This is a genomic window from Helicobacter mesocricetorum (assembly GCF_900198605.1).
Taxonomy (GTDB): Bacteria; Campylobacterota; Campylobacteria; order Campylobacterales; family Helicobacteraceae; genus Helicobacter_D; species Helicobacter_D mesocricetorum.
The window spans coordinates 1-56,261 of record NZ_FZPJ01000038.1 but is presented as its reverse complement, the minus strand read 5'-3'; the positions used below and the strand labels follow the sequence as shown (position 1 = coordinate 56,261).

Annotated in this window: 58 protein-coding genes; 27 read left to right on the top strand and 31 right to left on the bottom strand. The window is 33.9% G+C overall.

Annotation, left to right across the window (positions count from 1 at the left end):
• Positions 1–124 precede the first annotated feature (124 nt).
• The 14 genes from C6H18_RS07935 to leuC all read left to right on the top strand — a co-directional run bounded on the left by C6H18_RS07935 (position 125) and on the right by leuC (position 11,947).
• Complete coding sequence (locus tag C6H18_RS07935) at positions 125–631, top strand: low molecular weight protein-tyrosine-phosphatase (RefSeq protein WP_104722570.1); 507 nt, start codon at positions 125–127, stop codon at positions 629–631.
• A 90-nt stretch (positions 632–721) separates the two neighbouring features.
• Positions 722–2,014 carry an O-acetylhomoserine aminocarboxypropyltransferase/cysteine synthase family protein gene (locus C6H18_RS07930; RefSeq protein ID WP_104722569.1) on the top strand — a complete coding sequence of 431 codons (1,293 nt, stop codon included), beginning with the start codon at positions 722–724 and terminating at the stop codon, positions 2,012–2,014.
• Between the two features lie 288 nt (positions 2,015–2,302).
• Positions 2,303–3,205 (top strand): homoserine O-succinyltransferase, encoded by a 903-nt coding sequence (locus tag C6H18_RS07925; protein WP_104722568.1) that lies wholly within the window; start codon positions 2,303–2,305, stop codon positions 3,203–3,205.
• Positions 3,206–3,319: 114 nt separating this feature from the next.
• Positions 3,320–4,537, top strand: a complete 1,218-nt coding sequence (locus C6H18_RS07920) for a peptidoglycan DD-metalloendopeptidase family protein (RefSeq protein ID WP_104722567.1) — start codon at positions 3,320–3,322, stop codon at positions 4,535–4,537.
• Positions 4,524–5,123 carry an NUDIX hydrolase gene (locus C6H18_RS07915; protein ID WP_104722566.1) on the top strand — a complete coding sequence of 200 codons (600 nt, stop codon included), beginning with the start codon at positions 4,524–4,526 and terminating at the stop codon, positions 5,121–5,123. Before C6H18_RS07920 ends, C6H18_RS07915 begins: the two co-directional genes overlap by 14 nt.
• Positions 5,120–5,710: a hypothetical protein gene (locus C6H18_RS07910; RefSeq protein WP_104722565.1), complete on the top strand. Its 591-nt coding sequence runs from the start codon at positions 5,120–5,122 to the stop codon at positions 5,708–5,710. Before C6H18_RS07915 ends, C6H18_RS07910 begins: the two co-directional genes overlap by 4 nt.
• A complete protein-coding gene (gene lpxB, locus C6H18_RS07905; protein WP_104722564.1) occupies positions 5,700–6,830 on the top strand; it encodes a lipid-A-disaccharide synthase in 1,131 nt (376 codons plus the stop codon). The genes C6H18_RS07910 and lpxB overlap by 11 nt, the downstream gene beginning before the upstream one ends.
• 67 nt (positions 6,831–6,897) lie before the next feature.
• A complete protein-coding gene (gene greA, locus C6H18_RS07900; protein ID WP_104722563.1) occupies positions 6,898–7,368 on the top strand; it encodes a transcription elongation factor GreA in 471 nt (156 codons plus the stop codon).
• Between the two features lie 17 nt (positions 7,369–7,385).
• Positions 7,386–7,817, top strand: a complete 432-nt coding sequence (dut, locus tag C6H18_RS07895) for a dUTP diphosphatase (RefSeq protein ID WP_104722562.1) — start codon at positions 7,386–7,388, stop codon at positions 7,815–7,817.
• A gap of 9 nt (positions 7,818–7,826) precedes the next feature.
• On the top strand, positions 7,827–8,411 hold the full coding sequence (locus C6H18_RS07890) for a hypothetical protein (RefSeq protein ID WP_104722561.1): 585 nt from the start codon (positions 7,827–7,829) through the stop codon (positions 8,409–8,411).
• Positions 8,408–9,412: a PQQ-binding-like beta-propeller repeat protein gene (locus C6H18_RS07885; protein WP_104722560.1), complete on the top strand. Its 1,005-nt coding sequence runs from the start codon at positions 8,408–8,410 to the stop codon at positions 9,410–9,412. Before C6H18_RS07890 ends, C6H18_RS07885 begins: the two co-directional genes overlap by 4 nt.
• Before the next feature lie 7 nt (positions 9,413–9,419).
• Positions 9,420–10,058: a type III pantothenate kinase gene (locus C6H18_RS07880; RefSeq protein ID WP_104722559.1), complete on the top strand. Its 639-nt coding sequence runs from the start codon at positions 9,420–9,422 to the stop codon at positions 10,056–10,058.
• The gene (gene hisG, locus C6H18_RS07875; RefSeq protein ID WP_104722558.1) at positions 10,055–10,675 is read left to right on the top strand and encodes an ATP phosphoribosyltransferase; all 621 of its coding nucleotides are present in this window, start codon (positions 10,055–10,057) and stop codon (positions 10,673–10,675) included. Before C6H18_RS07880 ends, hisG begins: the two co-directional genes overlap by 4 nt.
• Before the next feature lie 3 nt (positions 10,676–10,678).
• A complete protein-coding gene (gene leuC, locus C6H18_RS07870) occupies positions 10,679–11,947 on the top strand; it encodes a 3-isopropylmalate dehydratase large subunit (protein WP_104722557.1) in 1,269 nt (422 codons plus the stop codon).
• Here leuC and C6H18_RS07865 read toward each other — a convergent pair.
• Positions 11,944–12,339 carry a hypothetical protein gene (locus C6H18_RS07865; RefSeq protein ID WP_104722556.1) on the bottom strand — a complete coding sequence of 132 codons (396 nt, stop codon included), beginning with the start codon at positions 12,337–12,339 and terminating at the stop codon, positions 11,944–11,946. The genes leuC and C6H18_RS07865 overlap by 4 nt on opposite strands.
• 115 nt (positions 12,340–12,454) lie before the next feature.
• Here C6H18_RS07865 and C6H18_RS07860 point away from each other — a divergent pair, with 115 nt between their 5' ends.
• Positions 12,455–13,660 carry a 2,3,4,5-tetrahydropyridine-2,6-carboxylate N-succinyltransferase gene (locus C6H18_RS07860; RefSeq protein WP_104722555.1) on the top strand — a complete coding sequence of 402 codons (1,206 nt, stop codon included), beginning with the start codon at positions 12,455–12,457 and terminating at the stop codon, positions 13,658–13,660.
• A gap of 800 nt (positions 13,661–14,460) precedes the next feature.
• On the opposite strand, the gene C6H18_RS09725 is transcribed toward C6H18_RS07860, so the two are convergent.
• The 9 genes from C6H18_RS09725 to C6H18_RS07815 all read right to left on the bottom strand — a co-directional run bounded on the left by C6H18_RS09725 (position 14,461) and on the right by C6H18_RS07815 (position 23,012).
• The gene (locus C6H18_RS09725; RefSeq protein WP_324736269.1) at positions 14,461–15,075 is read right to left on the bottom strand and encodes a P-loop NTPase fold protein; all 615 of its coding nucleotides are present in this window, start codon (positions 15,073–15,075) and stop codon (positions 14,461–14,463) included.
• 32 nt (positions 15,076–15,107) lie between these two features.
• Entirely contained in the window at positions 15,108–15,635 is a 528-nt protein-coding gene (locus C6H18_RS09720; RefSeq protein ID WP_267891873.1) for a P-loop NTPase fold protein, read from the bottom strand.
• A 231-nt stretch (positions 15,636–15,866) separates the two neighbouring features.
• A complete protein-coding gene (locus C6H18_RS09655; RefSeq protein WP_267891872.1) occupies positions 15,867–15,995 on the bottom strand; it encodes a S24/S26 family peptidase in 129 nt (42 codons plus the stop codon).
• A gap of 275 nt (positions 15,996–16,270) precedes the next feature.
• Entirely contained in the window at positions 16,271–16,711 is a 441-nt protein-coding gene (locus C6H18_RS07840; RefSeq protein WP_104722551.1) for a hypothetical protein, read from the bottom strand.
• A gap of 276 nt (positions 16,712–16,987) precedes the next feature.
• A complete protein-coding gene (locus tag C6H18_RS07835) occupies positions 16,988–18,019 on the bottom strand; it encodes an aspartate-semialdehyde dehydrogenase (protein WP_104722550.1) in 1,032 nt (343 codons plus the stop codon).
• Between the two features lie 13 nt (positions 18,020–18,032).
• Positions 18,033–19,331, bottom strand: a complete 1,299-nt coding sequence (locus C6H18_RS07830) for a sigma-54-dependent transcriptional regulator (protein ID WP_104722549.1) — start codon at positions 19,329–19,331, stop codon at positions 18,033–18,035.
• Positions 19,328–19,735 (bottom strand): hypothetical protein, encoded by a 408-nt coding sequence (locus tag C6H18_RS07825; RefSeq protein WP_104722548.1) that lies wholly within the window; start codon positions 19,733–19,735, stop codon positions 19,328–19,330. Before C6H18_RS07825 ends, C6H18_RS07830 begins: the two co-directional genes overlap by 4 nt.
• Positions 19,735–22,227 carry a DNA gyrase subunit A gene (gene gyrA / locus C6H18_RS07820; protein ID WP_104722547.1) on the bottom strand — a complete coding sequence of 831 codons (2,493 nt, stop codon included), beginning with the start codon at positions 22,225–22,227 and terminating at the stop codon, positions 19,735–19,737. Before gyrA ends, C6H18_RS07825 begins: the two co-directional genes overlap by 1 nt.
• Before the next feature lie 59 nt (positions 22,228–22,286).
• Positions 22,287–23,012, bottom strand: a complete 726-nt coding sequence (locus tag C6H18_RS07815) for a hypothetical protein (protein ID WP_104722546.1) — start codon at positions 23,010–23,012, stop codon at positions 22,287–22,289.
• Positions 23,013–23,204: 192 nt separating this feature from the next.
• Between C6H18_RS07815 and C6H18_RS07810 the strand changes: the two genes are divergently transcribed.
• Positions 23,205–23,678: a peptidylprolyl isomerase gene (locus C6H18_RS07810; RefSeq protein WP_104722545.1), complete on the top strand. Its 474-nt coding sequence runs from the start codon at positions 23,205–23,207 to the stop codon at positions 23,676–23,678.
• Between the two features lie 16 nt (positions 23,679–23,694).
• Here C6H18_RS07810 and C6H18_RS07805 read toward each other — a convergent pair whose 3' ends face one another.
• Entirely contained in the window at positions 23,695–24,015 is a 321-nt protein-coding gene (locus C6H18_RS07805) for a DMT family transporter (protein ID WP_104722544.1), read from the bottom strand.
• A complete protein-coding gene (locus tag C6H18_RS07800; protein ID WP_104722543.1) occupies positions 24,008–24,343 on the bottom strand; it encodes a DMT family transporter in 336 nt (111 codons plus the stop codon). Before C6H18_RS07800 ends, C6H18_RS07805 begins: the two co-directional genes overlap by 8 nt.
• Before the next feature lie 148 nt (positions 24,344–24,491).
• Between C6H18_RS07800 and aroB the strand changes: the two genes are divergently transcribed.
• Genes aroB through C6H18_RS07775 form a run of 5 tightly spaced genes read left to right on the top strand, consistent with a single transcriptional unit; the run spans position 24,492 to position 30,449 of the window.
• Positions 24,492–25,514, top strand: a complete 1,023-nt coding sequence (aroB, locus tag C6H18_RS07795; RefSeq protein ID WP_104722542.1) for a 3-dehydroquinate synthase — start codon at positions 24,492–24,494, stop codon at positions 25,512–25,514.
• Positions 25,514–27,193 (top strand): mechanosensitive ion channel domain-containing protein, encoded by a 1,680-nt coding sequence (locus C6H18_RS07790; RefSeq protein WP_104722541.1) that lies wholly within the window; start codon positions 25,514–25,516, stop codon positions 27,191–27,193. Before aroB ends, C6H18_RS07790 begins: the two co-directional genes overlap by 1 nt.
• Positions 27,190–28,476, top strand: coding sequence for a tRNA (N(6)-L-threonylcarbamoyladenosine(37)-C(2))-methylthiotransferase MtaB (mtaB, locus tag C6H18_RS07785; protein WP_104722540.1), 1,287 nt, complete (start codon positions 27,190–27,192; stop codon positions 28,474–28,476). Before C6H18_RS07790 ends, mtaB begins: the two co-directional genes overlap by 4 nt.
• Complete coding sequence (locus C6H18_RS07780; protein ID WP_104722539.1) at positions 28,463–30,139, top strand: ATP-dependent metallopeptidase FtsH/Yme1/Tma family protein; 1,677 nt, start codon at positions 28,463–28,465, stop codon at positions 30,137–30,139. The genes mtaB and C6H18_RS07780 overlap by 14 nt, the downstream gene beginning before the upstream one ends.
• Positions 30,126–30,449, top strand: a complete 324-nt coding sequence (locus C6H18_RS07775; protein WP_104722538.1) for a hypothetical protein — start codon at positions 30,126–30,128, stop codon at positions 30,447–30,449. The genes C6H18_RS07780 and C6H18_RS07775 overlap by 14 nt, the downstream gene beginning before the upstream one ends.
• Positions 30,450–30,464: 15 nt before the next feature.
• On the opposite strand, the gene C6H18_RS07770 is transcribed toward C6H18_RS07775, so the two are convergent.
• From C6H18_RS07770 to C6H18_RS07730, 9 genes are all read right to left on the bottom strand, one after another.
• The gene (locus tag C6H18_RS07770; RefSeq protein ID WP_104722537.1) at positions 30,465–31,688 is read right to left on the bottom strand and encodes a molybdopterin molybdotransferase MoeA; all 1,224 of its coding nucleotides are present in this window, start codon (positions 31,686–31,688) and stop codon (positions 30,465–30,467) included.
• An 8-nt stretch (positions 31,689–31,696) separates the two neighbouring features.
• Entirely contained in the window at positions 31,697–32,287 is a 591-nt protein-coding gene (gene ribA / locus C6H18_RS07765; protein ID WP_104722536.1) for a GTP cyclohydrolase II, read from the bottom strand.
• Positions 32,265–33,032, bottom strand: coding sequence for a 3-deoxy-manno-octulosonate cytidylyltransferase (gene kdsB / locus C6H18_RS07760; protein ID WP_104722535.1), 768 nt, complete (start codon positions 33,030–33,032; stop codon positions 32,265–32,267). Before kdsB ends, ribA begins: the two co-directional genes overlap by 23 nt.
• Before the next feature lie 64 nt (positions 33,033–33,096).
• Positions 33,097–34,158: an NAD-dependent epimerase gene (locus C6H18_RS07755; RefSeq protein ID WP_104722534.1), complete on the bottom strand. Its 1,062-nt coding sequence runs from the start codon at positions 34,156–34,158 to the stop codon at positions 33,097–33,099.
• A gap of 7 nt (positions 34,159–34,165) precedes the next feature.
• Complete coding sequence (locus C6H18_RS07750) at positions 34,166–35,278, bottom strand: pyridoxal-phosphate-dependent aminotransferase family protein (RefSeq protein WP_104722533.1); 1,113 nt, start codon at positions 35,276–35,278, stop codon at positions 34,166–34,168.
• A 62-nt stretch (positions 35,279–35,340) separates the two neighbouring features.
• Positions 35,341–36,132, bottom strand: coding sequence for a polysaccharide deacetylase family protein (locus tag C6H18_RS07745; protein ID WP_104722532.1), 792 nt, complete (start codon positions 36,130–36,132; stop codon positions 35,341–35,343).
• Positions 36,133–36,178: 46 nt separating this feature from the next.
• Positions 36,179–37,291: a TRAP transporter substrate-binding protein gene (locus C6H18_RS07740; protein WP_233704103.1), complete on the bottom strand. Its 1,113-nt coding sequence runs from the start codon at positions 37,289–37,291 to the stop codon at positions 36,179–36,181.
• A gap of 9 nt (positions 37,292–37,300) precedes the next feature.
• Positions 37,301–38,626 (bottom strand): TRAP transporter large permease, encoded by a 1,326-nt coding sequence (locus C6H18_RS07735; RefSeq protein WP_104722531.1) that lies wholly within the window; start codon positions 38,624–38,626, stop codon positions 37,301–37,303.
• Positions 38,627–38,641: 15 nt separating this feature from the next.
• Positions 38,642–39,154 (bottom strand): TRAP transporter small permease subunit, encoded by a 513-nt coding sequence (locus tag C6H18_RS07730; protein ID WP_158654890.1) that lies wholly within the window; start codon positions 39,152–39,154, stop codon positions 38,642–38,644.
• Between the two features lie 153 nt (positions 39,155–39,307).
• Here C6H18_RS07730 and C6H18_RS07725 point away from each other — a divergent pair, with 153 nt between their 5' ends.
• From C6H18_RS07725 to C6H18_RS07710, 4 genes are all read left to right on the top strand, one after another.
• The gene (locus tag C6H18_RS07725) at positions 39,308–41,143 is read left to right on the top strand and encodes a menaquinone biosynthesis decarboxylase (RefSeq protein ID WP_104722529.1); all 1,836 of its coding nucleotides are present in this window, start codon (positions 39,308–39,310) and stop codon (positions 41,141–41,143) included.
• Positions 41,144–41,229: 86 nt separating this feature from the next.
• Entirely contained in the window at positions 41,230–41,784 is a 555-nt protein-coding gene (locus tag C6H18_RS07720; protein ID WP_233704102.1) for a hypothetical protein, read from the top strand.
• On the top strand, positions 41,781–42,629 hold the full coding sequence (locus C6H18_RS07715) for a CvfB family protein (RefSeq protein WP_233704101.1): 849 nt from the start codon (positions 41,781–41,783) through the stop codon (positions 42,627–42,629). The genes C6H18_RS07720 and C6H18_RS07715 overlap by 4 nt, the downstream gene beginning before the upstream one ends.
• Positions 42,630–42,714: 85 nt before the next feature.
• Entirely contained in the window at positions 42,715–43,518 is an 804-nt protein-coding gene (locus tag C6H18_RS07710; protein ID WP_104722528.1) for an FkbM family methyltransferase, read from the top strand.
• Positions 43,519–43,705: 187 nt separating this feature from the next.
• On the opposite strand, the gene ligA is transcribed toward C6H18_RS07710, so the two are convergent.
• From ligA to C6H18_RS07660, 10 genes are all read right to left on the bottom strand, one after another.
• Positions 43,706–45,652, bottom strand: coding sequence for an NAD-dependent DNA ligase LigA (gene ligA / locus C6H18_RS07705; protein WP_104722527.1), 1,947 nt, complete (start codon positions 45,650–45,652; stop codon positions 43,706–43,708).
• Complete coding sequence (gene luxS / locus C6H18_RS07700) at positions 45,652–46,134, bottom strand: S-ribosylhomocysteine lyase (protein WP_104722526.1); 483 nt, start codon at positions 46,132–46,134, stop codon at positions 45,652–45,654. Before luxS ends, ligA begins: the two co-directional genes overlap by 1 nt.
• A 43-nt stretch (positions 46,135–46,177) precedes the next feature.
• Positions 46,178–47,155, bottom strand: a complete 978-nt coding sequence (gene mutY / locus C6H18_RS07695; protein WP_104722525.1) for an A/G-specific adenine glycosylase — start codon at positions 47,153–47,155, stop codon at positions 46,178–46,180.
• A 5-nt stretch (positions 47,156–47,160) separates the two neighbouring features.
• Positions 47,161–48,168: an LLM class flavin-dependent oxidoreductase gene (locus tag C6H18_RS07690; RefSeq protein WP_233704100.1), complete on the bottom strand. Its 1,008-nt coding sequence runs from the start codon at positions 48,166–48,168 to the stop codon at positions 47,161–47,163.
• 9 nt (positions 48,169–48,177) lie between these two features.
• Positions 48,178–48,666 (bottom strand): HIT family protein, encoded by a 489-nt coding sequence (locus tag C6H18_RS07685; protein ID WP_104722523.1) that lies wholly within the window; start codon positions 48,664–48,666, stop codon positions 48,178–48,180.
• Positions 48,667–48,705: 39 nt separating this feature from the next.
• Complete coding sequence (locus C6H18_RS07680; RefSeq protein WP_199770172.1) at positions 48,706–50,166, bottom strand: Mur ligase family protein; 1,461 nt, start codon at positions 50,164–50,166, stop codon at positions 48,706–48,708.
• A gap of 76 nt (positions 50,167–50,242) precedes the next feature.
• Positions 50,243–50,974: an alpha/beta fold hydrolase gene (locus C6H18_RS07675; protein ID WP_104722522.1), complete on the bottom strand. Its 732-nt coding sequence runs from the start codon at positions 50,972–50,974 to the stop codon at positions 50,243–50,245.
• Positions 50,974–52,008: a D-alanine--D-alanine ligase gene (locus tag C6H18_RS07670; protein ID WP_104722521.1), complete on the bottom strand. Its 1,035-nt coding sequence runs from the start codon at positions 52,006–52,008 to the stop codon at positions 50,974–50,976. The genes C6H18_RS07675 and C6H18_RS07670 overlap by 1 nt, the downstream gene beginning before the upstream one ends.
• A 40-nt stretch (positions 52,009–52,048) precedes the next feature.
• On the bottom strand, positions 52,049–53,125 hold the full coding sequence (locus tag C6H18_RS07665; RefSeq protein WP_104722520.1) for an alanine racemase: 1,077 nt from the start codon (positions 53,123–53,125) through the stop codon (positions 52,049–52,051).
• Between the two features lie 24 nt (positions 53,126–53,149).
• Positions 53,150–53,464 carry a c-type cytochrome gene (locus tag C6H18_RS07660; protein ID WP_104722519.1) on the bottom strand — a complete coding sequence of 105 codons (315 nt, stop codon included), beginning with the start codon at positions 53,462–53,464 and terminating at the stop codon, positions 53,150–53,152.
• Positions 53,465–53,603: 139 nt separating this feature from the next.
• Here C6H18_RS07660 and C6H18_RS07655 point away from each other — a divergent pair, with 139 nt between their 5' ends.
• Positions 53,604–55,196: a sensor histidine kinase gene (locus C6H18_RS07655; protein ID WP_104722518.1), complete on the top strand. Its 1,593-nt coding sequence runs from the start codon at positions 53,604–53,606 to the stop codon at positions 55,194–55,196.
• A 16-nt stretch (positions 55,197–55,212) separates the two neighbouring features.
• On the top strand, positions 55,213–55,893 hold the full coding sequence (locus C6H18_RS07650; RefSeq protein WP_104722517.1) for a response regulator: 681 nt from the start codon (positions 55,213–55,215) through the stop codon (positions 55,891–55,893).
• Positions 55,894–56,261 lie beyond the last annotated feature (368 nt).

The window sequence follows — 56,261 nt, the reverse complement described above, 5'->3', positions numbered from 1 at the left end:
CCCTACCCTCTATTCTTTAAGCTTTGATAAGGTTTATAAGCAAATCCAAATATTGTGGATTTGCTCCTTTCTTTAAGCCTTGAGAGAATTTAGTATAATACAAATTTAACTTTAAAGGGCAAAAATGAAGCAAAAAATTCAAGCTATTTTATTTGTTTGTTTAGGAAATATTTGTCGCTCACCTTTAGCAGAGGGGATTGCTAAAGATTTGGCACAAAAGAGAGGAATGGATTTAAAGATTGATTCTGCAGGGACTAGTGGTTGGCATATTGATGAATCTCCAGATTCTCGCTCTATTGAAATTGCAAAGAATAATGGAATTGACATTTCTTACCTAAAAGGTCGTAAAGTTAATGCCTATGAAGATGATAATTTTGATTTAATTGTAGCAATGGATAGACAAAATTATCAAGATTTATTGCGGTTTTTTTCTAAAGACAAAGTAGTTCTTATGGGGGATTATGGATTAGGAGGGAGAGATGTGCCTGATCCTTATCACTATAAAGATTTAGAGGGATTTCAAAAAATCTATGAAATGCTATATTTAGCAATCAATACACTTTATAATGAAATTTTAGAACAAAGTCAGAATTTCAATTCACATAATGTAGAAAAAGGTAACAAATCCTAAAAATATTTTTGATAAATTACAAATACAATATGTATTTTAATTATTTATGCTATTATTTCCTTGAAATTTCATTCAAATAAAGGAGCTACAATGCCAAATTTAACGCATAATAATTTTTCTGAAGATACACTTGCTTTACACGCAGGTTACACTTATGATACGCAAAGGACTTTAAGTGTCCCAATCTATCAAAACACTGCTTATAGTTTTGAAAATTTAAAACAAGCAGCTGCTAGATTTGGTTTGCAAGAATTAGGAAATATTTATTCACGACTAACTAGTCCAACTGTTGATATACTAGGTGCTAGACTTGCTGCTATCGAAGGGGGTGCTTTTGGCGTCCCTACTTCTAGTGGAACATCTGCGGTATTTTATACATTAGTTAATTGTGCGCAAAATGGTAATAACATTGCATATTCTAATAAAATTTATGGAGGAACCCAAACCTTACTTGTCCATACTTTAAAGCGATTTGGAATCGAAGCAAGAGTTTTTGATATTGACAATATTGAAGATTCTTTAGAAAAAATTATTGATAATAAAACATCTGCTATTTTTTTTGAAAGTCTCTCTAACCCACAAACCGCTATTGCCGATGTAGAAAAAATCACAAAAATTGCTAAAAAACACGGAATAATCACGATTTGCGATAATACTGTCGCAACAGCTTTTTTGCACAAGCCTTTTGATTATGGTGTAGATATTAGTGTGTATAGTTTAAGTAAATATGTTAATGGGCAAGGAAGTGCTTTAGGAGGTGCTATTATAGAGCGTCAAGACTTGAATAGCCTCATTAAAGATAATCCTCGCTATCCTGCCTTCAATACTCCTGATGAAAGTTATCACGGGTTGATTTATGCCAATTTACCCTTGCCGATTTTTTGTATCCGAGTTATCACAGAATGGCTTAGAAATATCGGTGCTACACTTTCTGCACAAGCAGCTTGGATTATCTTGCAAGGTTTAGAGACATTAGAGCTTAGAATCAAAAGGCATAGCCAAAATGCTTTAGAGATTGCGAAGTTTTTACAATCTCACCCCAAAGCCCATAACATTTGCTATCCTGCATTAGAAGGAGATCCCTATAATACGCTTTTGAAAAAGTATTTTAAAGACTCTTTAAGTAGTGGGCTTTTAAGTTTTGAGGCAGAAAGTTTTGAGGCAGCACAGAAGATTTGCGATAGTTTAGAACTTTTTGCTATTGTTGCAAATATTGGAGATTCTAAGTCTTTGATTATTCATCCAGCCTCTACAACGCATTCACAGCTTAACCAAGAGGAGTTACAATCAGCTGGAATCACTCCTAGAACAATTCGTTTAAGCATAGGATTGGAAAACCCCTATGATCTTATTAGGGATTTAAAACAAGCTTTAGAAAAATAAAGAATATTCTATACTAAGTGGAATTATTATAGATTCATCACTTGGATTTGTTTTGCAAAGATGGTTATAGTTGGTGCATAGAGAGGTATTTTTAAGTGGAAATTTTAAATATTTATTACATTTTTTATTGTTGCAATGCAAAACAGAGGCTCTTATCTAAACTTTAAAAACAGGGAGGATTTAGAGATGTTCTTTGATTGCACGCAAGTTACAAAAGGTATCAAGTTATTAATTTTGAAACTTTAGACGATATAAAATAGAAGATAAATCTTAATAAAAAGGAAAAAAATGCCAGTTGTTATTCCAGAAGATATTCCAGCTTTTTCACTCTTAAAAGAAAAGGCTTTTATTATGGGGGAGCTTCGTGCAAAAACTCAAGATATTCGTGTTTTAGAGATTCTTATTATTAATTTAATGCCCACCAAAATAGAAACAGAAAATCAGCTTTTATCGCTCCTTGCAAATTCTCCTTTACAGGTAAATATTACGCTTCTTTCCACACAAAGCTATGTGGGTAAAAACACACCTAAAAGCCATTTAGATAGGTTTTATGTGAGTTTTGAAAGCATTAAAGGGAAAAAATTTGATGGGGCTATTGTTACGGGTGCGCCTATTGAACATTTAGCCTTTGAAGAAGTGCAATATTGGCAAGAATTAGTAGTTATTATGGAATATTTAAAACAAAATTGCACAAGCACGATGTATTTATGTTGGGGAGCAATGGCAGGATTATATCACTTTCATAACATACAAAAGATTCCGCTTCAAGAAAAATTATTTGGGGTTTTCGAACATTCTTTAATCAATGAAGATTTATTACTCAATGGATTAGATGATATTATTAAAATCCCTCATTCTCGACATTCTACTATGAATCCTTTGCAAATCAAAGAGAATTCTCATTTAAAAATCTTATTAGAGGGGGAGCTTAGCGGTATAAGCGCAATAAAAGATTCTAAAGATTTTTTTATCTTAGGGCATCCAGAATACAGCAAAGACACTTTAGAGATAGAGTATAAACGGGATTTACAAAAAGGGCTAACCATTAATCCCCCTAAAAACTACTTCAACCCCAAAGGTGAACCGATGTTTTCTTGGCGTTCTTCTGCAAGTGTTTTGTTTTTAAATTGGCTAAACTTTTCTGTTTATCAAGATACACCTTTTGTACTCAATGATAATAAAATGCCTTAAAACCTAAGATTTATCGCTCCTTTAAGCTAAAAATAAGATATTTTTTACTTTTTTTTGCTAGAATATTAAGAATTTTTTAATATTTAGCTTTTCGATTTTCCAAAAAGGTTTTTTATGTTGCAGAGATTTATAAAAAAAACAAGATTGCCTTTTATTTTTTGTTTGCTTCCTTTAGCTATCAATGCCGCCATTATTAAGGAGGATAAATGGGGACAGGGGCAAACACTATTAACTTTTTTTGAAAAAAACTCTATTCCTGCAAAAGTCTATTATGACTTAGCCCCAGAAGATAAAGAATTAGCCGATGAGATTATAAGTGGAAGCACCTTTTATACCCTCTATGAAGATGAAAAGCTTTTGCAAGCGTTAATTTCTATTAATGAAGATTCGCAGTTGCATATTTACCAAAAAAATGGCGTTTATCAAATGCGTGCAATTCCAATCACACATTTTATAGAAAAACGAACCTTAGCACTTTCCGTAGAGAGTTCATTATATAATGATATTGTCAAATATACAGGTGATACTTTGTTAGCTTCTGACTTTATACAAGCCTATAAAAATAGCATTGACTTTAAGAGGCAAATTAAAAAAGATGACAAATTTGCTATTATTTATGAGAGAAAATACAGGCTTGGAAAATACTTTGGTTCTCCTAATATTAAAGCCTCTATGTTGAATGTGAACAATAAAGATCGTTATGTTATTCGCCATCAAGACGGACATTTTTATGATATAAATGGAAACAATCTTAACAAATATCTTTTATTAACGCCGCTTAAATATAAACGTATCTCTTCGCATTTTTCTACTGCTAGAAAACATCCTATCTTAGGGTATAAACGCCCTCATTTAGGGGTAGATTATGCAGCACCTAGACATACACCTATTAAAGCTGCTGGCAAGGGCAAGATTGTTTTTGCGGGAACTAAAGGAGGTTATGGAAAAACAGTGATTATCCAGCACGAAAATGGTTATAGAACCCTCTATGCCCATATGCATAATATCAATAAAGGCATTAAAGCAGGTGTTTTTATAGAGCAAGGAAAACAATTAGGAACGGTTGGAAGCACAGGACTTAGCACAGGTCCTCACCTGCATTTTGGAATCTATAAAAATGGTAATGCGGTTAATCCGCTAAAACATTTACAAATTGCACAAACAAAACTAGAGGGCAAAGAACGTGATAGCTTCTTGAGATTAGCCAATCATTATAAAAATGAACTTGATGGTATTTTGGCACAAAACATTGAAAATGTGCCTTTTAAGAACTTGAGAAATTCTTATATTGTTTATTTAACACCAGATAAAATAGCCAATGAAACCAACTAAAAATATAACCAATATTCGCTTATGTGAATGCAAAGATTCCCCTTATATTAAACCTCAAAGTATGATCTTTTGCGAAAATGGTAAAGAGAGAAAATGGGATATTATTCAAGCTTATGATAGTGTAGCAATTCTTCTTTATCATAAAGAAAAAGAATCTTTTGTGGTAGTTAAGCAGTTTCGTCCTGCTGTTTATCTTAAAGAAATGCTACATAGTGTTCAAACAGAAATTGGTTGGACTTATGAGTTATGTGCTGGGATTACCGACAAATCTGATAAAACTCTAAAAGAGATTGCGCAAGAAGAGATTTTAGAAGAGTGTGGGTATGATGTGCCTTTGCAAGAGATTCATAAAATTACAGAGTTTTATAGCTCTGTCGGGTTTGCAGGGAGTAAGCAAACTTTGTTTTTTGCTCAAATTAATGAGAATCATAAAGTAAGTGATGGTGGTGGAGTTGATGATGAAAATATAGAAGTGATTTTTATCCCAAAAAATCAAGCTTATTCTTTCATTTTTGATGAATCCTATCCTAAAACCTCTGGCGTTATGTTTGCCTTCTTATGGTTTTTTACTAAAGAGATGCTATGAATCGTAACTTACAAGAACTCACAAAAAAACTAGAAACCATCAAAGAATCGTGGCAAATTTATGAAATTTTTGAAGAAGCAAAAAAACGATTTAATGAAGAATATAAAAACTTACAAAAAGACAGAGAAGAATTAATCCAAACCTTTAATGAAATCTCTGCCAAAAATGCTTTATTAAATGTGCAAAATGATGAATTAGAGCAAAAAAATAAAGCATTAGCAATTACGCTTGAGCAAAAATTACAGGCTTTAAAAGATTCTAAAGAAAGTATTCATTTAAAAGATGATGAGACTAAAACTAGTTTTTCTTCAATAAAGGCACAACTTGATGTTCTTGGAGATTTGCTTTTACAAACAAATATCAATCTTCCACCAAAACCCACTGCTGTGAAGAAATTAGAAGTCTCTTACCAAAACTACAAAAAACTCCTTGCAACTCCAGCTAATGATTATGTACCCTTGCAAGAAGCTATGGAATTATTTAATTTATTACAGCAATTATTAGAACACATACAGACTATTACTTTAGAATATTCTAAAATAAGCCTAGAAATTACTCATCAAGAAAATAAAGAAGATGGAAGCTAAGCCTTTAAAGATTTTTGTTTGCGCTTTAGAATACTCTTCCAATCTCCATCTCTCCTCCCTTATTAAGACTTTAAAGCAAAGACAAGTAAGCTTCACTTTGGAGGGAGTTTTTGATTCCCTACAAAGTGGCTATAAAAGTCTTTTTAGTGTTGAGGAATTTAGGGTTATGGGCTTTATTGGAGTTGTAAAATTACTTCCAAAGTATTTGAAGATACGACAAGTTTTACTCCAAAAAGCTAGAGAATGCGATATTGCTATTTTTATGGATTCTTCATCTTTTAATATCCCCATTATCCAATCCCTAGTAAAAAAACCCCATAAACCCTACATGGTTTATTACATCCTCCCTCAAGTATGGGCTTGGAAAGCTTATCGTGCTAAGACTTTGGCAAAGATTTGTGATGAGTTATGGGGAATTTTGCCTTTTGAAAAAGCCTACTATCCAACCCAAGCAAACCTCTTTTATGTAGGGCATCCGCTTTTAGATTCTATACCCTTCTCCTATACTTCCAAAAGAACAACCAATCTTATAGCTTTTATGCCTGGTTCTAGAGTAACAGAAATTAGAGCTTTATTGCCTGTTTTTAAAGAGATAGCCGTAACCTTAAAAACACAAAATAAACAAGCTTTATTAATCATTCCTAAGTATTTTAAAGAGCAAGTAAAAAAGATTTATGGAGATGTTGAAGAGTTTATTCTCTCTTTTGATACTTATGAGGGATTAAGAGATTGTGAATTTGCTTTTGTTTGTAGCGGAACCGCAACTTTAGAAACTACCTTGCTTGGGATTCCAACACTTTTAGTTTATAAGGCTAAAACCATAGATTTTTTACTTGCAAAATCTTTAGTGAAATTAAATTATATTGGTTTAGCCAATATTTTTTTAGAATTTTTATTCTTTCATTCCCCAAAAAATAATCCCAATATCTACAATTTTCCTATCATTCCAGAAATTTTACAGCAAAATGTAAAACCCCACCATCTTTTAAGAGAATGGAAAAATTTTGACTATGAAAAATTTTTTTCACAAAAGGAGATTTTAATGCAATATCTAAAAAATGGCAGTGCAGAAAATTGTGCAAGAAAAATTGAAGATTTTGCAAAAAACTTATTAAAATAAAGGGCTTTTTAACTCTCTTTAGTTAGTATTATAAATTAATTTGTATGGGAGTAGTTTTGTGGAACCAATGACAGAATATGGCTATAACAAGCTTATAAACGAACTGAAAAATCTTAAAGAAGTGGAACGTCCTCAAAATATTAAAGAAATTGATACAGCAAGAGAACACGGGGATTTAAAAGAAAATGCCGAATATCACGCCGCAAGAGAAAGACAGCTATTTCTTGATGCAAGGATTAATGAACTAACACAGCTTGTTGCAGAAGCCAGAGTTATCGACCCCTCCACCATATCACACGATAAAGTGAGCTTTGGCTCCACCATCACCTTAGAAGACTTAGACACTGAAGAGAAATTTTGCTATACCATTGTAGGAGCAACAGAAAGCAATCCCAATAAAGGCTTAATCTCCTATCACTCCCCCCTAGCTAAACAACTCTTAGGCAAAATTGTAGGAGATGAAGTTAGTGTCGAATTACCTCGCGGAAAGGTAGATTATGAGATTTTAGATATTTGCTATAAAGAAATTTCATTTTAGACTTAAAAAGGTAATAAATGGCAACTTTAAAGGTTAAAAAGCTCTCCCCTAAGGCGGTTTTACCAAAATATCAGAGTAGTGGTGCTGCAGGATTTGATTTGTGTGCGATTGAAGATTTAACAATTCCTCCGGGAAAATGGGCTTTAATCCCAACGGGACTTGCTTTTGGGATTAAAAGCGGATATGAGATTCAAATTCGCCCTCGCAGTGGCTTGGCTTTAAAATATGGATTCACGATTTTAAACACTCCCGGCACTATTGATAGCGATTATCGTGGCGAGATTAAAGTTATTGCAATTAATCTTGGAGAAGAAGAGTTTGTCATACGAATTGGCGATAGAATCGCACAAGCAGTGCTTTGCAAGGTTAAACAGGCAAAGATTAAAGAAACTGCTTCATTGGATAAAACAAAACGCGGTAGTTGTGGGTTTGGTAGCACAGGTAAATAAGGAGAAAGAATGAGCTTACAACAAAATGTTAATTATATTAAAGAAGAATTCAATAATAACGAAAAAATGTTAGAAGGTTTAATACGATTTGAAGGCTGGTTTAAACATTATAAAATCCCTATTATTGTGCTTGTTATTGCTTTAGTTACTTGGTTTGTTGTATATAATATTATGGGTTATTACCAAGAGAAACAGCACTTAGAAATAGCAAACTTTTATGAAAAAGCATTATTAGGAGATGAAACGGCTCTTCAATCCTTAAAACAAAGCCAAAGCAAACTTTATGATTTATATCTTTTTCAAAAAGCCCTCTCTTCTAACGACAAGGCTACTTTGGAGCAATTACAATCCTCTAAAGATCCTATAATTGCTAAGTTTTCTAAATATCAAAATGCAAGTTTAAATCGCAATATTGAGGTTTTGGTTTTACAAGATTCTACCGAGTTTGGCTATCTTCAGGCTGCTTTTTTAGAGATAGAAAAAGGAAACTTCCAGGAAGCAAAGAATATCTTAGAAAAGATACAAAATAGTTCTCCCACAAAAGATATTGCGAATGCTTTAGAACATTTAACGATAAAAGGAATTAAAGAATGAAAAAATTTAGTTTTGTTGGATATTGCCTTTTAGCGGCTTTTATTATGGGTTGTGGGTCTAAATTTTATTTTAATCCCAAAAAAGAAGAAATCAAAGGAAGTATTGCTTATACAAAACCTATTGGCTCTCCCATTGTGTTTATAACGCGTAATGGAGCAACTTTGAAAAATGGACAATTTATCACAAAAAATGGAGAAATCCCAAAAGTATTTTTGCCCAAAAATGCTCGCTATTTAAATGAGTCAGAAGATTATTATTTAGCGACTAATAATCTCAAAGAATTAATTTTAATTCACAAAGATACAAAAGAATATCGTTACTTACATTTTGATTCTAACCCTGTAAGTGCTAGTATGCAAAATAATTTAATTGCTTTAGTATTTGATAATAATACCCTAAGCATTTTTGATGTTCAAACTAATAAAAATCTCTACAAACTAGAAAATCCCCCCGCACCTACCAATGATACCCTAATTGCTTCTCCTTATTTCTTGGGCGATATTATTATTTTACCAACTTTAGATGGTAAGCTTGCTATTATTGATAAAATCAATATGAAAATGGTCAGAAATATCGTAGTTAATGGGGATAAACACTTTAATAATGTGATTTTCCTAGAAGCCATTGATAATCGTATGGTTGCCGCTACACCAAAGCGCATTATTTCGGTTAATCCTTCAGTGATTAACACTTTTGAAGCCAATATCAAAGATGTTTTATTTGTCGGGGATAGGATTTTTTTATTTACTTCAGAGGGTGAAGTTATTTTAACTGATAGAGATTTAAATGAGACAAAACGCATTAAATTCCCTTTCGCACATTTTACAGGGGCAAATCACGGACAAAAGATTAGTATCTTAGAGACACGTGGATATATGATTAATATGGAAGATGATTTAAGTGATTATGAAATCATCAAGATTCCAAGCAAGATTAAAAATCCTGTCTTTAGTGGGATTAGAAAAACTTTCATTAATGATTCATATTTTGAAATTAAATAGGTTATGAATGATTCTCTGTGATATAGGAAATTCTTTTTTGCATTTTTATAATCACGGAAAAGTCTGGAGGGAGAAGAGAGATAATCTTTCTTTAAAAGACTCTAAGGAGATTATTATTTTTATTAGTGTGAATGAAGAATTAACAAAATCTTTATTATATTCACACGCTAGTTGTTTTGATTTAACACCCTTTTTATCACTTGATACCAATTATAAAGGATTAGGGGTTGATAGAATTGCTGCTTGTAAAGCTATCAAGGATGGTGTTATCGTTGATGCAGGGAGCGCCATTACTATTGATGTAATGCAACAGGGGATTCATCTAGGGGGCTATATACTTCCGGGCATTACCCAATATAAAAAAATATTAGGTTCAATTCCTGTTTTAGATTGTGAGATAAATCTTAACGTCAATGTTCATACCTTCCCCCAAAACACTAGAGATGCTGTAAGTTTTGGCATTTTAAAATCTATCCTTTTAATGATAGAAAACACTTCAAAAAATAAAAAAATTTATTTCACAGGCGGAGATGGCAAGTTTTTATCCCGCTTTTTTCAAAACTGCATTTATGATGAGTTATTGGTTTTTAAAGGGATGCAAAAAGTCATTGCAGAAGAAATTACTTCAAAGGGTATTATGTTATGATAAAAGTTGCACTCCCCAAAGGAAGAATTGGCGAAAAAGCTTTAGAAATTTTTGAAGTATTTTTGCAAGAAAAGCTCTGTTTTGAAGATCGAAAATTAATCCTACACAAACAGCACTTTACTTTTATGCTTGTTAGAAATCAAGATGTTCCTGTTTATATCCAAAGAGGTGTTGCCGACATAGGAATCGTTGGTTTAGATGTGCTTGAGGAGCAACAAAGCCCGCTTGTGCGTTTGCTGGATTTAAAGTTTGGGAAATGCAAAGTCGTGCTTGGCTCTCCTAATGAATATTTGCTAGATTTCTCAAAGCCAAACCTAAAAATCGCTACAAAAATGGAAAATATCACAAAAGCCTTTTTCGCCAAAAAAGCTTTAAGCGTGGAGATTATCAAGCTTTATGGCTCTATTGAACTAGCCCCTTTAGTAGGAATGGCAGATGCGATTGTGGATTTAGTCGAGACAGGCAACACTATGCGCCAAAATAATCTTAAAATTGATGAAGTCATTATGGAGGTTAGTGCTTATTTAGTCGCAAATCCTAATAGCTTTTATGCCCAAAAAATAAAAATCTTAAAAATTCGGGATTTTTTTAAAAATATGATTTTAACGAAGGAATAAACAATGGGACAGACCCTTACAGAAAAGATTTTTTCAGAACATGTTGGCAAAAAGGTTTATGCGGGTGAGATTGTTGATTGCCCTATTGATATGGTGATTGGCAATGATATTACCACTCCGCTTTCTATCAAAGCCTACGAACAAAGCGGAGCGACAAAACTAGCAAATCCAGAAGGATTTTGTATCGTAATGGATCATTTCATCCCCGCAAAGGATATTGCAAGTGCCAATCAAGCAAAGATTAGTCGAGATTTTGCCAAAAAGCATAAGCTCAAATATTTCTTTGATGAGAAAGATATGGGTATCGAACACGCTCTTTTACCAGAGAAAGGTTTGGTTGTTAGTGGAGATGTGATTATTGGAGCGGATTCTCATACTTGCACGCACGGAGCATTAGGGGCGTTTAGCACAGGGATGGGAAGCACAGATTTAGCCTATGCGATGATTACAGGGAGAAATTGGTTTAAAATCCCTAGCTCTATTAAAGTAGAATTTATCGGAAAACCCGCAAAACACATTTATGGAAAAGATTTGATTTTAGAAGTTATTCGCCAAATTGGCGTTGATGGGGCTTTGTATCAGGCATTAGAGTTTTGTGGGGAGGGGATTAAATATTTAAATATGGATGATAGATTTTCGCTCTGTAATATGGCTATTGAAGCAGGGGCAAAAAATGGAATCATTGCTGTTGATGAAGTTACAAGAGAATTTTTACAACAAAGGGAAAATCTAAGGGCTAACCCCAAAGAGTTTTTCTCTGATAGCAATGCAAACTACACGCAAGTAATACAAATTGATACTAGCACTTTAGAGCCAGTTATCGCCTATCCATTTTTACCCAGCAATGGAAAAAGTATCACACAAGCCATAAAAGACGATATAAAAATCGATCAAGTCTTTATTGGAAGTTGCACGAATGGGAGATTAAGCGATTTACGCATTGCTAGTGAAATCTTAAAGGGTAAAAAAGTGCATCAAGATGTGCGATTAATTATCACTCCGGGCACTCAAAAAATCTACAAAGATGCTCACAAATTAGGCTATATCGATATTTTATTAGAATCTGGAGCTTTAATTTCTAATCCTACTTGCGGGGCGTGTTTGGGGGGATATATGGGGATTTTAGGAGATAATGAACGTTGCATCTCTACAACAAATCGTAATTTTGTAGGGAGAATGGGTGCTAGAAACTCTGAAGTCTATCTTGCAAACTCTGCTGTTGCAGCCATCAGCGCAATTGAAGGCAAAATAGCAGATCCGCGCGAAATCTAATATCGTTTATTTAATCCACTCTCTAAGGCTTTATCCAAAAGCTCTTTGCGTTCTGGATTAATGGATTTAAAATACTTCTCTACCTCTAAGACTAATTTGGCATTAACATTTTTATGCGAAGCAAGAATACTTACAAACTCTAAATCAAAGTTTTCGCTTTCTTGGAAATAAGAGGTGTGATGTATCTTAGCAAGGTTGCTATATTGATAAAGCATCTCTAAAGTATTCTCTTTTTGCGCTAAAAGTTCCAAAAGTTCTTTAGCGTTTGGTATTTTTTCTTGTTTTTTGGATTGTGGAGTGTTTTTCTTAAAAAAGAAAATAAAAAACAATGCAATAAAAACTAATCCGATGCTTAAAAAAATAAGAACTAAAATCCAATCCTTTGGCTGCATTTTTTACCTTATATGGTATTTTCTAGGATTGTAGCATTTTCTTAAGGAAAGTTCGATAAATTTATGGAATCCATAGAGGAATATTATTATAATTACAAGAAAATAAGGAGTTTTTATGAGCATTGAAACCTTTAAAGAAAAAGTCGCAAAAATAGAAACTAAAAGCAACTACAAACAGCCTCTTGGTTTTGGCATTTGTTATGCAGATGTTGGAATAATAAGCAATAAGGTGCTTCAAGCAACTTATCCTGTGCTTAATTGGAAGGAAAATTTTGGCAGTTATGCGATTTTTTGGAATCTACTTGATAAATGTGAGACTATCAACCAAAATGAAAGTGAGCTTGTTTTTGGAATCACTGAAGAATTTGTGATTGCAGCACTTGATGACTTTGCGCCCTTTATCGCAGAAACACAAAGCAATCCTAATGCACACAAAAATGTAGCTGTGGTTTTAGAATTGCAAAGAGCGTTGCAAGAAGGTAGGCTTTACACCAATAATGGCGACTTTCGATATAGATTTTGCGCCATTTATGAAGACAAACAATGCCAAAGCGTCGAATCAGCTTATATGAAATTACTCGCCCTCTCATTAGGAAAAGCACCGCTTAGAAGCCTCTATTTAGATGGTATTTTTGGGCTTTTAAGCAATGTTGCTTGGAGTGGAAATGTGCCTTTTGAACTAGAGTGGCTAAGAGAGAATGAGATTGCGCTTAAAATGCGTGGAGAATTCCCAGCTATTGACTTTGTCGATAAGTTCCCTCGCTATTTAATGCAAGTTATCCCGCAATACGACAATATCCGCTTACTAGATACCGCCAAAACAAGATTTGGTGCGTATTTAGGAAGTGGTGGTTATACCCAAATGCCGGGGGCTAGTTATGTGAATTTCAACGCAGGAGCAATGGGAACTTGTATGAATGAAGGACGCATTAGTTCAAGCGTTATTGTAGGAGAAGGTAGTGATGTAGGCGGTGGGGCTAGTATTTTAGGCGTGTTAAGCGGTGGAAACTCCGATCCTATTAGTATTGGCAAAAATTGTCTCTTAGGGGTAAATAGCTCTACGGGGATTTCTTTAGGAGATGGTTGCATTGTCGATGGTGGAATCGCAGTTTTAGCTGGAACAATCTTTAAAATCTCCTTAGAAGAAGCAAAAAAACTAGCAGAGATTAATCCCGGATTTGAAATTAAAGAGAGTGGAATCTATAAAGGCAGAGAGCTATCGGGCAAAAATGGAGTGCATTTTAGATGCGATTCTAAGAGTGGAACTATGATAGCATTTCGCTCTAATCGCAAAATAGAGCTTAATGCCGCCTTGCATTAATAAATCATTACTTGCCTAAAAAGCAAGAATGATTTATTTCATTGAATTTTGTCTTTAAATCCTATAAATATTACTTCTATGACTCACTAACTCTAATAGCTAACCCTCTTAACCCCCCCCTTTTTTTACATCCCTGTATTCCTAGTAAATCTAAAAGATAGCAACAAGCATAGCTAAATTTTCAAGAATCCTCTTTTGAAATCCTTGAGTTTTTATGGAAATGTGGAGACTGCAATTGAGGATTTTTTTTAACAAAAAAAAAGGGGGGGGGGGGGAGACAATTTAAAAGTGCTGTCATTGTGGGGATTGAGAGTTTATATACTCTTTGACTACAAGTCAAATTTGATTCTTACACCTTATTAAATACGATTTGGATATATTTTCTTACTTAAAAACTTGTTTTATAAATAAACCATCTCTAGTATTAATAGCGTAATAGCTTTATTTTTAAAAGACTTATTTCTCTCAATCACACAATAGGAGAACTTTCACAGAAAAAGTAATTTATATTTATCTTTATTTGTTCTAAAAAGTTTAGGATTTGTTGATTATGTAAGAGATGATACACACTCTAAGGAAATTGATAATTTTTTAAAGCTATGCTGAGGTAAAGTTAATAGCGGAAATTATAGCAATTGCTTGTATATTTTTTGGCATTGGTAATTGTGGATTTCTGCACCATTCATTACATTCTTTGTTTCTGTGTGAATTTTTACTTTGTTTATTTTCTTCTGCTAATTTTTTGATTTCTTTACAATATTCACTATAGTTATCTATAAAAAATTTATGATAGGTTTTCACTATATAAGAAGATTCATCACTAATTTCCTTCTTTCCTTCTTTATCGAGTGAATCAAAAAAATAGCATCTTGAATATATGATTTTGTATTTATGGCATAAGTCATCCCTATACACTTCATAAAAACATCTTTACCTGAAACTTTATCCTCTTTGCATACAAGTTTCTCTGCTATTCCCATTACTCCCTCTATATCTGTAGTATTTGGTATTTGCAAATACAAATCAGGTCTATAAATCTTAATAAGCAAAATAAAAATAGCGTGTATCATTTCAAATTTTTTATTATCACCTTGAAATTGCTGTATCTCTAACAATTTAATTTGAGGGAGAATTTTTTGCAATTCTCGTAAAGTAAAATTGTCTGTTATAAAAATTTTTGCAATATCTGTTTGTATATTTAATCGTTTTTTTAAATCAAGACAAAAAATTTGTAGTAGTGGTGAGGGATTAGACAAGATATATTCTAAATCAAAGAATCTCCTAAGATAATTTTCTGTGTCAATTTGCCCATAAATTGCCTGAATAGATTTAGAGAGTTGAACCTTATCAATAGAAACCACAAAAACAAGATGAGGAATCCCAAAGAGGTGCTTAATATTTTCTAGCATTTCAATGGCATAGGTTGGGCGACAGCGGTCTAATTCGTCTATAAAAATGATAAAAGGTTGCCCCTCTTTTGCTCCTGTTGCTTTTTAAAAACTTCTGTTAAATTCTTTTTTAATTGAACTAAGCATTCTTCTTCTTTAGAGTAATTTTCAATTAATGTTTTTGTGGCATTCTCTGTTAATGTCTGTGAAGCCTCTTGGAGCAATTCATTATCTATTTCAATTTTATTAAATAAATCTTTCACGCTTATTTTCAATAAAGTAGGCAATATTTTTTTAAAGATTTTTTGCACAGACTCTACTGCTTTATTGAAATTTTCATTCTGAATATTATTTTTTGTTAAATACCCATTCAATTCTCCTAAAACAGCAATCAAAGGTTCTTTGGTATAATCCTTTTCCCAAGCACTGAAATACAGATTTGGAATCTTATTTTCTTCATCAAGCATATTTTTCCACATTTTAATAAAAGTTGTTTTGCCATTTCCCCATTGTGCATTTAAGGCAAGAATCAATCCTTGTGTCTCCGCGCTAGAGTGTTTTAAGATATTTGTTAGATTACTAGCAATAGATTTTCTGCTTAGCTTATCATTGTCAAATGTGCAATTCTCATCCTTATCAAAAAAGTTATCTTTTAAAGGTATTTTTTCATTTTGATTCCTTAATGTATTATTTTATTATGGCATAGATAAAGCATTATGGCTTAGAATTTCTGCCAATTTCCATTTTAAAAGAATAAATCTTGATAGGCTAGATTCAAAGAATACAAAATCACTTCATTATCTTTTAAAAAGACTTGTTTAACAAACAATCCCCTCATTGGCATTCATCACAAAGTATTCTTTGTCTTTAAGAGTTGCTTGTCTGTCAATAAAGCAAAGTGCATTGTCTTTAATAAGAGATTCCATAGAATCTCCCTTGCATTCTATGATTTCCTATTTAGGGTTAATCTTGAGTTTTTCTAGCAATGCAGCAGGAAAAGGAATTTCCTCTACACTTACAAACTCATTAATCCCTCCACCTCCTAAAGTTGCATTGGCTTTATAGAGTTTTAGAATCTTATATTTCTTTTCACTCTTTAAGCTTTATTTAGGAGAACTTCCAAAGAAATTTAAAAAGTCTTAAAGGCTAAAACAAGGATATATCTAACCCAAGTGGGATAACTTGTATCGTAGCTCAGGTTGTAAGTATTTTAAGTAGTTAGTTACTTAAGAAAAGCAGTGATAAAATCAAATACCTTAGGTTGGAGGATAATCATTAAGACTCCTAATCCTATTGCATAGAACTTCATTTCTTGCCTAAGAGAGCGATAATCAGCTCTAACTTCAGCAATCTCAGCTTTTAACTCTGTTTTCACTTCTGCAATTTCTTGTTTCAACTCTTGCTTTGATTCTGCAATTTCAGCTCTAACAAAGTCTTTAGTGGCTAATTCACCTTTTAGCTTTTCGACAACTTCTTCTCTTATTGCTTCAGAGGAGATTCTATTATCTCTTTTAACTTCATCGACAATAGCAACAATATCATTTAGAATTTCTTGTTGTTCTTCTTCTTTATAGCTTTTTTTGATAAGCTTCATTATTAAAGCTATTGTGCTTTGTGAAATAGTATGATTAGGTTGTATAACCTGCATTATATGTCCCTCCATTTTTATCCCCTTATTATATTCTTTTTAAGGTTGTTATACCTTAAATATTAACAAGGATAGAAGTATCCCCAAGTGGGATAACTTGTATCCCAACTAGAGCTTGTTTAGTATTAGAAAAGCTTTAAAATTGCTACAATAAAGCCACCAAGAGCAATTTGCGCTCTTACAAACTCTTTTGCAAGGATTCTAAATATGAGATTTTAGTATCAAAGCAATGCAAATGGTATATCAATACAATTGGCATTGCATAAGAGTTCTTGTAAAATTATTGCTTAACTATTTATTGTTTTGCATTTCTATCCATTTTTGGGCAATTCTCACAGCATTGGTTGCCGCCCCTACACGAAGTTGGTCAGCTACACACCAAAGGTGTAGAATCTTTTTATCATAATTATCCACACGCACTCTACCCACATAAGTATCATCAGTATCCGTAGCAAGAATAGGCATAGGATATTTGCTGTCTTCTGGATTATCTATAAGAATCAAAGAGGGTGCTTGTTTTAACACCTTTTGAGCTTCTTCCTTGCTAACTTCTTGTTCAAACCTTATCGTAATGGATTCACTATGGCTACGTAAAATAGGCACACGAACACAAGTAGCACTTACCTCAAAATCGCTATGCATAATCTTGTTTGTCTCATTGACCATTTTCATTTCTTCTTTAGTGTAATCATTTTCTAAAAACACATCAATTTGTGGGATAAGATTTAAGGCTATGCGATGAGGAAATGCTTTACTCTCACAAGAATCCAAACTAAAATCAAAGAATTTTTGCATTTGTATCACTAATTCTTCCATCCCCTTTTTACCCGCACCAGAGACTGCTTGATAAGTACTAACATCTACGCGTTTAATCCCAAAGGCTTTATGCAAAGGGGCTAAAACCTGAACCATTTGGATAGTAGAACAATTAGGGTTTGCAATAATTCCTGTTTTCTCCCATAATGCAATGTCCTGAGGATTAACTTCAGGCACAACTAAAGGCACATCTTTTTGCATTCTAAAATAACTCGTATTATCAATCACTACCGCACCAGATTTAGCCGCACTTGGAGCAAATTCTGCACTCACACTACCCCCTGCAGAAAAAAATGCAATTTCCACCTTTTGCTCTTTAAACACCTTATGGGTAAGCTCTTGTATGGGATAATTCTTACCCCTATATTCTATTTCCTTACCCACACTTCTAGCACTTGCTAAAGGAACAAGCTCTGCAATAGGAAAATCCCTCTCTTCTAATATCCTAAAAAACTCTTCACCTACTGCCCCTGTTGCACCTACCACAGCCACATTATACTTTTTCATTGCTTTCCTCCATTTAGAGTTTAATTTTATATTGTTCCATTTTCTGCATCAAAGATTCTTTTTTCATTCCCAAAAGAGAAGCTACTTTATCAATATCTGAATCACAATCCTTTAAAGCTTCATAAAGCAACTCTTCTTCTAAATTGGCAATCTTCTTTGCTCCGCCACTCTCCCTTGAGCTTAAAAACAAATCTTCTGGCATAATGGTATCTTCTTCGCACAAAATAGCCGCCCTCTCGACAACAGATAAAAGCTCTCTAATATTACCTGGCCAACTATAAGCTAAAAGCTGCTCCTTTGCACCCCTACCCCACTTTTTCTTCCCTATACCATATTGCAAATCTACTTGCTCTAATTTCCACTCACAAAGCGGAATAATCTCTTCCTCCCTTTCTCTTAATGGAGGAATATGCACAGGGATAGTTTGTAGCCTAAAAAATAAATCTTCTCTAAATTCCCCTTGCTTAATCTTCTTTTGAATATCTGCATTAGTTGCTGCAATAAATCGAATATCTACTTTAAGAGGCTTACTGCTCCCAAGCCTAACAACCTCCTTCTCTTGCAAAACTCTTAATAGCTTAGTTTGCAACACAGCTGGCATCTCCCCAATTTCATCTAAAAAAAGCGTTCCTCCATTGGCTACTTCAAATTTCCCTGATCTGCCCTCTGTGGCATCTGTAAAAGCACCTTTTTCATAGCCAAAAAGTTCAGATTCTAATAAATTCTCTGGAATAGCTGCCATATTAATAGCTACAAAAGGGGAGTTACTACGCAAAGAAGTTTGATGAATATAGTTTGCAAAGAGTTCTTTTCCTACACCGCTCTCCCCTAGAAGCAACATAGAAGCATCTGTCTTAGCTGCTTTATTCACAAGTTTTAGGACATTTTCTAATGCAGGTGAGGTAGTAACGAAACTTTGTTTTGATGAAGTGGTAGATTTTTTAGGGGTTTTAGCAATGATTTCTTGTGCTTTTTTAGCTCGTTTTATCGCCTCGACTAAAGTCTCAACTTCAAAAGGTTTTGTCAAAAAGTCCTTTACCCCTAAACGGATAGAATCAATAGCCTTATTTAAAGTTGCATTCCCTGTAATAATCAAAGCTTCATAACGACCATTGAGGATTTTTAAAAATTCTAATCCATCCATTTGGGGCATATTAATATCTGTAATAATTAAATCAATAGAATCATCAAGTTTTTTTAAGGCATCTTTTGCACTTTTAAAGCTTATCACTTCAAATTCTTTATACTCCCCTAAAGCAATTTCTAAAGACTTTCTCATATTAATATCATCTTCTACAATGGCTAACTTCATCTCATCTCCTTATTCTTAAGCGCATAAATAGTTGCAATCCCATTTTCAAATTCTATTTGAATGCGCATTGGGGGTATCCATAAAAAGGTTGTAGATTGACTTTGTAAATACTTAGTTTCTGTTCTATCCTCTAACTTAATGCCCCAAGTAAAAAAACATTCTAAAATCTCTTCTTTATAATCTTTTAAAAATTCTTTCTCACTCCTTGCCAAATGGGGGATTTCACATTTTTTATAAGGATTCTTATCTTTCTTTAAAATCTTTGCCCCTATCATTGTAGGAGAAAAATAATACTTTTCTTTCAAAATTATGCCATTTTTCACGCCTAGTTGATAAGAAAAAATATATTCTGACGCATAAAATGGCAATGACGATAAAAAGAGGGCAAAAATAATCTTTTGCATTAGTCCTCTTTGCTATTTACTCCTAGTAAATTTACTTCTTCGTCATTCTCATCTAATTCTTTTTCTTCTTTGGGGCATCGTGCAATGGAAACTACTTTTTCATCATTAACATTAACAATAATTACCCCACTTGTAGCCCTACCTGCTTTACGAATACTTTGCATATCCACCCTAATCATCTTACCACTGCTTGTTAGCACCATTAAATCCATATTTTCATCAACATTAACAACCCCTACTAGCTTCCCTGTTTTTGGAGTAAGCTTCATAGCTATCACACCTTTACCACCTCTTTTGGTGATTCGGTATTCATTAGCTTCTGTTCTTTTTCCAATCCCCTTTTCGCTAACACTCAAAATTTCTTCATTTTCATTAGCAATAATAGTTGCGCCAATAACATAGTCTTTTGGCATTTTAAATTTAATAGCTGTAACCCCTCTTGCTGCGCGTCCAATCTCTCTAACATCTTCTACACCAAATCGCACACACATTCCCTCATAAGTAACGACTAAAATCTCTTTAATTTCTGAAGAAACAATTTTAGCCGTAACTAACTCATCATCATTGTCAAGATTAATAGCCTTAACCCCAACACTTCTTATATTTTTAAACTCACTTAAATTTGTGCGCTTAATAATTCCATTCTTTGTAAAAAAGGCTATGGATTTATCTTCATTAAAATCTTTTGTTGTAATAGTCGCCATAATTTTTTCATCAGGAGAGAGGTTAATAAGATTCACCACCGCCTTACCAATAGCGGTGCGACTTGCTTCTGGAATCTTATAAACTTTAAGCCAATAAAGCTGTCCTTTATTGGTAATAAACATAATCGTATCGTGAGTATCAGAAACAAAGAAACTTTCGATAAAATCATCATCGTGGGTATTCGCAGAGATTTTACCTTTTCCGCCACGATTTTGCTTCTCATAAGTTCTAACAGGAACACGCTTAACATAGCCCCTATGACTCATTGTAACGACTACGGATTCATTAGGGATTAAATCCTCCATATCAATGCTCTCATAATCTTCTTCAATAGCCGTTAATCGTTTCGTTGAAAACCTCTGTTTTATCTCTAATAATTCTTCTTTAATGATTTTGTTTAAGAGTTCCTCGCTTTTTAAAATAGAACTTAGGTATTCAATTTCTTTAAGTAATTCTTGGTATTCTTGTTCTATTTTATCCCTCTCTAAACCGGTTAATCGTTGCAAGCGCATTTCTAAAATAGCTTGGGCTTGAATCTCACTAAGATTAAATTCACCCATTAACCCTTCTTTAGCTACCTTAGAATCACTACTAGCACGGATAAGTGCAACAATAGCATCAATATGCTCTAGTGCAATCCTTAAACCCTCTAAAATATGCGCTCTAGCCTTTGCCCTTTCTAAATCAAAGATCGTTCGTCGGATAACAATACTTTTACGATGCGAAATAAATAAATGTAAAAGCTCTAAAAGGGTAAAAATCTTGGGTTCTTTATTATAAATAGCTAGAAGTATGATTCCAAAAGTGCTTTCCATAGGAGTGGATTTAAAGAGATGATTAAGGACAATTTCACTCATTGCCTCCCTTTTTAATTCAATAACAACCCTTATCCCCTCTCTATCAGACTCATCCCTCACTTCAGAAATGCCTTCAATAACCTTTTCTTTGGCAAGTTCAGCAATTTGCTCTACAAGTCTTGCCTTATTGACTTGATAGGGTATTTCATCAATGACAATAACATCTTTGGTTTTAGTTTTTTCAATATGGGTTTTGGCACGAATCTTAATTCTCCCCCTACCACTCTCATAAGCTTCGCGGATTCCATTTTTACCATAAATAATTCCACCTGTTGGAAAATCAGGTCCTTCGATAAACTCCAAAACTTCATTAAGTTCTGCCTTAGGATTGTCAATGATATAAACTAAAGCATCTACAATCTCATCTATTCTATGTGGAGGAATATTTGTCGCCATTCCTACAGCAATTCCATTAGAGCCATTAACTAAAAGATTAGGAAGACGACTTGGTAAAATATCAGGCTCTCTTAGGGTATCATCATAGTTAGAGAGAAAATCCACAGTCTCCTTATCAATATCCCGCAAAATTTCTTCTGAAGCTTGTGTCATCCTTGCTTCAGTATAACGCATAGCTGCGGCACTATCTCCATCAATGCTACCAAAATTCCCCTGCCCATCAACAAGCCTTAAACGCATAGAAAATTCTTGTGCCATTCTTACAAGCGCATCATAAACAGCAGTATCCCCGTGAGGATGGTATTTACCTATCACATCCCCTACTATCCTTGCAGATTTTTTATAAGCCACCCTAGAGGTTACTCCAAGCTCATACATTGCATAAAGTATTCTTCTATGGACGGGTTTTAAGCCATCTCTAGCATCAGGCAATGCCCGTCCTACAATAACACTCATAGAGTAATCAAGATAGCTCTCTTTAATAGAATCTTCAATATTAATGTTTTGGATATCTTGGTTTAGCAAATCAGACATTTATTTCCTTTAAAAATATAAAAATCTGCCGGATTCTACCTTATTTTGCTTTAATCTTGCTAATTAGCATAACAATTCTCTTGCAGAGAAGGATATTCTTCAAAAATAGAAGTTTTCTTATTGACTTCGCACAAAAATTGCACAATCTTTTTAGCCTCCAAGATTGTTTTATGAGATTTTCCAGTGATAATTCCTATAAAAAAATCCTCAACAAAAAATTCCTTGCTATTTAGAAAAACAGGCATTCCCAAAAAACTTTCTTTTTGGATTTGCAATAAACTCATAAACTCTCCTAAAGGCATTGTTTTTCTTTGAAATTCTAACCAATCACCAATAACCATATAAGAGATATTAGAATTTTTATCAAGGGCAAATTCTTGGGTTTCTTCTAAGAGATTCAAGAAACTTTCTTTAAAAACAAGTGAGCGAAAATTTCCCTGCACCGGAAGAAGATTGCAATAAATATCTGTAAAAGTGGAGGGGACTAAAATAGCCAAATCTAAATTCATATCTAAAGCTAAAACTTTAGCATAACCCAAGCAAGTGATATGATCGCCTAAAACACTCCCATCATAGAGCAAAATATCTTCTATCTGGCTACTTCTATAAACATTTTGTGCGCTTGTAAGTATTAAACCATCATTAATAATAATGCCATAACCCTCTATTTCATTTTGCGTTCCAAAGTTCGAAACAATCTTTAATCCATACCTTAGCCAAGAAGGATACAAAGTCTCTGCATTAAGATTTATAACCAAGAAAAAAAGCAAAATAATCTTAGGCATTCTACTCCCCTTGCATTTAGAGTTTTAAAACCCAATACTACAATAACTTTCTTTAAATATCATTCCATATGTGGAGCTTAAAAATTCCTAAAATATTAGCAAAAATCACAAACTTTAGGATTTAATGAGTTTTTAGTCTATAATATCATCCTCATTCATAAAAATACCCTAGAAACTTATAAGGAGAATCCTATGGAAACTAAAGTATTTGATACCAGCAAAGAAGTTCTTGATAAATTGCAATTTGCTGTTATAAAAACACAAAAAGGCAATATGACCATTAAACTTTTTCCTAACGAAGCCCCAAATACTGTGGCAAACTTTGCTTCTTTAGCACAAAGTGGATTTTATGATAATCTTAACTTTCACCGCGTAATTTCTGGCTTTGTTGCACAAGGAGGTTGTCCTGAAGGCAGTGGGAGAGGAGGACCCGGATACACTATTGCGTGCGAATTAGAAAACAATCCCCATAGACACTTAAAAGGAACTCTCTCTATGGCACACGCTGGAAAAGATACCGGTGGAAGCCAATTTTTCATCTGCTTTGCTCCTCAACCTCATCTTGATGGAGAACATACTATCTTTGGGCAAATCGAAGATGAGCAAAGCTTGAAAGTCTTAGATTCTATTAGAGAGGGCGATATCATCGTAACTATTATCATCTAATGCAATCCCTCTAAACTTAGGCTGTTTTTAGAATAATAACCGCAAAGATAATAACGCAAATTCCAACCCACCCTATGGGTTTGAGTTTTTGTTTAAAAAAATACCATCCTCCAAGTGTTGTTCCCAAAATCCCTATACTTCCCCAAATTGTATAGGCTATGGCAAGCTTCATTCCCTCTAAACTTAACATCAAAAGATAAAACGCTAACCAAACTAACAAGATAGATAAAATCCCCCATTTAAGATTCTTAAACCCCTCAGACTTACTAAGCGCAAGATTTGCAAAAATATCCAAAATAGCCGCTAAAACAACATAAAGCAAATAAAGATTAAACATCACTACGATTCTCCCCAAGATTCACAAGCACAATTCCAACAATCGCTAAAGCCAATCCTATATATTCTTGTATCTTTAATTCTGCTCCAAATATAAAAATCGCAATAATTGTAATAAGGCTTAAACCTACAATCTCCCAAATTGCATACGCCACCCCCACATTAATTTTCTTTAGAGATAAAGACATACAATAATACGCAATGGCAATACTAATAAAAAGTATAGATAACACAAAGGCTTTATTATCTTCTTGCGAATAATTAACAATAGAAACACCAAATACTTCAGAAAAGATTGCCAACAATAAAAAAACCCAAGCCTTTAACATATACTACCTTTATACCCAAATGAAGTTATCAATAAATTACAAAATCCCAATTTTGCATAACTAATAAATCATAGCATAAAGGATAAATAAAACAAAAAATTGCTAAAATCCTTGCAATCATCAACTTTATATAAAGGCAATTATCCCTATGCAAATTATTCTGCCTAACTACCCTATTACCTTTGGTGCTTTACCAAATATCTCCCACAAGGGCAAAGTATTAATTATCACTAATCCAAAAATTGCGGGATTGCATCTACAATTCTTATTATCCAAACTCCAAGCGGATGAAATTTATTGCCTAAGTCTCCAAGATGGGGAATATTATAAAAATATGCAAAGTATAGAACTAATCTTAGAATCTGCTTTCAATCATCGCCTAGATAGGAACTCTTTAATGATTGCATTTGGCGGAGGGGTGATTGGTGATATGGTAGGCTTTGCTTCTGGAATCTTTATGCGCGGAATTGATTTTATCCAAATCCCTACCACATTTCTAGCACAAGTTGATTCTAGTGTTGGGGGTAAAACAGGTATCAATAACCAATTTGGTAAAAACCTTATTGGAGTTTTTCACCAACCCAAAGCCGTCTATATTGATACGCAATTTTTAAAAACACTCCCCAAAAGAGAATTTAATGCTGGAATAGCAGAAATCATCAAAATGGCAATTTGTTTTGATAAAGACTTTTTTACCTCACTTAAGACAATAAAATGGGAAGATTCTAAGAATCTTTTAGAATGTGTTTATAGAGCAGTCAATATCAAAGCTCAAGTAGTCAAAGAAGATGAAAAGGAGAGAGGAATTCGTGCTGCCTTAAATTATGGGCATACCTTTGGGCATATCATTGAAGCCCAAAGTGGTTATGGACATTATTTACACGGAGAGGCTATAAGCATTGGAATGGTTATGGCAAACACTTTAGCACTGCGTTTAAATCTCATCACCCAAAAACAATACGAAGAAATATTACAAATTCTTCAACAAAATAATCTTCCAACTACCTATGCCATTAAGGATATTTCTAGCTTTTATCAATCCTTCTTCTTGGACAAAAAAAGTATCAATAATACATTAAAATTCATCTTGCCAAAAGGAATAGGAGATTTTATCTTCAAAGAAGATGTCTCAAAAGACCTCTTAATAGAAATACTCAAGGAATTTCAATAATGAAGCTATTGTTTTATAGTTTTATTATTTTACTTAGCTACATTAATCTCTATGCACTTAGCAATGCAGAAGAAATAGAAATCATTCGACAAACAGAAAAAGAAATCCAAAGTATTAATAAAATATTAGATAACCCCAATAATCTTTGGCTTAAAAAATACTCTAATTATCAAGCCTACCAACAAGTGATTTTTAATATTACCAAACTTCAAGAAGAGATAATATCCTTACAATCACAACCAAAAACACTCGAAATACAAAGTCAGCTTATTAACTTAGAGAGGAATCTCAACACACTCAATCAGCAAAAAAATCTCTTAGAGATTTATAAAGATTCGCCTTTTATAGAATTAATCGAAAGCAGTAACTTAGGAGAAATCCCTAATGTAACTAATCCTATTTTAATCATTCAAGCTTTTTCTTATATCAAAAGAAGCAAGCAAGAAGTAGAGGCACTAAGGACTAATTATAAAACCCTAGAAGAAACTTTAGACAATCTTCGCAAAAAAGAGATTTTATTAAATACTCTCTTAAGCCGATTCAAAGATCCACAAACCCAAGAACAATTAAAGAAAATTTGCGCAAAAGATTATTGTCTATTTCACAACCCTCAATCAATCCTAAAGGCTCTGCAAGATAATGCAGAAATTATAAAAGTTTTAGAAACCACACAAAATATCTTCGCAACAACTTTTGGAATCTTCTCTAAAGAAACAGAAGAAAATGCAGAAAAGCTAAGAGGGCAAATTAAGGCACAAACACTCAAAGGAGTTTATATTGGTATTGCACTTTTAATCCTCATAGCTATCGCTATTTTTACAAAATTAGGGGTGCGTAAATATATCCATAATAATGAGAGGATTTATACAGCTAATAAGATTATTAATTTTTTAAATATTACTTTAATTCTTATGATATTGCTTTTTTCTTATTTAGATAATGTTAGCTATCTTGTAACAGTGCTTGGATTTGCATCTGCTGGTTTAGCTATTGCTATGAAAGATTTGTTTATGTCCATTTTAGGGTGGTTTGTTATTATCATTGGTGGAGCAGTCCATGCAGGGGATAGGATAAAGGTTATCAAAGATGGAGCTGTCTATGTGGGGGATGTTTTAGATATTTCTGTATTAAGAATTATCTTATATGAAGATGTTACCTTAACTTCCTATAAAGAAAATCGCCGAGCAGGAAGAGTTATATTTATTCCTAATAATTTCATCTTCACCACAATGTTTTCTAATTATAGTCATAGTGGTATGCAAACTGTATGGGATGGTATAGACTTTACTATAACCTTTCAATCAGACCACGCAAAGGCTTGCCATATCGCTAGAGAATGTGCTAGAAAATATGCCAAAGGCTATACAGAATCTACAAGAAAACAATTTAACAAATTAAGGAATCGCTACACTTTACGCAATATCAATGTTGAACCTCGTGTATATAGCTTCCTAGAACCAAATGGTATTAGAATCTCTGTATGGTATCTCACTAATTCCTTTGCAACTTTAGCACTCCGCAGCAATATTAGCGCAGAAATTATTAATGAAATTCTCAAAACCCAAGAGATTAAAATTGCCTATCCAAGCACCACTATTTATAGCGGGGATAAGAATACCCCTATAAGTGATGGCTCTATTCCTCCCATATCTATCCCTCCCACACAAGGAGATTTATGATAACTTACACTTCAACCAAACCTAAAGTATATTTTAAAACCTTTGGTTGTCGCACCAATCTCTTTGATACACAAGTTATGATTAACGCTTTAAGTGATTTTATACAAACCCCTTATGAAGAAGATAGTGATATTATCATCGTAAATTCTTGCACAGTAACCAATGGTGCAGATAGTGGTGTTAGGAATTATATTAATCGCCTCCAAAATGAGGGGAAAAGAATATATTTTACAGGCTGTGGAGTAAAGACTCAAGGGGAATCACTCTTGCAAAAAGGACTTGTATTTGGAGTATTTGGACATTCTTTTAAGGAGCAAATCAACGACCTTCTTAAGCAATCACAAGGCTTTTATTTACAAGATGATTTAGAAAATCTTGATTCGACTATTATTACAGACTTTATTGGCAAAAGTCGCGCCTTTATTAAAATCCAAGAAGGTTGTAACTTTGCTTGTAGCTACTGCATTATTCCTAGCGTTCGTGGAAAGGCTAGAAGCTTTAGTAAAGAAAAAATCCTACAACAAATCACTACTCTTTGCCAAAAGGGTTTTAGTGAATTTATCCTAACAGGGACTAATATGGGAAGCTGGGGTATAGAATCCCAACAAAGCATTACTGCACTATTACAAGATATTTGCCAAATTAATGAAGTAAAGCGTCTAAGATTAGGAAGCTTAGAACCCTCACAAATTGATGAAACCTTCCTTGAAATACTCGCCAATCCCAAAATAGAGCGGCATTTACATATTGCCTTGCAACATACTTCTCCTTTTATGCTAAAACTTATGAATCGCCAAAACACTTACCAAAAAGATTATCTACTTTTTAAAAAGCTCTCTAAAATGGGCTTTGCCTTAGGTAGCGACTATATCATAGGGCATCCACAAGAATCCCAAGACATTTGGGAAGAGGCATTAAAAAACTTCAAAGAACTACCGCTCACCCATTTACATAGCTTTATATATAGCCCAAGAGATGGGACAGCATCAAGCAAACTTAAACCAGATGTCGCAGGAAATATTGCTAAAGAGCGTCAAAAACAACTTGAAGAGATTGTGGCAAATAATAATCTTGCTATGCGTAAAAAGCTCCAACAATCTAATTCTCCTCTTAATATTTTAATAGAATCCCAAAAAACCCTAGACAATCAAACCTTTTATAGCGGATTAGACCAATATTATAATCGGATTGATATTACCTCTAAAACGCCCATTCCTAAAGATTCTTGGATACAAATTACAAATTTTATAGCAAAAAAGGACAAAAATTATGCACAAATCTAAATATCTGATTTTTGGAATCTGTCTTTTTATTAGTGCATTAATTTTATTGGCAATTCTATCTCTAAAAGATAATGCTACGCTCATTAGTAATTCGGAGTTGCATTATCTAATGCAAGATTCTCTCCCAAATTCTGCCAAAATAAAAGGGGATTATTTATTTTTTAAAATCAATCATCAATCCTATAAAATCGCCAAAGATAGCGTAGATCTTAAGGGTTTTGGAGAGAAGATTCCCATAGAGATTACTACAAATTCTACTTTTTTAGAAAATTTAGATTTTATTGTATTTATTGGAGTCATTGTTATTTGCTTACTTTTATTCGCTAAAAATCCTCAATATTTTAAAAAACCTAGCAAAAATATCTCCTTAAAAGATATTCAAAATATTCAGACTCTAAACCACGAAATTAACGAAAGTTTTGATTTAGCGAAAATAAAATCCACACAATCAAATATTACTTTTGAAGATGTTGCTGGCATTAGTGAAGCCAAAGAAGAATTAGAAGAAATTATTGATTATCTAAAATCTCCACAAAAATACCAAAACTTTGGCGTAAAGCTCCCAAAGGGAGTGCTTCTAATAGGACCTCCCGGAGTTGGTAAAACATTAATTGCTAGAGCATTAGCAGGGGAAGCTGGTGTGCCATTTTTTTACCAAAGCGGTGCAAGCTTTGTGCAAATTTATGTGGGTATGGGGGCAAAAAGAGTAAGAGATTTATTCACCAAAGCCAAGCTTAACGCACCTTCTATTATTTTTATCGATGAAATTGATGCGGTAGGAAAAGCAAGAGGTGGTATGCGCAATGACGAACGCGAAGCAACACTTAACCAACTTTTAACAGAAATGGATGGCTTTGAAGACAGCAAGGGCGTTATAGTTATTGGAGCAACAAATAATATCGATTCAATGGATGAAGCATTGCTAAGAAGTGGAAGATTTGATAGAAGAATATTTGTTGAATTACCAAACTTGCAAGAAAGGATTAAAATCTTAAAAGTGCATTGTAGGGATAAAAATTATGATTTTAATTTAGAAGAAATAGCAAGACTATGCGTAGGTTTTAGCGGAGCTGGTATTGCCTCACTCATTAATGAAGCGGCACTTAATGCGATTAAACGCAATTCTACATCCATCCAAAAAGAAGATATTTTAAGTGTGCGTGATAAGGTGATGATAGGGGTGAAGAAAAAACTAAGCTTTAACGAAAAAGAAAAAGAAATTCTAGCTTTTTATCAAGCGGCAAAAGCCTTTAGTGCTTATCACTTAGAGATACCCTTTGAAAAAGCCACTTTGATGAGTGATGGTTTAAAATACCTTGATAAAGAATTTTCAAGTAAAAATGAATTAGAAAACCAAATCAAGGTGCATCTCTCTGGAATTGCGGCGTTAAAACTGCTCTATGATGAATACTATTCACACTCCAAAGAAGACTTAAATATCGCAAAAAATATCGCAAAAAAAATGGTTGAATCTTATGGAATGGGGGAATACCTTATAGGAAGCGAAGAAGATATTTTAAAAATCTTAGAAAATTGCAAGATAGAGCGGATAGAGTTTTTTAAAAATTATCAAAACCTCCTCAATGCTATCCAAAAAAAACTTTTACAAAATGAAAAATTAGAATACCAAGAAATCGGGGAATTAATCCATGCAACCCTTTAAAAGTTTTGGCACACATAAACTCTTATCCCAAGCCCCTAAAGAACTTTTAACACACTTTAGCGTTGTTGGGGTAAAAAAGCATTGCTCATACGCAATAGACTATTCCTATAAAACCCTAAAGCAACACAAAAGAATCCAGACTTTAACCCTTATATTCCCTTCTTTACTATCACAAAAAGAGCTAAAGACCCTCTATAATATTCAAAAATTTGGTTGCAAAATTTATTTTTTCACAAGAAAAAAAGATTTGAGTTTTGAAGATTCTAAAATCTTAAGCCAAGTAGGAATTTTACTCTATTACAACCAATAACTTAAACAAATATTTCTAGCCCAAAACAATAACGGGTATCCTATCACCCTTAAGCCTATTACCCTCTAAAACCGCTAATCCCATCCTAGCATCATCTAAAGGACAAAAATTATTTAAAATTGCACTTTGAAAACTCTTTTTACCTTCAAAATCTATAAAAAACTGACCCCCTTCATTCCTGATATTGCATACTCTAAATTCTAATCTTTCATCCCCTTTTTGCACATCTTCTTTAAGTGTAACTTCTAAAATATTTTCTCTACAAAGCACCCCGCAAAGCTTCCCTAAAATTTCTTTTACAAAAAGTTCAAAAGTAACCAAAGTAGAATTAGGGAATCCCGGCAAACCAAAAAATTGCTTTTGATGAAAATGAGCATAAATAATATGTTGTCCGGGCTTAATCCTCACTCCTTTAAAAACAACTTCATCACTCCATTGCTTAGAAATAGCTTGGATAAAGTCATAATCCCCAACACTAGCCCCGCCTGTTGATACCACCAAATCACACTCCTCCAAAGCCTCTTTTAAACAATCTTGTATGCTAGATTTTTCATCTTTTAAAATAGGATAAAGCTTTGGGTTTCCTCCATTTTCTTTTATTTTGGCATAAAGGAGATGCCCATTAGCATTATAGAGGGTATTAGGATTACTCTTAGACTCTCCAATCTCTAAAATCTCATTACCACTGACTAAAATCCCTACTTTTGGCTTCTCAAAAACCTCTACAAAGACTTGATTTAAACTTGCAAGAAGCCCAATATGAATAGCATTTAATTTCGTTCCTTGACTTAAGAGCTTCTCGCCTTTTTTATAATTATCACCAACTTTTCTTATAAATTCCCCTATTTTAGGAAATTCATTCACCTCTAAATATTCTCCATTAATATTTGTATTTTCAAAAGGGACTAATATATCAGCACCTTTAGGCATTGCCGCACCTGTTAAAGTCTTTATAGCATAGGGTTTAGTAAGTGGCAATTCTATGCTCTCTTGATTACCTGCTGGATTTTCGCTAAATATTTTAAAAACCCCCTTACTCTCCCCTATCATTGTAGAACTTAACGCATACCCGTCCATATTTGATAGTGCAACCTCTGGCATATCCTCACTAGCAAAAATATCTTTGGCTAAAACCCTCCCTAAAGATTCATACAAAAAAACCCTCTCTAAACCTTTTGGAGAAATTTTTTGATTTTGTAATATCTCCTTTGCCCTTGCATAAGTAATTTTCTCTTCCATAAAACTCCTTAGAGCAAATGCCCCATTTTTTCTTTTTTGACCTTCAAATAACGCATATTATGCTGGTTGCATTGGATAATAATTGGCTCTCTTTGAATCTCTACCATTTGTTTAAAAGCCTCTATTTTCTTAGGATTATTTGTAAGGAGGCGAATTTGCTTGAGATGATAAAAATCAAAGATAAACTTCACAACAGAATAATCCCTCTCATCTTCTTTAAAGCCTAATTCTAAGTTTGCCTCTATGGTATCTAAACCCTTATCTTGCAAAGCATAAGCATTTACTTTATTAAAAAGCCCGATACCTCTACCCTCTTGACGCAGATAAATTACCATTCCTTGCTCTTGGGCTATCTTTTTTAAAGCCATTTCTAGCTCACTACCGCAATCACATTTTAAACTCTGAAGTGCATCACCTGTTAAGCATTCAGAATGCACTCTAACAAGTGGATTCTTAGGAAGTTCCTCACTTTTTATTACAAGATGATCCAAGCAATAAACCTCATCCCCAACTTTCTTTTTCTCCCTAAAAGATCGAATTTTAAAAACTCCAAATCTTGTTGGTAAATTAGCCTCTTTAGAAACTTCTATTAACTGCATTTTGTTCCTTATTTAATAAATATTCTTCTATCTTTTTTAAATCCTCTGGAGTATCAACGCCAAAAGACTTACTCTTAACCTTTGCCATTATAATACATTTTCCATACTCTAAAGCCCTCAATTGCTCAAGTTTTTCTATTTCCTCTAAGATAGATTTTGGGAGATTACAAAACTCTTGCAAACTTTTCCCGCTAAAAGCATAAATCCCTAAATGTCCCCAATAAGTCCCTGTAATATCAGATATTTTATCCTCCCTATCATAAGGAATAGAAGAGCGTGAAAAATAAAGTGCCTCATTAGAAGCATTTAAAACAACTTTCACAAGATTACAATCCTTAGCTTCTTCCTTGCTAATAGCTCTAGCACAACTTCCCATAAAAGGTAGCTCGCCATTACACTTAGCTTTCTCTTCCATAAGATTTTTTAAACTTTGTATGACTTCTTTTTCGATAAGAGGCTCATCGCCTTGCAAATTAATAATAATTTCATCCTCTGCTAAATCCAAGATTCTAGCACACTCGGCTATCCTATCTGTCCCGCTATCGTGATTTTTAGCCGTTAAAATAGCTTCAAATCCATAGTCTTTGCAAACTTTTCTCACCTCTTCTTCATCTGTTGCAATAACAACCCTATCAATCTCTTGAGCAATCCTTGCTACACGAATAACCATAGGAATTCCCCCAATGGGAATTAAAACCTTATTAGGGAAGCGGGTAGATTTTAATCTTGCTGGAATAATAATCATATAAAACCTATTTTAGGGGAGTAAAGTGCGAACTCTAACACATAAAGACTAAAAACAAAATAATTTACAATATTGAAGTTTGGTAAAAATCTTTATACCAAGCCACGAAATTTGCTATCCCGACTTTTATAGGAGTATTAGGTTTATACCCAAGTTCATCTACTAAATCACTAACATCTGCATAAGTTGCAGGAACATCGCCTAACTGCAAAGGAAGCATATTTTTCTTTGCTTCTTTCCCGAGCTCTTTTTCTAAGGTTTCTATAAAGTCCATTAATTTTACAGGGTGATTATTGCCTATATTATAGATTTTATAAGGGGCTTTAGAACTATGTGGATTTGGATTCTTAGGATCCCAAGCAAGATTAGATTGAGGTATATGATCTAATACCCTAACCACACCCTCTACAATATCATCAATATAAGTAAAATCCCTTAACATTTCCCCATAATTAAAGACATCTATTGCCTCTCCTTCTAAAATAGACCTTGTAAAAAGAAATAATGCCATATCCGGACGACCCCAAGGACCATAAACCGTAAAAAACCTCAAACCTGTCGTGGGAAGATTAAACAAATAAGAATAAGTATGTGCCATAAGCTCATTACTCTTTTTACTAGCTGCATAAAGGCTAATAGGATGATCAATATTATCACTAGTGCTAAAAGGCATTTTTTCATTCAATCCATACACAGAAGAGCTAGAGGCATAAGCTAAATGTTTAATCCCATAATGCCTACAACATTCTAAAATATTCATAAATCCTACGATATTACTTTGGATATAAGCATCAGGATTAAGCAGTGAATAACGAACTCCCGCTTGTGCTGCAAGATTACAAACTTTATCAAATTTCTCGTTTTCAAAAAGCTTTAAAAGATTTTCTTTGTCTTCTAAATTTAATTGGATAAAGCGATAATTGGGGTATTCTTTACTTGGTATTAAAGTATTATATCTAAGCAATTCCTGTGGTATTCCAGCCCTTTGCAACCTGCCATATTTGATAGCCACATCATAATAATCATTAATGCTATCTAATCCTACAACCTCATCACCCCTTTGCAAAAGTCTTAATGCCAAAAATGAGCCAATAAACCCTGCACTTCCTGTAACTAAAAATTTCATTTTTACCTTATCCGATAATTTTGTAATATTTTTCTAAGAAGATTTGATTGGCTCTGCCATCAAATTTCCTTATCCCTAATATCTCCAAACTAAGCTCAACTGCATTAACCACCCAAGCAATTTCGTTTAAAGCAATAAGTCCCATATGATTAATCCTAAAAATCTTGCCTTTCAAATTATCTTGTCCGCCAGCTACATTAACCCCAAAATTATTCTTAAGGATTTTTCGTAAATCCTCACTTAATTCATTAAAAATCGTTGTCATCGCTAGAGCGGGGACTTTAGGATAAATCTTCAATCCTATTCCCTCCATTGCCTCATTAGTCGCTAAAGATCTAGCCCTTGTTTGTGCATAAAATGTTTCCGCACCCTTTTCTTGAAACTTTTGCAAAAATGCGCAAAGCCCTATAATAATAGTAGTAGGGGCTGTCCAAGCAGTGGTGTTTTTAACCTGATTTTTAAGCTCTGTTTTAAGGTTAAAATAAAATCCAATATTCCTCTCCTCAATTTTTTTAACAGCTTCATCACTAAGCCCAATAATACTCATTCCCGGTGGCAACATAAAAGCCTTTTGCGAACCTCCAATTAAAGCATCTACACAACTTACCTCTAAAGGCTCTACTCCCATAGCGGTAATAGAATCAATAATCACCATAATCTTAGAATTATGAGCTTTGATAACTTTTGCAATTTCTTCATAAGGATGTCTTAACCCACCTGCACTCTCACACACTTGCATACAAATAGCATCAATATCAGGGTTTTCTTTTAATACCTCTAAAATAGATTCTACACTTACAGGAGTATCCCACTCATTTTTAATCTCTATTAAAGGGATATTAAAAGCTTTGGCAATCTTGCCAAAACGTTCGCCAAACTTTCCGCTATTAACACTTAAGAGTTTTTTTGCACAAAGCGAAGTTACACACGCTTCCATTGCTCCGCTTCCAGAACTTGCAAGCATTAGCACTTCAGGCATTTTAAGCATTTGTTTTAAGCCCTCCCTTGCCTTAGCAAAAAGGGATTCAAACTCTGAAGTTCTATGATGAATCGTAGGCTCACCCATAGCCATACGCATAAATTCTGGAGTAGGTGTTGGACCAGGGGTAAAAAGTAACATATAAAACTCCTAAACTCAAATTTGTGAAATTATAACAACTGCAACTTTAAATTAGCAACGCCCTATTTTCTAGCTTTAAATTTTGATTTTAAACTTCCTAAAATTGGAGTGGAATAAATAAAAAGCTTTGCATTTAATCTCTTTAGATAGTCTATTTCTCCTCTTTTAGGAGATGTACTAGAGATACAAATGCGTTTGATAGCAAAAGGATCGCAAGATTCCACACAAACACCTCCCTCTATTGTAGAAAAGGCAAAAGAATACCCACATTCTCTCAAAACCTCCTGCGATAAAGTATTGAATTTTCCTCTAGGGTAGCAAAACCCAAAGATATCTTTTTGCGGAAAAAGCTCTGCTATTTTATGCTTAGAGGTGTGTAATTCAAACTCCAAAGATTCCTTATTTTGGGTATTGCAATTATAATGTGAAGCAGTATGGCTATCAAAAGCCATCCATTCCCTCATCGCAAAAATTTCTTCCGCAGTTAGAAAATACTCCACATCAGAGACATAATCAATTTCTTTATGGGGTTTAAAAACAGGCTCTTTTTGCCTTCTTTCTTGAATGGTATCAGTAATCAAAAAACAAACCGATGGAATCTTAAGCTCTTTTAAAACAGGAAACCCATACTTATAGACATCAAAATAACCATCATCAATACTTAAAAGCACTTGTTTTTTAGAAGGATTCTTACCCGATTGCAAAATCTCTATGAATTTCTCATAAGAAATGAAGTTATAGCCCTTTTGTTTAGTGTTTATAAGAGCTTTACTTAATAATTGTGGGCTTACACTTAACCAATCTTCAAAAGGATGAATATGGTGCAAGGTAAGGATACAAATAGGATAATTCATAAATTTTTCCTTTTTAACCTTTACAAATTAAACAAGACTAAATTCCTTAACTTCTAATCTCTAAATAAGCCCTTAAACTATCTCTTGTCCAAACTTCTTGCTCTCTCTGAAAGCTCTGATAACTTTGCAAAACTCTCTTAAAGTCTGGATTTTTCGCACTTTCTTCATCAAGTACTTGCGCTAAAGTATCTTTAAAGGCTTGGATAATCTCTGGAGAAAATGTCCTAATCTTTGCCCCTTGATTTTTCAATCGCTCCATTGCCTTTGCATTATAAAACTGCCCCATAGCTGTCATTTGTAAATGCGCTTCTTTACTTGCAAACTCTAAAATATTTTGCACTTCTTTAGGGTAGCTCTCCCATTTTTGCTTATTAAAAACAAATTCCGTAATCGAACCTGCTTCCTGCCAAGGCGTATAATAATAAGGGGCTACTTTATAAATATCAAGTTTTTCATCAAAAGCAGGAGAAACCCATTCTGCTGCATCTAAAACTCCCCTCTCTAAATTAGGAACAATTTCTGCACCCGGAGTGCTTTTTGGCGCAGCCCCAAGTTTAGCTAAAATCTGTCCTGCCACCCCTACCATACGAATCCTCAATCCCTCAAAGTCTTTTAAGGTATTCATCTCCTTTTTATACCAACCCGCCATTTGGATACTTGTTGCACCCCCTAAGAGAGGATAAAGATTATATTTTCCTGCAATCTCCCTCCATAAATCCATACCCTCTCCATATAAATACCAAGCATTAACCTCGCTATCAATCATACCAAAGGGAATCCCAGAAAAAAGATTAAAAGCAGTGTTTTTACCCTCCCAATAATAAGGCGCAGAATGATACGCATCAATTTGCCCACTACTGACCGCATCAAAGACTCCAAGCGCAGGGACAAGCTTACCTGCTGGAAAAATCTCTATCTTAATAGAACCCTCACTTAATTCACCAACTACCTTAGCATAGTGTTTTACTATATCTGATAATATCGGTAAAGTAAGCGACCAACTCATCGCAAGAGAAATTTTTAAATTTGTTTTCTTAGGAACTTTAGCCCCTACACTCTCTCCCTCTTTTACCTCATCTTTACAACCTGCTAATGCTGCCATACCAGCAACACCAACCGCACCTAAAGTAGTCTTTGTAATAAAATCGCGTCTTTTCACAATATCTCCTTAAAAAATAAATCTCAAAATTCTACCCCAATCTTCACTATCTAGTGTAAGTTTTGGGAATAAAAACACCACTACTAATACTAAAAGTTGCAACAAAATAAAAGGCACAACCCCTTTATAAATCTCATAAATCTTAATACATTCTCCTACTGCTGATTTTAAAAAGAAAATAGAAAACCCAAAAGGAGGGGTTAAAAAACTCGTTTGTAAATTAATCGCAACAAGTAAAGCAAACCATAACATATTAATCTCATAATGTATAGCAATACCTGCTAAAATGGGTAAAACAATATAACATATCTCAAAAAAATCAATAAAAAAACCTAAAATAAAAATAACCAACATAGCAATAAGCACAAAATATAAAGGAGAATCCAAATATTCTAAAAAAAACTCCAAAATTACACTATCTCCACCTAAACCATTAAATACAAGCGTAAAACAATTAGCGCCCACTAAAATAGCAAATACCATACCACAAAAAAGTATTGTCTCTCTCCCTGCAATATGGAGTAAATGCAAATCTAATCGCCCCTGTAAAAATGCTAAAATTAAAGCACCTACCACACCTACGGCTGCTGCTGCAGTTGGCTCTATAAACCCCCCTAAAATACTCCCTAAAACAAGAATAATTAAAACAATAGGTGGAACAACGGCTTTAAGTGTTGGCAATACTAAAGATTTAAAATTACTTGGATTTGGACTAGCTGGTGCAAAATGAGGGAGAAAGAAGACAACGGCTAAAACAAAAAGAATATAAGCCGCTATAAGTAAAATGCTAGGCAAAATAGCCGCACTAAATAAATCCCGCACACTTAATTGCAAAACATCTGCTAAAACAATAAGAATAATAGAGGGCGGAATTATCTGTCCTAATGTCCCACTTGCAGCAACTACACCAGAGAGAAAACTCTTATTATATTGCGCCTTTATCATCACAGGAACTGCAATCACCCCCATCATTACAACCGTAGCACCAACAATACCCGTGCTAGCTGCTAATAAAGTTCCTACGATAATCACCCCAATAGCAGCTCCTCCACCAAGTGAGCCAAACAATTTGGCAATAGAGCTTATAAGCCGCTCTGCAATTCCGCTACGTTCTAGTATCATCCCCATAAGGATAAACAAAGGAATACTCATCAAGGTCGTATTACTAAAAATCCCCTCTAAACGATTAGGCAAAAAAGAGAGAATATAAGGATTATCCCCAAAAAACACCAAATAACTGCCGACAATTAACCCACTAGAACCAAAGGCAAAAGCAACAGGCACACCAATTACTAGCAAAATAATACTAAGAACAATAAGAACCAACAATTCCATCGCCTTATTCCTTGTTTAAATCTCTTGTTTTTTATTCAGCAAAGAACAAAACATTTTTAAAGATTCTACAACACTTTGCAAAGCCAATAAAATAAACCCCACAACTACAAAAGACTTAAAAATAAAATAATAAGGTATCTTACCATTAGGAGAAGACTCACCTATTCTATAAGAGTGAATCATAAAATCCAAACCATATTTTGCAATCACCAAACAAAAAGGAAAGATAAAACACAGATTAATAAGTAACCAACTTATGCTTTTGGCTCTTTTAGAATATCGTATATAAAACAAATCCAAACGCACATGTCTATCTTGCTTTAAAGTATAAGGGAAGGTTAAAAGTATCATTAAGGCAAAACAATAAAGGCTAAAATCCTCTAATTGGCTATTCACATAAGAAAAATTTAACGCCACTGCTAAACCAAAAATCAATAAACAAAGAATCCACAAAAGAAGAATAGAAATCCTTGCCACGCCATCACTTATTTTTTCTATACCCGAAGTAATCTTTAACAAAATCTGCATTCTAACCATCTTTATAATATTCAATTTTAGCTTTAGAACCTAAATTATCTCAAAAAATTCAAGAAAATTCAAGAACTCTAAAGCACACAAAACATTCCCATACTCCTTATAATTTGGTAAAATATCCACTAAATTCAAAGATAAGGAATACCTATGCGACAAACTATTGATTTACTCAAGGCTCATAATGAGCTAAAAATCATAACAGAGCCTTTAGATATTGATTTAGAAATTCCTCATCTAGCCTATTTAGAAGTGAAAAAAGAAGATTCTAAAGCCCTGCTTTTTACCAATCCTATCAATAAAGCAAGGCAACAATATTTTCAAACCCCTGTTTTAATGAATCTCTTTGGGAGTTTCAAAAGAGTAGAACTCATCATTGGCAATACAGAAAAAATTGCAGATGAGATTACATATCTGCTCAAACTAAAACCGCCCAAAGACTTCAAACATACTTTAAAACTACTTCCAAAATTGCTCCACTTACGCTTTCTAGCCCCGAAGCTTCTGAAAGAAAGGGGGCTTTGCCAAGCCCTTATCCAAAGAGATAATGCGCTAGATTTACAATCTCTACCTATCTTGAAAACTTGGAGTGAGGATGGAGGGGCATTTATCACTATGGGGCAGTGCTACACACAAAGCCTTGATGGGGATGTTAAAAATCTTGGAATGTATCGCTTGCAAGTTTATGATAAGAATCATTTGGGCTTGCATTGGCAGCTCCACAAAGATTCTATGAATTTATTAGAATCTTATAAAAAGGCAAAGCAAAAAATGCCTGTTAGCATTGCCATAGGTGGAGACCCTCTTTATACTTGGTGTGCGACAGCTCCCCTCCCTTATGGGATCTTTGAGCTTATGCTCTATGGATTTATCCGCAAAAAAAGACCCCAAATGGTAAAATGCCTTAGTAATGACTTATATGTCCCTTATGATTGCGATTATGTGATAGAAGGCTTTGTAGAGCCTGATAGCTTAAGAGATGAGGGAAAATTTGGGGATCATACCGGATTTTACACACCTATTGAACCCTATCCCGTGTTAAAAGTAGAGGCTATAACCTCTAAGGCAAATCCTATCTATCTAGCCACCGTTGTAGGCAAACCCCCTTTAGAGGACAAATATCTAGGCTATCCCACAGAGCGAATCTTTTTGCCACTTCTACAAACCACGACACCTGACTTGATAGACTATTATATGCCAGAAAATGGTGTATTCCATAATCTCATCTTGGCTAAAATCAAAGTGCGTTTTAAAGGACAAGCCCAGCAAACTATGCACGCATTTTGGGGGGTTGGGCAAATGAGCTTTGTCAAACACGTTATTTTCGTAGGAGAAAATGCCCCCTCTTTAAAAGAAGAAGCCATTATCCCCTATATCCTTAATCGCTTTAGCGTTGAAAACTGCCTCCTTACAGAGGGGATTTGCGATGTGCTAGACCACGCTTGTAGCGAATATGGTTATGGAGGGAAATTGGGGATTGATTGCACAGGAGAAGAGATAGAAAAAACCTTAGAAATATTAAGCGATGAACCCTTGCAAGAACTCTTAAATCCTCTTTTTAAAAACATTAAAAACTTAAGACAATTTTACACTTCGACAAAAAACCCCATTACCCTAATTGGTATTGACAAAAAAACGAGCCTACAAACTATTTTTAAGAAAAATCCTCCAAAAACTCTCAATAAACATTTAAGTATAGCCATATTCTTAGACTATCATAAAAACGACCTAGAAAATCTCTATATGATTCTTTGGAGAGTGGTTAATAATATCGACGCCAAAAGGGATATAAAGATTATTGATTCGATGATTTTTATCGACGCAACCGATAAAAATAGCAAAGATGGCTATACAAAAGAGTGGCCCAAAGAAACAGATTGTTCCAAAAAAGTCTTAAAATCCCTCCAAAAGAAAGGCTTATTAGAGGATATTGAAGATTTAGAAGCATTTTATAAGAAATTCCATATTGATAAATCCTATTCTTAAACATCAAGGAATTGCTTAGAAATTGTCAAAAACTTCTTAACAATTTTGGGGCATAATCCCACAATTCAATTTAAAGGCTCTAATCAATGAACAAATCTATAAAAGAATCTCGAAAAATGTGGATTAAAAACTTAAGAACACAAATTACCAATTTGCGTTTATTAGACAAAAGCGACAAAGAAATTAAAAAACAAACCAAAAAAGAATTTACACAACATTGCACTTTTACCGAATTGTGTATGCAAAAGATATTCATTATGCTACTTATTGGCTTTGTATTCTTTGGGATGCACATTAGCTATGCTATCTTAATGTGGGAGATGCATATTTATGAATTTAGTATAAACTTTTCGCCCTATACCTCTATGATTTTATTTGCGTTAATTGGCATACTTCTATTAGGTATTTTTACTTTTTGGTTTAGCTTTTTTGTAGATTGGTTAAGATATTACAAAATTATTAATGATGGCTTAGAGGAACATTTCTACTTAAAACTTTGCAAAGCCTTGTTAATCTTAGCCTTTATTGGTTTTATTATCTTTATGATTATGGTTTTTGCCGTAGGTTGGCAGATTTCAAACCTCCACCAAATACCGCTAGGAAAAAGCCTATTTAATACCTTCATAGAGATAATAGATTGATAGAAATAGGCACTATACAAAAACTAAAAATTTGCAAATTTAGCGAAGCTGGTGCTTATTTGCGACATTATAATCAAGAGATTTTGCTACCCAATAAATATTTACTAGATACCTTAAAAATAGGTGATGAAGTGGAGGTTTTTTTATATCACGATTCAGAGGATAGACCTATTGCTACAACCCTAAAACCCAAAGCACTCAAAGGAGAAATTGCCATTCTTACAATCACGGATAAAAATGAGTTTGGTTGTTTTTTAGAGCTTGGAATCGCAAAAGATTTATTTATGCCATCTCCCACACCGCAAAATTTCGTTTTAGGGGCTAAAATAGCGGTTTTCATAGATACCGACAAAGAAAACCGCCTAATTGCCAAATACAATCTAAAGCCTTATTTAAAAAACTTCAAAACCCCCAACCCTTTGAAAATTTCTGATAAAGTCAGGATTATTCCTTTTAGGGATACACCTTTAGGCTATGAATGCCTTATTAATAAAACCTATTTGGGACTTTTGTATAAAAATGAGATTTTTGAAAATCTTAGTCTTTTTGAGGAAAAGGAAGCTTTTATCAAAAAATTCTATCCCAATGGCAAATGCGACTTATGCCTAAAAAATCCTAAAGAAAGAGCCAACACCCAAAAAGATTCCCAAAAAGTCTTAAAAGCCTTAGAACAACATCAAGGAATCTTACCGCTTCATTATGATAGCCCACCAGAGGAGATTTTAAAGTTTTGCACTATGAGTAAAAAAGCCTTTAAAAGAAGTCTTACGCAACTCCTTAAAGAACAAAAAATCCTTTTATGCCCCAAAAAATCTATCCAACTGCCAAGAAAAAAGTCGCTTTAATGTATAGGAATCTATTTTTGCTTTTAAATCTAGTTTTAAACAAGCACTATAATCTTATCAATAACCCTAACTTAAAGGAATAACAATGCAAAATATTCAAAGACCCCTACCCTTTGTTTTAGCCTCTACTAATACAGGGGCTATGATAGTTAATTATCTTGATAGAAACGAAAATGCCTATGGTGCTTATGGGGTGGGTTATCAATACCTACAAACTGCAAGTTTTGATGCCCTAGAAGTGAGCAATGTAATAGAGCTTTTAAAGCTTAGAAGAGAGTATTTTAAAGATGGGGTTTTCGCTCTTGATTGTGGTGCAAACATAGGAGCGCATACTATTGCTTGGGCTATTGCCACAACGAATTGGGGGGGGGGCTTAGCTTTTGAAGCACAAGAGAGGATTTATTATGCCTTAGCTGGAAATCTTGCGTTGAATAATTGCTTTAATTTTCGTGCTTTAAATGTAGCCCTTGGTTGCCCTAAGAAAAAAGGAGAGTTTTTACAAATCCCTATGCTTGATTATACTAAAGCCTCTTCTTTTGGAAGTTTTGAATTAAAATTTGATGAAAAAAGTGAATTTATAGGGCAAGAAATTAATCCCAACAAAATGCAAAAAGTGCCATTAATTAGTATTGATTCTCTCAATCTTGAAAGAATAGATTTGATAAAGCTTGATGTAGAAAGAATGGAAATGGAAGTCTTAAAAGGAGGGACAAAAAGTATAAAAAAATTTCTCCCTATTTTGCTAATAGAAATCATTAAATCCAACCAAAATGAAATCCAAGAATTTTTACAAAATTTAGGCTATGAGATTTTTTCTATGGGTATAAATATCCTTGCTATCCACAAGCAAGATCCTTCTCTTAAGCATATTAAGCAAAGCCAAGAATAGTAAAGAATAACTAGGGCAAATTCGCTATTTCATTCCTATATGTATCGACTAATAAGTCAGTCTAACTTCTTATTGCAAGAGTATAGCAAAGGTATAGGGGTATAGAAGCATTTATAAACTTTAGTTGTTTAAAAAAGGATTCTTTTAAATCCTCTAGGAATATTCTAAATATTGCTTCCCAACAAAGTTAATCTTTTAATAACTCCTCAAACTCCTTCTCACTAAGAATCCTCACCCCAAACTCCTGTGCTTTGGTGAGTTTAGAACCTGCATCCTCACCACAGAGTAAAAAATCGGTTTTTTTAGAAACACTGCTGCTAACTTTAGCCCCAAGAGATTCTAAAAGCTCTTGATAATGCTCTCGCCTTTGTGAGAGTGTGCCAGTAATGACAAAAACCTTTCCACTAAGTTTGGAATCCTCTTTAATCGCATTTTCATAGCTTGGGTTTAAAATCTCAAAAAGCTTCAAAAGTCGCTCTTTATTCACCCTGCAAAACTCCAATAAAGAATTTGCCATCTCCTCACCAAAACCATCTAGCAAAAGAAAATCTTGCAAATCTTTTGTATAAAAATCCAACCCAAAAGTATTTGCCAACTTCTTACTCGCCCCCTCTCCAATATGCTCAATCCCTAAAGCATTAATCAAACGCCAAAGCTCTACTCCCTTACTTTTCTCAATAGCATTTAAGAGATTATGAATCTTTTTCTCCTTAAAGCCCTCTAATCCCTCAAAATCCTTAGCACTTAAGCAAAAAATATCCTCTAAACAAGCAATTTTACCCCTCTCAAAGAGTAGCTCTACAATCTTCTCTCCCAAACCATCAATATTAAGGGATTTTTTACTTACAAAATGAATAATAGAGTTTTTCACCCTTGCTTTGCAACTTAAATTTTGACACTTAATAAGCTTCTCTTCAATCAAAAGCTCACTTCCGCAAATAGGGCAATTTGTAGGGATTTCACATTGCTTCTGTGTCCCATCACGTAAGTTAGGGAGTGATTTAATAATCTTGGGTATCACATCTCCGCTGCGGATAAGAAGCACATAATCATTAATCCAAATATCCTTTCGCTTGATTTCATCAAAATTATGCAAAGTCGCTCGAGAAACCCTAGCCCCCTCTATCTCCACAGGCTCTAAAATCGCCACAGGAGTAACCACCCCTGTCCTACCTACTTGTAACTCAACCCCTAAGATTCTTGTCTTTTTTTCAATGGCTGGGAACTTATACGCACAGGCAAATCGTGGAGATTTTATCGTAAATCCTAATTGCTCTTGCAAAGCAATAGCATCAATCCTAACCACCATTCCATCTAAAGCGATAGGATAAGAATCCCTCTCTTTGATTAAAAGCTGATAAGATTTTTCAATGGCTTTAATATCCTCACAGAGGGTAGAAAAGGGCGAAGCAATAAACCCAAAAGAGCGGACTTTTTGCATTAAAGCAAAAAAGCTCTCCTCCTCAATCTCGCAATACCCAACCCCCCAAGGGATAAATTGCAATTTGCGTTTTGCAGTGATTTTATAATCTAACTGCCTTAAACTTCCCGCAGCGGCATTTCTAGGGTTTGCAAAGAGATTTTCACCTTTTTGAAATCTCTCTTCATTGATTTTTTCAAAGTCCTCTTTGGCAATCACGCATTCCCCACGAATCTCGATTTTTTGTTTATAAGGAATGCTTAGAGGAATGCTCTTAATAGTCTTTGCATTTTGCGTTACTTCTTCGCCAATCTCCCCATTTCCCCTTGTGATTGCCTTGATAAGCAACCCATTTTCATACAAAAGATTTAAGCTCACCCCATCAAATTTAGGATCGACACTAAAGGTAAGATTTTCTCCCCTACTTACTCTTTGTATCCAATCTGTTAATTCTTGAAAAGTAAAGACATCATCTAAGCTCCACATCCTTTGTATATGGGAAGCTTTAGAAAAAGATTCTAAGATTTTATACCCAACTCTTTGAGTTTGAGAATAAGCAAGTGCGGGAAAATTACTGCTAGATTCAAAATCTTTAATTTGATGATAGAGTTTATCATACTCCTCATCCGTAGCGATTGGGTCATCTAAGACATAATAATGCCTAGCCCATAGATTTAAGGTTTTAATACTCTCTAAATACTCTTGGTAATCCATTACAAATCAAGCTTTAGCGATTCATTATCCATAATGCCAATGCCTTTGTTAAGCGTATCCTGTGCTATTTCTTTAGCAGCATTTAAAGAGTGCATTTTATAAGTTCCACATTGAAGCTCATTAGCTTCTGGAATGGCATTCACATCTAAGACATCTTGCATACTCTTCTCCCAAGCGTCTTTTACAGATTCTGCACTTGGCTTCCCAATAAGACTCATATAAAACCCTGTTCGGCAACCCATTGGAGAAATATCAATAATCTCTACTTTATCGCTATTTAAATGATCCCTCATAAACCCTGCAAAGAGATGCTCTAAAGTATGAATCCCCTCTTGGCTTAAAATCTCAATATTTGGCTTACAAAAACGCAAATCAAAAACGCAAACTTCATCGCCTTTTGGAGTGTGCATAACCTTTCCTAATCTCACAGCTGGAGCTGGCATTCTTGTATGATCGACTTTAAAACTATCTAAAAGTGGCATAAAAATCCTTTATTTATTTCTTAAAAGCTTAACACACAAAGACTTAAAAATCTTTTTCTAAAAGCTCTAAAATCTTTAATGTCATACTAGAGATAGGGATTGTTTGTAAAGATTCTTTGTTAAAAAACTCCACAGATTGCGCCAAAGATTCTAAATTTTTAACCCTATAAATATGCAAATCCAAAAGATATTTGGTATAGGAATGCTTTAAGATTCCTAATTTTTGCAAAGATTGGTGGGATTTTAAAAGAGGAAAATTATAAAGATTATAATAAAGCCTCTCTTGACTTTTATGGAGTGCAATGTGTGAATCTTTTTCAAAGATTCCTATATGAAGGCTCTTTTTAATGCTTTTGGGAGTCTTTTTAAGATTCAAAGCTTTCAAATCCTCTTTACCTTTACAAAACTCACTAACAGGGCATAAAAGGCATTTTGGATTGGTAGCTGTGCAAATCAATGCCCCTAAGTCTATCAAAGCTTGATTATGATTAAAGGGATGCTGAATATTTAAAATCTCTCTAGCTTTGCTCTCTAAGAGGCTTTGGGTAGGATTATAAAGAGCAAAAAGCCGAATGAGGATTCTTTTAATATTAGAATCTACAAAACAAACTGCCCTATCAAACCCAAAACAAGCCACCGCCCCGGCAGTATAACTACCAATACCCGGAAGGGTTTTTAATAACTCTACACAATCAGGCAAAACCCCTTGAAAGTCCCTCAAACAAATCTTTGCACATTTTAATAAATGCCTAGCCCTTGTATAATACCCCATTCCCCTCCATTGCAACAACACTTCTTCTTCACTAGCTTTTGCTAGAGATTCCAAAGTAGGAAATTTTTGCAAAAATGGAAAATAATAATGCTCCAAGATAGTTTTAACCTGTGTTTGCTGGAGCATTATCTCACTAACTAAAACCCTATAAGGGCGGTTTGGCATACTTCTATCCCTCCAAGGCAGAGTCCTTCGCCCCTCCTTCTCATACCATCTTAAAAGCTCTGCTTGAAACAAAGAAATATTCATAACACCTATATAAAAGGAAAGATTTCTTCTTTAAAAGTCTTTACATTCCTCTTAAAATCCTCTAAATTAGAGCCAAGTAGCTTCAAAGCCAAAGAAGTAAAAGGAACTCTCATCTGTAATGTCCTAATTTGTTCAATACAATCTTTAGGATTCCCTACAATCATAGATTCTAAAATTTTCTCTTTGTTAAAAAACTCTGCCCTAAATTCCTCATCGCCTGTATCTGCTATTTTTTCAAAGACTAAATTACTCCCCTTTAACATACATTGCGTAAAAATATCTACGGCTATTTGAGCTTTTTCTTTAGCTACATTCCTATCTTCATCAGCATAAAAAGCGCGCGTTAAGACAAACTCATATTCTCTCCTCTTTTGTGAGAAAATTTTATGTATCTCACAAGCCCTACTCTCCTTTAAAGTCAATGAGCCTAAAAAATGATAACCCAAACTAGCCGCTCTTTGTAAAGTTACCTCATCATCACTTGCGATATAAAAGGGGATACAACCTCTAGGATGCGGTCTTAGACTAATATCTTCTAAGCTAAAATATTCTCCTTTGAAATGAATCTGCTCTTTAAAGAGTAGATTATGGATAACCTCTGCACTCTCCATCATAATTTCTCGATTGCTGATAGGATTGTTTTTAGATATATCAAAATAAGAAAAAACTCCTCTAGCAAAACCAAAGAGGAATCTCCCTTGAGAGATTAAATCAAGGGTTGCTATCTCTTCTGCTAATTCAATGGGATGATAATAAGGGAGTAAAAGTGCCGCACTACCAATTTTAATCTTTTTTGTTTTAGCTAAAGCGCAACTAATAAGAGTCATTGCCGAAGAACAGATAGAAAAGCTATTAAAGTGGTGTTCTCCAATCCACATTTCATCAAAACCTAGTTCATCACAATATTGGATTAATTCTAAGGATTCTAAAAGTGTTCTCTCCTCATCATCATTCCAATTCTCCATTAAATTAAAGATTCCACATTTCATAATAGCCTTTCTACAATTACTCATTTTAAGGATTTAGCTTCCTACAAAATACTTCAAAGAAAGCTCTTTTATTCTCCAATAAATCTCTTCAAAATCTACCCCATAGGCTCTACAATCACCAATGGTTGTAAAAAAATTCGTATCCCCAAAAAATCTAGGAATAAGGTGCAAATGGATATGCTCTGGAATACCCGCTCCCCCTGCCTGTTGGATGTTCATTCCCATATTAATGCCCTTTGCCCCAAATTCATTAAGCAATCCTATGCCTTTTTGTGCAAATCTGTGCAAATGCAACCAAATGTCTTCTTTTAAACCACAAGGAGTATCAGTATGATAATGAGGAATAATCAAAAAATGCCCTGGAACATAAGGATACTTATTCATCACGCAAAATATTTTATCATCGCGATAAAAGACTCTATTTTGCGTATCAAGAATCTCCTTAGAAATTTGGCAAAAAATACATTCCTCTTGACTTTCCTTAAAATATCCACTCCTCCAAGGTGCATATAAATACTCCATTCCTCCTATTCCTCCATACAACTTGCTATTAAATTTGCATTAAATATAGCTTGGGGCATCATTAGCAAACAAGATTAAATCTCCGGGTTTTGCTATGGATTTTAAAATCCCTTCAATATTGCTTTTATCTTTTAAAATAACTTTGAGAGGATTATGAATATTCTCTTGTAAAATCTTTGAATTTAATTCTCCTGTAATAATAACGACACCAAAAACGCCATCAATAGCCTTAGCCAAAACTATATTGGATTCTTCATTGCTTTCAACCAAACCCGGAGTAACAATAACTTTTCTGCCATTATGCAAAGAGGCAAGCCTAATGGCTTCAAGCATACCATCAAGGTTTCCATTATAGCTATCATCTAAAATAATCTTGTCATTAACAACAATCTTACTCAAACGATGATTAATAGGCTCTAATTTGCAAATTTGCTTAATAATACTCTCATTTTTCATACCCAAATCTTTAGCCATAGCAATTACTGCACTAAGATTAATCACATTAAAAGCCCCTAAAATTGGAGTGCTTAGGTGCAATTTCTGACCTTGTATTTCTAAATCAAAATCTGTCCCATTTAAGGTTGCTTCTATGTTACTAGCATTTTGTGGAAAATTTACAATAGGGACAAGGCAATGCGTAGGTTGAATATTTTCTTTATAGATATACACTCGTTGCAAACGTCTGCTCTCTAAAATTTCATATTTTGCCTTATAAATTGTCTCTATATCTTTAAAATATTCAATATGGGCTGCCCCAATCTTTCCCACTACAACAATTTGGGGAGCCACTAAATCAACAATCTCTTGAATATCCCCCAATCCCCTAGCTCCAGCTTCAACGATATAAATATCATTAAGCGGTGAGAGGTTTTGGTTAATATCTGCAATAATACCAGTAAGAGTATTGACGCTTCTTGGGGTAGCATAAACTTTAAAAGATTCTTGCAAAACTTGCAGTAAGAAATTCTTTAAGCTTGTTTTGCCATAGCTCCCTGTAATAGCGATAATAATTAAATTTTGCATACTCTCTAATTTGTCTTGAGCAAGTTTCTTATAACGATTAAGCAAAATTTTTTCTATCAAAAAAGAAAGCGTAAGCGAGATAGGCAAGGGGAATAAATAAACTATTTGTATAAAAATAGAGTATTTGGCAATACTTAGTAAAAGTAGTTCATTAAAAAGAATAAAAACAATATAAAGCCCAAAAAACCGAAGCACCCTTCCTGTAAAGACTAATTTATTACTAAGATTAAAAATCCAATACCCCAAAAACGCAAGATAAAAATAAATCAAAAGATAAAAATAAAGATTATTGGGGAGAAAAACAAAATAAATAATAGGCAAAATAAAATAGAATAAATGCCATTTTTGCTTATGGTGCTTAAAGATAATACGAGAAATTTTATAATGATACCATTGTAGATTTGTAATAATATAATACCCAAGTGCAATAAGAAAAATCCATCTTGTTGTCATAATGAAAAAATCAATATTCTGCACTATCTAATCCTTAGATTCTAAAATTTGGGAATTCTAACAAAATAAAGTTAAAGAATGCCTCAAACACTCCATTCTTTTAAGAAAATGCTCCAAGAAGAGTAGCTTCGATAGCTTTTGCCTGGGTTAAACAAAAATAATGATCTCCTTTTAGAGGAATAAAGCTTGAATCTTTAATTAAAGAATGTATCTTTTCTCCCGCATATAGGGGGGTTACCTTATCATCTTCCCCCCAAAAAATCCAAGCTTTCTTATGAAAGTTTGCAAAAATCTCTGAAAAATCTTCATCCACGACATTTTTTAAAGTTTGATACATAACTTCTTCCATCCCAGCAATATCCTTAGAGCGTAAAAAATCTTTAAGGTGATTATGCAAATAAGGAAAGCTTTTATGAAGAATCTTGGTTATCCTAATCTTAGAAGTTACAGAAAAAGGCTTAGGTAGCAAAATCCCAGCACTACTTAACAAAATCAATCGTGGGGGATTTAATAAAGTTGCAATCTTCCCACCAAAACTATGCCCAAAGATTGCAAAAGGCTCTATCTTTAAGTCCTGTAAAAAAAGGGATAAAATCTCTTGATAATCCTTAGAGGTAAGCCCAAAGGGTGGGAGGGTAGATTTTCCAAATCCGGGCATATCAATATATAAATGCCGATACTCTTTAAAGCAGTCTTGAAAAGCCTGTTTCATCAAAGCCTTATTAGAACCCCAACCATGCAAAAAAATCAATGTCTTGCAAAGATCAAAATTCACAAACTCATAGGAGATTCCAAAAACTTCACCTCTAAATACCAATGTCTTTTGAGCCACTATTTGCCTTTAGCAAAATGGATTTTATGCAAGAATTCATAAGAGACTTTAATATCCTTTTGCGTTGGGAGATTTTGTGCAAGAATTTGTAAATCTTTATAAAAATCTTGGAATAAATAATTCGCTAAACTCCCAGGTATGGGATTAATCTCATTGAGATACACTTCATTTTCTCGCACAAAAAAATCACAACGAATTAAAGCCCCCTCAAAACAATTCTCATAAATCCTTTGAAAAGCTTCTTGCAAGGATTGTTTTAAAGCCTCATTAATATCTGCTTCTTTGGTTTGTTGTGTCCGTGCAAAATCAAGATATTTTTTCTCAAAATCCAAAATTTCTTTTTTTTGTGGTTCTTCAATAAAAGAAAAGTGCATACCATCTTTAGCTTTGTAACCCGCTAAATTGTATTCCTTAATATTATTAAAAAAGGGTTCTATGACAACTTTATCATCATATTCAAAAGCTTGTTCTAGCGCATATTGCAGCTCTTCTTGAGATTTTGCAATAGCAATGCCTAATGAGCTACCAAGTCTTGCAGGTTTGATAATCAAAGGATAATCCACCCCATTAAGGGTATCTCCTTTATAAAAAATCTTATAATCTAAAGTTGGTATGCCACGACTTTTAGCATAAATCTTCGTAAGCTCTTTATCACAGCTTAAAACACAAGCAGGGTTTCTAGGTCCAATAAAAGGAATATTATAAAATTCTAAAAGTGAGGCAATTACTCCATCTTCCCCATCAAAGCCGTGGATAAGGTTTAAAATCACAGGAAGTTCTAAAGGCTTTTCGCCCCATAGGGTTTTATAAAAAAATCCCCCTTGTTTGGGATAGATTTGTTTTTCCTTTTGGTAAGCTTTGGAGCTAAAAAACTTAGATTGCATTTTATCAGCAGGAATGAGATAAAAACAATGTCTATCGTCTAAAAAAATAAAAAAATTCAGATTTAAAAGAAGCTTTTTCAAAGCAATTGCGCTCACGATACTAATTTCATGTTCATAGGTCTTTCCACCAAATAAAAGACAAAGATTCACAACTTTCCTTATCAAGAGATTAATAACGCAATAATACCATTTATATTATCTTTTTAGGTATGTAAGGATGCAAATGGGTTAGAATCTCATAAGGAATAGTATGAAAAGCTTCCGCCCATTTCTTTACATCATCAAACACACAAATTTCTTCTTCTTCGCTCTCTACACTAATGCAATCCATAGAAGCAGGGGGTAAAATCTTAAAACCCTCTTTGGTATAAAGTTCCATTCCCTCCCTTAAGCGAAAAAGCCCATCCCCATAACCAATATCATAAGTGCTAACCACACAATCTCTACTTAAGGTAGAAGCCCCTCCATAACCTACCCTCTCTCCCTTTTTGAGATTCCTTGAAGAAATCTTTTTTGCCCAAAGGGAGGCTACGGGCTTTAAAGATAGAGGAATACTTAAAATCTCTTCTTGGCATAAATATCCATAAAAGGCAATGCCAATGCGATAGCAATCATCTTGTAGAGATTGAGGAATATTACAATCTGTATTAGCCCTTAGCCCTGCTGAAGAGCAAAGAGAGTGAAAGCGAGGCTTAGGCAGAGAATGTTTCTCACAAAGTTTTAAAACTTCTTTTTTAACCTCCAAAAATGTAGCATTTTGTGCGTAAAACTCACAACCAAAGTTATCCCCAAAGCCATTATGCGTAAAGACTCCTATGAGCTGTAATTTATTTTTAATAATAACCTCAAAAGCTTCCTTTAAGTGATTATAGGCAATTCCATTACGATTCATCCCTGTATTAATCTTTAATTCAATCCTGCTAAAAGGTGGATAATCTTGCAATTTCTCTAAGCTAGAAATACAAAAATAAATATTAGGAGATTCCAAACATTGCCTAAAAAGTGGGGAATGCTCTAAAGGATTTGGATATAAAATACTAATATGTGGAAAAAACTCCACAATCTGTAAAGATTCTTGAATGTTTTTAACAAAACAAGAGATAATCCCACATTCTTTAGCCAAACTTGCCATTTCTTTTAGTCCGTGCCCATAAGCATTATCTTTTAAAACAATAGCAAGCCTTTGGGGATTATTAGGAGATATTACTTGACAAAGCGTATGAAAATTATCAAAAAAATTCTGTGAATGTATCTTTATATAAGGCATATCATCCCCAAATAGAGGGGAAAATTATTTTTTAGGGAGTTTTGAAATATAATCTGCTACGGCTTCAATATCCGCATCGGAGAATTTCCAGTTTTTCATATTTGCATACATAATAGCCTTTGCACCACCATTATCCGCTGTCCCTGCTGCATATCCGTGAAGTTGCTCAATTAACCTTGCTTTATCCATACCACCAATCGTAACTCCGCCTTTACTTCCAGGAGCCACTTTATCCCCATTAACTCCATGACAGGCTATACATTTTTTATAGAGTTCAGCACCATCAGCAGCCATTAAATAACCAGTAGCTAAAACTAAGCTTAATAGAACTTTTTTCATAATGTTCTCCTTGTTTCTTTTTCAAGATTTAAACCTAATTTTTAGGTTTGAATGCAATCATACACTTTTTGTATAAAAAAATTATTAAACTAAAGTTTTTTTTAGGATAAAATTCTAAAAATCTCATAGGGGTTAAAACTTGGGAAAAACAAAACTCTTTGGAACTTCTTTAGAGGCAAAAGCACGCATTTTAGTCTTTAATATTGCTTGTGGTTTATTGTCCTTAGCCATTATCTCTTATATTTTCTATTTTAGTTTAAAATATGACTATGATATACTTTTTACGCAATACAATCATTCTTTAGTAGAACTCGAAGAAATTCGGCAAATCATCAATCAAACACAGAATCTACCCTCCACACAAGAAGGAAAGGTTTTCTTTTTAGAAAATCAAGAGAAAATTAAACAAATTTGGGCAAACTATCAACAATTCCAAACCCACTTAACCAACCAAAATATCCTTAGAGAACTCGGGCTTAAAATTTATCATTTCTTTAATCAAGAAACCAAAATCACTAAAGAAACCAATATCCTAGAGAGAAACTTAGAAAACTCACAAAACCTAAATCTACAAATCCAAGACTTTTTAACCCTACTTGATGGTATCTTAGAGGGAGAAAACATCCAAGAAGAATCCTTAAAAATCTCTATCTACCAGCTAAATAGACAAATCTCTAAGATTATAAGCAACAACCTTAAGCTTATTGAAATAGAAAAAGAACGTAATAACATACTCCATAGCATACTCCACAAAGTAGTTTTAGGCATTATGTGCCTTATTATGCTGATTACTTTATTGTTAAGCTTTTTAATTTTAAAAAATATCAAAACCCTCCATATGCTCTTAGAATCAAAAGTCAAAGAAAAAACTAAAGAGTTACAAAATCTCAATAATTCCTTACAAGAAACCATCGAAAAAGAAGTTTTAGAGAGTCGCAAAAAAGACCAAATTATGTATCAACAAGCAAGACTAGCAAGTATGGGAGAAATGATAGGGAATATAGCCCACCAATGGAGACAACCCTTAAACGCCCTTATGTTGCTTATCCAAACTTTCAAAGTCAAATCCCAAAATGGAAAACTCACGAAAGATTTTATCGATACGCAAGTAGAAGATGGATTAAAAATTGCCAAAAAAATGTCAAGAACCATTGAGGATTTTCGGAATTTTTTTCATAATTCTAGCCAAAAGGAATCTTTTAATCTCAAAGAAAATATAGAAGATTCTGTCTCCCTTGTAGATGCTTTTTTAAAACAAGATGAAATAGATTTAAACATATTATGCCCCCAAACAACCATACTTTATGGGTATAAAAATGCTTTTTCGCAAGTGATTTTAAACCTCATTAAAAACTCTCAAGATGTCTTAAAAGAGCGCAAAATACCAAATCCTAAAATTCTCATTCTTGCCATTGAAGAACAAATAAACCAAAAAGATTATGTTAGAATATTTTTTATGGATAATGCAGGGGGAGTAAAGCTTGATGATATTCAAAAAATCTTTGAACCCTACTTCACAACCAAGCATAAATCCGTTGGAACAGGAATTGGACTTTATATGTCTAAACAAATCATCGAAAAGCAAATGCAAGGCAGTATTGAAGTAAAAAACACCTATTGGAGAGCGACATTACCAATGCTACCACAACCTTATGAGGTTTTAGAAAACGATTTTTATGGGGCGCAGTTTATCATTTCTATCCCCACAAAAAACAATGAAAATGATGAATAAAATTTAGGAAGACAAAATGCCCACAAAAAACAATGAAGCACTCTTAAAAAAGCTAAAAATCCTCTATGTAGAAGATGAAGAAGATATTTTAAAATTAGCAAAAATGGCTTTAGAAGACTATGTAAAAGAGTTTTTCACAGCTAGAAACGGAAAAGAAGCCTTAGAGATTCTAAAAACACAAAATATTGATTTAGTGATTACTGATATTTTAATGCCAAAACTAAATGGCATTAATCTTATTAAAGAGATTAAGAAAAATCCCCTATGGGACATAGCAGTAATTGTCGCCACAGCGCATACAGAAACCCAATATTTACTTGATTGTATAGAATTAAGAGTAGATGGATATATCCTAAAGCCCATTGACATAGAAGATATTTTAAAAACCATTTTAAAGGCTACTTTGCCAAAGTTTCAAGCCAAACAACTCGATGCAAAAAATGTCTTATTAAACGCTATCTCTGTTTTTGTCGGGGGCAGAAAAATAGAAATCATCAAATACCTAATTGAACATAGCGATAAAGAAAATATCTTTTATGGTTCTTATGAAGATATTGTCGAGCAAATCAATGTCAGCAAACCTACCGTTGTAAAGACTTTTAGACAACTCATTGATACAGGATTATTAGTGCGATTAAAAAACAAAATCTACAAACTCCAACCCGATATTTCTGCTTATAAGGATTCCTTGCAATAAAACAAACCAACCATCAAAAAACCCCCAAAGACTTAACTTTAACCCAAATCTTTATTGAACCCCTCCCTCTACAAGCCCTATTTAAGAAATTTAAAACTTCCTTAAATGTTACTATTTTTAAAATTTTCATAAAAATGTGGGGGGGGGGGGCAATTAAGCAAAAAATTAGGGGGGGGGGGGCAATAATCGCAACCCCATTAAAAATTAAGGAGTATCAATGAAATTTTCATTAATCGCATCAAGAGCCTTGATTGGCTTTAGTGTTTTGGTTTCTATTGCAGCCTATGCGGTAGATATTACAAATAATACAGGTTTTACGAACAACTTCCAAAACAATAACGGAAATTGGAGTGTAAAAGCACCGGCCC

Bases quoted from the DNA above. Each gene is read 5' to 3' on its own strand.
- lpxB (WP_104722564.1), top strand. From the start codon at position 5,700: ATGGAAGCTAAGCCTTTAAAGATTTTTGTTTGCGCTTTAGAATACTCT.
- C6H18_RS07925 (WP_104722568.1), top strand. From the start codon at position 2,303: ATGCCAGTTGTTATTCCAGAAGATATTCCAGCTTTTTCACTCTTAAAA.
- C6H18_RS07880 (WP_104722559.1), top strand. From the start codon at position 9,420: ATGATTCTCTGTGATATAGGAAATTCTTTTTTGCATTTTTATAATCAC.
- C6H18_RS07885 (WP_104722560.1), top strand. From the start codon at position 8,408: ATGAAAAAATTTAGTTTTGTTGGATATTGCCTTTTAGCGGCTTTTATT.
- C6H18_RS07710 (WP_104722528.1), top strand. From the start codon at position 42,715: ATGCAAAATATTCAAAGACCCCTACCCTTTGTTTTAGCCTCTACTAAT.
- C6H18_RS07800 (WP_104722543.1), bottom strand. From the start codon at position 24,343: ATGTTAAAGGCTTGGGTTTTTTTATTGTTGGCAATCTTTTCTGAAGTA.
- C6H18_RS07860 (WP_104722555.1), top strand. From the start codon at position 12,455: ATGAGCATTGAAACCTTTAAAGAAAAAGTCGCAAAAATAGAAACTAAA.
- kdsB (WP_104722535.1), bottom strand. From the start codon at position 33,032: ATGATTATTATTCCAGCAAGATTAAAATCTACCCGCTTCCCTAATAAG.
- dut (WP_104722562.1), top strand. From the start codon at position 7,386: ATGGCAACTTTAAAGGTTAAAAAGCTCTCCCCTAAGGCGGTTTTACCA.
- C6H18_RS07660 (WP_104722519.1), bottom strand. From the start codon at position 53,464: ATGAAAAAAGTTCTATTAAGCTTAGTTTTAGCTACTGGTTATTTAATG.
- C6H18_RS07810 (WP_104722545.1), top strand. From the start codon at position 23,205: ATGGAAACTAAAGTATTTGATACCAGCAAAGAAGTTCTTGATAAATTG.
- C6H18_RS07890 (WP_104722561.1), top strand. From the start codon at position 7,827: ATGAGCTTACAACAAAATGTTAATTATATTAAAGAAGAATTCAATAAT.
- mtaB (WP_104722540.1), top strand. From the start codon at position 27,190: ATGATAACTTACACTTCAACCAAACCTAAAGTATATTTTAAAACCTTT.
- C6H18_RS07930 (WP_104722569.1), top strand. From the start codon at position 722: ATGCCAAATTTAACGCATAATAATTTTTCTGAAGATACACTTGCTTTA.
- C6H18_RS07725 (WP_104722529.1), top strand. From the start codon at position 39,308: ATGCGACAAACTATTGATTTACTCAAGGCTCATAATGAGCTAAAAATC.
- gyrA (WP_104722547.1), bottom strand. From the start codon at position 22,227: ATGTCTGATTTGCTAAACCAAGATATCCAAAACATTAATATTGAAGAT.
- C6H18_RS07665 (WP_104722520.1), bottom strand. From the start codon at position 53,125: ATGCCTTATATAAAGATACATTCACAGAATTTTTTTGATAATTTTCAT.
- C6H18_RS07815 (WP_104722546.1), bottom strand. From the start codon at position 23,012: ATGCCTAAGATTATTTTGCTTTTTTTCTTGGTTATAAATCTTAATGCA.
- C6H18_RS07805 (WP_104722544.1), bottom strand. From the start codon at position 24,015: ATGTTTAATCTTTATTTGCTTTATGTTGTTTTAGCGGCTATTTTGGAT.
- C6H18_RS07720 (WP_233704102.1), top strand. From the start codon at position 41,230: ATGAACAAATCTATAAAAGAATCTCGAAAAATGTGGATTAAAAACTTA.
- C6H18_RS07935 (WP_104722570.1), top strand. From the start codon at position 125: ATGAAGCAAAAAATTCAAGCTATTTTATTTGTTTGTTTAGGAAATATT.
- C6H18_RS07865 (WP_104722556.1), bottom strand. From the start codon at position 12,339: ATGCAGCCAAAGGATTGGATTTTAGTTCTTATTTTTTTAAGCATCGGA.
- leuC (WP_104722557.1), top strand. From the start codon at position 10,679: ATGGGACAGACCCTTACAGAAAAGATTTTTTCAGAACATGTTGGCAAA.
- greA (WP_104722563.1), top strand. From the start codon at position 6,898: ATGACAGAATATGGCTATAACAAGCTTATAAACGAACTGAAAAATCTT.
- C6H18_RS07735 (WP_104722531.1), bottom strand. From the start codon at position 38,626: ATGGAATTGTTGGTTCTTATTGTTCTTAGTATTATTTTGCTAGTAATT.
- luxS (WP_104722526.1), bottom strand. From the start codon at position 46,134: ATGCCACTTTTAGATAGTTTTAAAGTCGATCATACAAGAATGCCAGCT.
- C6H18_RS07780 (WP_104722539.1), top strand. From the start codon at position 28,463: ATGCACAAATCTAAATATCTGATTTTTGGAATCTGTCTTTTTATTAGT.
- C6H18_RS07750 (WP_104722533.1), bottom strand. From the start codon at position 35,278: ATGTTACTTTTTACCCCTGGTCCAACACCTACTCCAGAATTTATGCGT.
- C6H18_RS07770 (WP_104722537.1), bottom strand. From the start codon at position 31,688: ATGGAAGAGAAAATTACTTATGCAAGGGCAAAGGAGATATTACAAAAT.
- C6H18_RS07920 (WP_104722567.1), top strand. From the start codon at position 3,320: ATGTTGCAGAGATTTATAAAAAAAACAAGATTGCCTTTTATTTTTTGT.
- C6H18_RS07915 (WP_104722566.1), top strand. From the start codon at position 4,524: ATGAAACCAACTAAAAATATAACCAATATTCGCTTATGTGAATGCAAA.
- C6H18_RS07830 (WP_104722549.1), bottom strand. From the start codon at position 19,331: ATGAAGTTAGCCATTGTAGAAGATGATATTAATATGAGAAAGTCTTTA.
- C6H18_RS07690 (WP_233704100.1), bottom strand. From the start codon at position 48,168: ATGAGTAATTGTAGAAAGGCTATTATGAAATGTGGAATCTTTAATTTA.
- C6H18_RS07745 (WP_104722532.1), bottom strand. From the start codon at position 36,132: ATGAATTATCCTATTTGTATCCTTACCTTGCACCATATTCATCCTTTT.
- C6H18_RS07910 (WP_104722565.1), top strand. From the start codon at position 5,120: ATGAATCGTAACTTACAAGAACTCACAAAAAAACTAGAAACCATCAAA.
- C6H18_RS07775 (WP_104722538.1), top strand. From the start codon at position 30,126: ATGCAACCCTTTAAAAGTTTTGGCACACATAAACTCTTATCCCAAGCC.
- hisG (WP_104722558.1), top strand. From the start codon at position 10,055: ATGATAAAAGTTGCACTCCCCAAAGGAAGAATTGGCGAAAAAGCTTTA.
- C6H18_RS07730 (WP_158654890.1), bottom strand. From the start codon at position 39,154: ATGCAGATTTTGTTAAAGATTACTTCGGGTATAGAAAAAATAAGTGAT.
- C6H18_RS07790 (WP_104722541.1), top strand. From the start codon at position 25,514: ATGAAGCTATTGTTTTATAGTTTTATTATTTTACTTAGCTACATTAAT.
- ligA (WP_104722527.1), bottom strand. From the start codon at position 45,652: ATGGATTACCAAGAGTATTTAGAGAGTATTAAAACCTTAAATCTATGG.
- C6H18_RS07650 (WP_104722517.1), top strand. From the start codon at position 55,213: ATGCCCACAAAAAACAATGAAGCACTCTTAAAAAAGCTAAAAATCCTC.
- C6H18_RS07755 (WP_104722534.1), bottom strand. From the start codon at position 34,158: ATGAAATTTTTAGTTACAGGAAGTGCAGGGTTTATTGGCTCATTTTTG.
- ribA (WP_104722536.1), bottom strand. From the start codon at position 32,287: ATGCAGTTAATAGAAGTTTCTAAAGAGGCTAATTTACCAACAAGATTT.
- aroB (WP_104722542.1), top strand. From the start codon at position 24,492: ATGCAAATTATTCTGCCTAACTACCCTATTACCTTTGGTGCTTTACCA.
- C6H18_RS07825 (WP_104722548.1), bottom strand. From the start codon at position 19,735: ATGCAAAAGATTATTTTTGCCCTCTTTTTATCGTCATTGCCATTTTAT.
- C6H18_RS07840 (WP_104722551.1), bottom strand. From the start codon at position 16,711: ATGGAGGGACATATAATGCAGGTTATACAACCTAATCATACTATTTCA.
- mutY (WP_104722525.1), bottom strand. From the start codon at position 47,155: ATGAATATTTCTTTGTTTCAAGCAGAGCTTTTAAGATGGTATGAGAAG.
- C6H18_RS07685 (WP_104722523.1), bottom strand. From the start codon at position 48,666: ATGGAGTATTTATATGCACCTTGGAGGAGTGGATATTTTAAGGAAAGT.
- C6H18_RS07835 (WP_104722550.1), bottom strand. From the start codon at position 18,019: ATGAAAAAGTATAATGTGGCTGTGGTAGGTGCAACAGGGGCAGTAGGT.